We start from the raw sequence: 57671 nt of genomic DNA on the forward strand, positions 1-57671 counted from the left end.
CGTATATCGCTTGCTGCTCATAGACACCTCCGAATCGACCATTTTCCATGGCCTTGAGATGTCTAGGAAACCCTGGGCGTATCAAAAGCGTACGTCAGGCTCTGCCCATCCGGTAGCGTGATAAAGTCTAGATGCCCATATTTGTATGCAAAAGTAAGACTCCGTCCGGTCGCATCAGTCACTGCTGAGATTTTTCCTTCTGTATAGCGAAGGGTTACAAAATCGCCGTCAGGGTAGTCAATTTTCTGCAAGTTGCCAGCTGCATCAAACTCTTCAATGGTCTGATCGGGAGCGTGGACATGCCAGTTGACCAGCGCCCCGTCCTCCCTAACTTCCTCGAGTGCGTAGCGCACGTCGCTTTCTGCATGCCATTTGCCACTTCCCTCGTTCTTAAACAAGTAAGAGTTGCCACTTGGTCTTGTGAGCAGAACGGTTTTCGAGCCCGACGTTAAGTTGGCTCTGATGGACCGCATGTAAGAGTGCCGCCACTCAATGCCTAGCGGAGAGCCGGCATCAAGCCCAATATTTCCGCTGGTGTAAAAGCGAACGAATTGGAGTTTGGTTGCGGGCGCAGAGAAATCAATATCTTTTTGTAGTTTGGCGCCAGTGAAAAAATTGACCGGATTTCCCGCAGTGCAAGAGCCAGATGTTGAGGCGTCACATTCGTTATTCTTTCCCGGATCAATTGGCCGACGAATGCATGTCATGAAGTTGTTTGGATTGGGATCGAATCCGGCTGGGCATTGCCAATGTTTTGCCAGTAATGTAGGGAAATAACCGCTGCTTGAAGGTCGGCATGAGGAATTGTCTGTGGTGCAATTATTTGCTGCTAAAAAACCAGCCGCCGTGTATGGACGAAGTTCTGGTCCTTCCGGCCCCGTATAGCTGATAACTACGATTGATGCGGGCTGTCCATTCCATAGCCCGTTGCCTTGTCCTCCACATTGGAGGATTCGGCAGCCAGCTCCATAATTGTCAATCTCAGGGTTGAATTCACCGGGCAGTGGTGGGATTTTGCTAACTTCGAAGTCTTGAGCGAGTACGGCAAAGGTAGGAAAGCAAAGCGCCGTCATTAAAACAAGGCTTGATATTTGTTGTAGCGCGATTGCAGTGAATCGCCTTTGAGAAAATAACGACGACCCATTCAATGGGGTGGCGGATGAATCATTGCTTTGGGTGTGCATTGCTTTCTTCCTTGACTGCTAAATAAAGCCGGGATAAGGGGAGGAATTCACTGCGACTATGCCCGAAGTCTCACTGGGCGCATTGTTCGCATTCCTGCAGCGCGAAAAAGTAGCGTGTCTCTCCGATGCTCGTGACATGGATTTGCAACCACGGCCTCACCACCACTGTCTATGATCAAGCGCTAATGCTCTGAAGCGGCTACCCGATAGGCAACATCCAACCTGCGCGCGATCTGCTCCAATCGCTCCGGAGTCTTTTCATTGCTGACAATATCGTCGGCGATGGCTTTTCGCTGTTCGCGCGCCGCCTGCGCGGCGATCATCCGACTTGCCAATTCGGGTGTTGCGCCATCGCGGCGCATGAGGCGCGCATGCTGCAAGGCGGCCGGGACATCGACGACTAGGATGCGGTCCAGCCACGGGTAGGTGGCACGTCCTCCGGCTTCGGCAAGCAGCGGGATCGCCACGATGGTGTACGATCCCCGGGCAGCCAGTGCCGCGCGACGCAGTTCGTCGCGGATGGCGGGGTGAGTGATGGCTTCGAGCGCCTTCCGTTGAAGTGGATCGGCAAAGACAATTTGGCGCAAGGCGGAGCGATCTAGCGCGCCATCCGGCAACAAGATGGCGCGTCCGAAGCGATCGGCGATGGCATCAAGAATGGGGCCGGGTTCCACGACCTGCCGCGCAACGACATCCGCATCAATCACCGGCACGCCCAGCTTCTCGAACTCAGCGGCGAGCGCGCTCTTGCCGGAGGCGATGCCGCCGGTGAGGCCGACGATGAAGTCGCTCATCGTCGTGCCCCGGTCAACGCAGGCCTGCGAAGTGCAGGTAGCCGTCCACCAGATCGTTGCCCCAGAAGAACACCACCCAGCCGGCAATGGCCAAGTAGGGGCCGAACGGGATTGGGGTGGCGCGGTCGCGGCCTTTGGCCACCAGCCAGATCGAGCCCAGGATGGCGCCGACCAGCGAGGAGATCAGGATGATCGGCAGGATGCCTTTCAGCCCGCACCAGGCGCCCAGCGCGGCCAGCAGCTTGAAATCGCCGTGGCCCATGCCTTCCTTGCCGGTGAGCTGTTTGAATAGCCACCACACCGTCCACAGTGAGACATAGCCGACCGCCGCGCCCAGGAGGGCGGGCTTGGCTGGCATATAGAGGTTGTCCATCGAGCCGACCAGACCCAGCCACATCAGCGGCAAGGTCAGCTGGTCCGGCAGCAGCTTGTGGCGCAGGTCGATGCCCGACATCGCCACCAGAAAGCAGCTCAGCACGATCGCGCCAAAGCCCTGCCAGCCGAAGCCGAAGCGCCAAACGCTGGCCACGCACAGGATGGAAGTCAGCAACTCCACCAGCGGATACTGGAGCGAGATCGGCTTGCCGCTGTAGCGCGACTTGCCGCGCAACATCAGCCAGCTGAAGAGGGGGATGTTCTCCCACCACTTGAGCTTGTCGCCGGTGACCGGGTCATGCGAGGGCTCTACCACGATCCCGGGCGGCGGCGGCTCGTAGATGTCCGGCAGTTCCAGGATCTCGCGCGCATCGCGCCGCCACTGCCACTCCATGCGCTTGGGCAAGCGCAGGATCACCACGTTCAGGAAGCTGCCGATCAGCAGTCCCAGTCCGGCCGCGGCGGGAAAGCCGAGACCGGGATGCTGGTCGAGAAATGCCATTACGTCTTATCCAACCACCGAAGCGAGCTTGAAGATGGGCAGGTACATGCCGATGACCATGCCGCCGACGATGGTACCAATGAATACCATGATCAGGGGTTCGATCAGGCTGCTGAGCGCGTCGACAGCATTGTTGACCTCTTGCTCGAAGTACTCAGCCACTTTGAACAGCATGGCATCCAAGGCGCCGGCCTCTTCGCCGATGGCAGTCATCTGCACCACCATGTGAGGGAACAGATTGACTTGCTTCATCGCCATGTTGACGGGATAGCCCACAGATACGTCTTCGCGCATGCGAATTACCGCTTTTTCATAGACAGAGTTGCCTGTAGCACCGGCCACAATACCGAGTGCCTCGACTAGAGGTACGCCTGCTTTGAATGTGACGGCCGTTGTGCGAGCAAAACGCGCGATAGAGCTGTTGTGCATGATCTGGCCAATGATCGGCACTTTAAGGATCAAGCGATCCATGCCGTGTTGCATTGCTGGCGAGCGCTTATACGCGAAGATAAAGCCCACTATTGCGCCCACGGCTACGATCAACATCAGCCACCACCAAGACACCATAAAACGCGATAAGTTGACGATCATTTGGGTAAAAGCGGGAAGCTCTGCGCCGAAGCCCTTAAAGACGTCTTCAAATTGGGGGACGACCCAGACGAGCAAGATTGAACTCACCAGAATTGCTACTGCCATGACCATGGCTGGATAAAATAGTGCTTTTTTAATCTTGCCCTTAAGTGCTTCCAGATTCTCTTTATAAGTAGCAACAGTGTCCAGCACAGTTTCCAACACGCCTGCGCCTTCGCCTGCCTTGACCAAGTTCCGATAGAGCTCGTCAAACTGCACTGGGTGCTTGCTTACGGCCTCATGTAGCGACGATCCTCCTTCGATATCGGTACGGATCTGCCCAACCATTTTGCGCATGCGTGGATTTTTCTGTCCGCTGCCAATGATCTCCAGTGCGCCTACGATAGGTACACCTGATTTCATCATTGTGGCCATCTGTCGACTAAAGAAAGAGATATCCTTTGCGGAGACTTTCTTGCCCGCAGCACCAAATAGCGGTTTGGGCTTCACTTTGACCATCAGTGGTGTGATGCCTTGCCTCCGCAATTCTGCGCGTAGCAAATTGGCATTACGGGCGGTCTGTTCGCCCTTCATCTTGACGCCGCGCTTGTCTGTCCCCTCCCAAACAAATGGGCTCATCTGTTCAGCCTGTGAGGCAGGCTTGGCTTTGACTGCACTACGTACTGCCGACATATAGAACCTCCCATCCACCATCCCCAGGCAGATATCTCACCATGTTACTCTTTTCTTAGATAGCTAGCATCTTCCTTCTTGCTTTTCAGTCGGCCATTTATTGCTGGTGGAACGTGACGCTTTGCGTCACCTATTGACCGTTGAGGGCTTAGCTAGCAATGGGTTCCAATTTGGCGAGGTGACCCACAAGCCCAGCCCCATATGCCGCATGATCCACTCTAGGGGTATCTTGATGTGCGATGAAAAGTTGGCATGCGTCCTGCTATAGATACCCTGCACGTGGCAAGCGCTACGCGGCGCCCAAAGGGAGTGGCCCGTGGGCGGAACTTTAACAACTCTAGGGGATACCTATGAAAAAGCAGCAAGGTTTTACGTTAATTGAATTGATGATCGTGGTTGCCATCATTGCCATCTTGGCAGCGATTGCTCTGCCGGCGTATCAAAACTATGTGGCCAAATCGCAAGTTGCTGCAGCCTTGGCTGAGATCACTCCTGGCAAGACTCAGTACGAAGTGATGGTTAACGAAGGCAAGGCGGCGTCGATTACTCCGGATCTCATCGGTCTTAAGACATCCAACCGTTGCACGATCAGCACCCCGAATCCGGGTGAGACTGGCGCTATCACGTGTGCCTTGTTGAATTCCAGTCCGAAGGTTGGCGCCGCTTCTATCTCCTGGACCCGAGCTGCGGATGGTACGTGGACCTGTTCGACCACGTTGGCCACTGCTGATAAGCTTAAGTATGCTCCTTCAACCTGCCAGGGTTAATCGAGATTGCAAAAGCCCCGCATGGCGGGGCTTTTCTATTCTGTGATTTTTAGTGGAAATTGTTTGCGGGAGTGGAATGCGAGCACAAGGCTTTACATTGGTAGAGTTGATGGTCGTAGTTTTGATCATCTCTGTGATGGCGTCGATCGCAGTCCCGCAATACCAAATTTATATCGCGCGATCTCAAGTCGCTGCAGGCCTTGCGGAAATTAGCCCTGGTAAGACTCGTTATGAAATTATTCTTAACGATGGAGGCGGAAGTGCGCTAACGTCCGCAGCTGCTATAGGATTAACAGTTGCCTCGGCAAACCGCTGCAGCGCGATTAATGTTCTCACTCCAAATGCTGATGGTTCTCAGGATCATGCCATAGAGTGCACCATCCGCGGGAATCCTCGTGTAAACGGTTCTAAAGTAACCTGGGCTAGAAGCGCGGACGGAATATGGTCATGTAGTACCGATCTGACTACGGCCGACAAAGAGCGCTTCTCGCCGTCGTCTTGCCCCTGAGCTTTGGCATAGTTAGCGCCTCTGGCGTTAAAAATTGTAGTCTGAGCCATCTCGGAATTAAGTGATGAACGTGAGTGCATCTGCAAATTTAGTTGGTATTACCGGCATTGCGCGTCGTCTAGTCCAAGATGGTGCGCTTGAAGAGTCTGTTGCTCGGTCTGCGATGGATCAAGCTGCGTCGGCGAAAGTTCCATTGCCACAGTGGTTTGCTGAGAAAAAGCTAGTTTCAGCCGCTCAGCTGGCTGCAGCTAATGCAGTCGAGTTCGGCATGCCGTTGATGGATGTGTCGGTCTTCGACGCCAGCCAGAACGCCGTCAAGCTGGTCAGCGAGGAATTGCTCCAGAAGTACCAGGTGCTGCCGCTGTTCAAGCGCGGCAACCGGTTGTTCGTGGGGGTGAGCAATCCGACCCAGACCCGGGCGCTGGACGACATCAAGTTCCATACCAACTTGGTGGTGGAGCCGATTCTGGTCGATGAGGACCAGATCCGGCGCACCCTGGAGCAGTGGCAGGCCAGTAATGCCGCACTGGGCGCGTCGCTCGGCAACGACGACGACGATATGGGGGACCTGGACGTGTCGGCCGGGGACGAGGACATGGGCGCCGGCGGGGATTCCGGGGTCGATGCCAAGGGCGACGACACGCCTGTGGTGAAGTTCGTCAACAAAGTGCTGGTGGATGCGATCCGGCGGGGAGCCTCGGACATTCATTTCGAGCCGTACGAAGACGACTACCGGGTACGCTTGCGCATCGATGGCCTGCTGAAGAATGTGGCCAAGGCGCCGGTGAAGTTGAGCCAGCGCATCGCGGCGCGCCTGAAGGTGATGTCGCAGCTGGACATCGCCGAGAAGCGGGTGCCGCAGGACGGGCGTATCAAGCTCAACCTGTCCAAGACCAAGCAGATCGACTTCCGTGTCAGTACCTTGCCGACCCTGTTCGGCGAGAAGGTTGTGCTGCGTATCCTGGACGCCAGTGCGGCCAAGCTGGGGATCGAGAAGCTGGGCTACGAGGCGGATCAGCAGAAGCTGTTCCTGGATGCGATTCACAAGCCCTACGGGATGGTGCTGGTGACCGGGCCGACCGGTTCGGGCAAGACGGTGTCGTTGTATACGGCGCTGGGCATCCTCAACGATGAGACGCGCAATATCTCCACGGCCGAGGATCCGGTCGAAATCCGCTTGCCTGGCGTCAATCAGGTGCAGCAGAACGTCAAGCGCGGCATGACGTTTGCTGCGGCGTTGCGCTCGTTCCTGCGCCAGGATCCGGACATCATCATGGTCGGCGAAATCCGCGACCTGGAGACGGCCGAGATTGCAATCAAGGCGGCGCAGACCGGGCACATGGTGTTGTCGACGCTGCACACCAACGATGCGCCGCAGACCATCGCGCGTCTGATGAACATGGGCATTGCGCCGTACAACATCACCTCGTCGGTGACCTTGGTCATCGCGCAGCGTCTGGCACGGCGTTTGTGCAACAACTGCAAGCGCAAGGCGCCGCTTCCCGAGCATGCGCTGCTGGCCGAAGGATTCACCGCAGAGCAGGTCGCTTCCGGTATCGAGCTATACGAAGCGGTCGGCTGTGACGAGTGCACCGAAGGCTATAAAGGCCGTACCGGTATCTACCAGGTGATGCCGATGACCGACGAGATCGGTGCGATCGTGCTGGAAGGCGGCAACGCGATGCAGATCGCCGAGGCGGCGCAGAGGATCGGCATCCGCGATTTGCGGCAGTCGGCGCTGGTGAAGGCGGCGCATGGGGTGACGAGCCTGGCTGAGATCAATCGGGTGACCAAGGATTGAGTGGTTGCCCGGTTCTGTCGTTGACTAAGTGTTGAAAGGTTGTAGCGGCTATGCCGACGTACCCTCATCCGCCCTTCGGGCACCTTCTCCCGAGGGGAGAAGGGAGGGGCGGATCGGCCGATTGCGTTGGGGTATGCGCGGTCGGCGCCTTGTCTGTGTAGGTGTTCTTCCGGGTTGAGCTGCTGAGTGCGCTTTAGTTCGGCGTCGTCGCTATTGGCTGGCCTGCAAGTGCGAACTGCGCTGTTGCTCGCTGAGTGATGGGACTAGCGCTTCCTGCATCAAGGTAGAGCGCTCAATCAGGTAGAGCGCTCAATCAAGCGCGTTCGGCGCCCGAGCCAACCTCACTCCATCCCCAACTTCTTTAGCTTGTAGCGCAGCGCACGAAACGTGATGCCTAGCTGCGCGGCGGTTCTGGTCTTGTTCCAGCGGTTTTCTTCCAGCGCTTTCTGGATCGCGGCGCGCTCGAGTTGCTCGATGTAAGAGGGCAGGGCGGCCGAGGCGGGGTCGATGTCGACCACGGCTTCGCGCGGTTCGATGGCGGCGCTGCCGGGGCTGGCGGCGAGGCGGTGGCCGCCGTGGGCGGGTAGGCGCAGATCGCTGGCGCTGATCTGGTCGTCTTCGGCCAGGGCCAGGGCGCGTTCGAGGATGTTTTCCAGTTCGCGTACGTTGCCGGGAAAACCGTATGTGTCCAGCGCGTCGAGTGCGGATTGGGTCAGCAGCGGAATCGGGCGGCCGTGGCTGCGTGCCAGGCGCGCGATGATGGCGGCGGCCAGTTGCGGCAGGTCGCCGCTGCGTTCGCGCAGGGGCGGCACGCGCAGTTCGATCACGTTGATGCGGTAGTACAGGTCGTGACGAAAACGGCCGTCGGAGACCAGGTCGCCGAGGTCCTTGTGGGTGGCCGAGAGGATGCGCACGTCCACCAGCGATTCGGTGGAGGCGCCGACCGGGCGCACCGATTTCTCCTGGATGGCGCGCAGCAGTTTGACCTGCATCTGCAGCGGCAATTCGGCCACTTCGTCCAGAAACAGCGTACCGCCATGCGCGGCCTGGAACAGGCCAGGCTTGTCGGCATGCGCGCCGGTGAAGCTGCCTTTCTTGTGGCCGAAGAATTCGCTCTCCATCAATTCGGCGGGAATGGCGCCGCAGTTCACCGGCACGAACGGGCCGGCGGCGCGTGCGCCTTGTTCGTGGATGGTGCGTGCGACCAGCTCCTTGCCCACGCCCGATTCGCCGACGATATAGACCGGCGCCTGGCTGCGTGCGACCTTGCCGATGGTGGCGCGCAGGCTTTGCATCGCGCTGGAGTCGCCGAGCAGGCGGCTGGCCTGTTCCGGCGGTGGCGGTGGCGGGGCGGGGCGGTCGCGGTTGTTCAATTCCAGTGCGTGCTTGACCAGGCCGCGCAGCACGCTGATGTCCACCGGCTTGCTGACGAAGTCGAACGCGCCGGCCTTCAGCGCTTCCACCGCCAGGTCCATGCTGCCGAACGCGGTGATCATCGCCACCGGGGTCTGCGGATATTGCTTTGAGATTTCGGTGACCAGTTCGATGCCGTTGCCGTCTGGCAGGCGCATGTCGGTCAGGCACAGGTCGTAGGGGTTGTTGGCCAGCAACTCGCGCGCTTCGGCCAGATTGGCAGCAGTGCTGATGCGCAGGCCCATCCGGCCCAGGGTGAGAACAAGCAACTCGCGGATATCACGCTCGTCATCGACAACCAGGGCACTTTTGGGTTCGCTCATGGTGCGCACGATAGCCCAGCGCGATGACGGACGACAATTGTCGTCGGGGTTTGGGCCCACTTAGAGCCACCACACACGTCCTTCCATCAATGCGTCGCGCTGTCACCTTGGATCCGAGTTTCAGACAATGCAGGGCAGCAATCACTCACTTCCCAAGCAAGCCATTGGGCCCCTGCAACAGGATCCGGAAACACGCGCCGCCACCCGGCACAGAGACGTAATCCAGTTGCGCCTGGTTGGCGCGGCACAGTTCCTGGGCGATATACAGGCCGAGCCCGGTGCCGTGCTCGGAGGTGGTGTAGAACGGGCGGAACAGTTGTGCGGCCACCGTCTCCGGAATGCCGGGCCCGCGGTCGATGACATCGATCACCGCCATGCGCTCCAGGCGCTCCACGCGCAGCTTGACCCGCGCCGGTTCGTCCATGACCCGGCCGTACTTGAGTGCGTTGTGCACCAGGGCGGTCAGGATCTGGTGCAGATGCTTTGGGTCGACCAGCGCATGCACCGAGGCGCCCTGGATGCTGGCCTCCAGGATGTCGGTTTCCATCGACAGGGTCTGCCGGTACTCGACCACGAAGCGGCGCACGAATGCGGCCAGATCCAGATTGTCCGGGTTGGCGCGCTCGCGCCGGGCCAGTGCGAGCACGCTTTCGACGATGCCGTTGGTGCGTTGGCATTGCTGGTGGATGATCTGCAGCAGGCGGCGGTCGGCATCGCCGATGTCCGGGGATTCTTCCAGCAGTTGCGAGGCGTAGCTGATTGCGGCGAGCGGGTTGCGGATTTCGTGCGCCAGGCTGGCCGAGAAGCGCCCCATTGCCGACAAGGTGAGCGATTCGGCGCGGCGCGAGACCACCGTGGCGTCGTCCAGAAAGATCAGTACCAGGTCGCTGTCGGCGAGCAGGCGCACGAAGCGCGGCTGCACTTCCGGGCGGTCGGCGCCCAGTTGCAGTGGGGCCTCTTCCTCGCGCCAGCCGCTGCGCCAGCGTTGCAGGCGGCGCGCCAGTTCCGGGGTGAGTGCGGCCAGCGACAGGTCGGCCGGGGCGTTGCGCTGGTCGCCATCGCCCAGCAGCGCCAGTGCCGCTTCGTTGGCCAGGGTGATGTGGTTGTGCGTATCGACCACCAGCACGCCGGTGCGCATGCGGCGGATGATCAGTTCGTTGATTTCGTAGAGATTGGCCACCTGCGCGCCGCGTTCTTCCGCCAGCACCTGGTTGCGGCGCGCGCGCGAGCCGATCTGTTCGCAGATGAAGGCCACCGCGACGTAGCTGGTGGCGAACATGGCCAGTTCGGCCACCGGGCGGGCGGCGCCGCCGCCTTCGAGCAGGGTCCACAGGTATTCCAGCACGATGGCGCCGCTGGCGAGCACCGCGATGCTCATGCCGTAGCGCAGGCGCAGCAGCAGCGAGGCAGCGGCGACATTGAACAGCAACATCATCGCGATGCCGGCACTGGCGCCGGGCAGCGCGTGCGTGGCCAGGGTAGCGGCAAGGATGTCGGCTAGCACCGAGCAGAACACGGTGGTGGTCAGGCGGCGCTCGCTGCGGCCCCAGAACAGCAGCGGCACGGCCATGCAGAGATAACCGATCGCGACCCCTGCTGCCAGCCGCGGGTAGCGCGGCTCGGGGATGGCATCGGACAAGGGGCTGAACACCAGTGCGGCGATCAGGCCGGCCACCAGCACCCGGTACAGCGAAAAAAAGTACAGCTCGCGCTGCGGCGCTGACTGGAACCGGTCGATAAGCGATGCGCTGGATGGCAAACCGATTCCCCCGCTGGAACGAGCCGCGAGTATAGGCAGGTGCGCGGTTTACGTAGCACGTGTGCACACTGCGGCGCTGCGTGCAAGCGCTGCAATCGGGCCGGCAATATCGCCGAATTTTGCGCCGCACGGCGCGGTCAGCCACAATAGGCGGCCCGTTCGCGTCTCTTGACGTGCCGCCCTGGCGGTCTGCGTTGCACGCAGCGGTCGTTTCCTTTTCCCACGGTGACGCATGAATTTCCACGAATACCAGTCAAAACAGCTGCTTGCCGAGTACGGCATTCCCGTCCCGGCCGGTAAGGTCGCGGCTACTCCGGACGAAGCGGTCGAAGCCGCCAATTCCCTGGGCAAGGGCCCCTGGATGGTGAAAGCGCAGATCCACGCGGGCGGCCGCGGCAAGGCTGGCGGCGTCAAGTTCTGCAAGACCACCGACGATGTGAAGGCCGCAGCAGCCAAGATGCTCGGCACCAAGATGTCCACCTATCAGACCGCCGGCGTCGAGCTGCCGATCAACCTGGTGCTGGTGACCACCGCCGGTGAGATCGTCAAGGAGCTGTACCTGTCGGTGCTGGTCGACCGTGGCACCAAGACCATCACCTACATCGCTTCTTCGGAAGGCGGCGTGGAAATCGAGCAGGTCGCCGCCGAAACCCCGGAACTGATCCACGCGCTCAACGTCGATTTCGTCGAAGGCGTGCAGGGCTATCACGGCCGTGATTTCGGCTTCAAGCTCGGCCTGACCGCCAAGCAGGCCGGCCAGTTCGCCAGCATCATGGTGAACCTGTACAAGCTGTTCAACGAAAAGGACCTGGCGCTGGTTGAAATCAACCCGCTGGCGATCCTGGACGACGGCAACCTGTATGCGCTGGACGGCAAGTTCGACAGCGACGACAACGCCGCATTCCGTCAGAAGCAGCTGGTCGCCATGCGCGACAAGACGCAGGAAGACGAGACCGAAGTGACCGCGTCCGAGCTGGACATCAACTACGTCACCATGGACGGCAACATCGGTTGCATGGTCAACGGCGCAGGCCTGGCCATGGCCACCATGGACGTGATCAAGCTCAACGGCGGCGAGCCGGCGAACTTCCTGGACGTGGGCGGCGGTGCCAACAAGCAGCGCGTCATCGAAGCGTTCAAGCTGATCCTGTCCTCGGACAAGGTCGAAGGCATCTTCGTCAACATCTTCGGCGGCATCGTTCGCTGCGACATGATTGCCGAGGGCATCATCGCTGCGGTCAAGGAAGTGGGCGTCAAGGTTCCGGTCGTGGTGCGCCTGGAAGGCACCAACGTGGAAGAAGGCAAGCAGCTGCTGCGCGACAGCGGCATGGCCATCATCCCGGCCGACAACATCAACGACGGTGCCAAGAAAGTCGTTGAAGCTGTCAAGAACGCCGCCTGATTCACGACACCGAAGGAACTATCCATGTCCGTTTTGATTAACAAGAACACCAAGGTGATCGTGCAGGGCTTCACTGGCCAGCAGGGCACCTTCCACGCCACTCAGATGATCGAGTACGGCACCCAGGTCGTCGGCGGCGTGACCCCCGGCAAGGGCGGCACCACGCATATCGACCTGCCGGTGTTCAACACCGTGGCCGATGCTGTGTCTGCCACCGGCGCTGACGCGTCGGTGATCTACGTGCCGCCGCCGTATGCGGCTGATGCGATCCTGGAAGCGGCTGCGGCCGGCATCAAGGTCATCGTGTGCATCACCGAGGGCATCCCGGTGCTGGACATGCTGCGCGTCAAGAACGTGCTGACCCGTGCCCATCCGGACACCGTGCTGATCGGGCCGAACTGCCCCGGCGTGATCACCCCGGGCGAGTGCAAGATCGGCATCATGCCGGGCCACATCCACAAGCCGGGCAAGATCGGCATCGTGTCGCGTTCGGGCACCCTGACCTATGAAGCGGTCAAGCAGACCACCGAAGTGGGCCTGGGCCAGAGCACCTGTATCGGGATCGGTGGCGACCCGATCAACGGCCTGAACTTCGTCGACTGCCTCAAGCTGTTCAACGAAGACCCGCAGACCGAAGGCATCATCATGGTCGGCGAGATCGGCGGCGACGCCGAGGAAGCCGGTGCCGAGTACATCAAGCAGTTCGTGAAGAAGCCGGTCGTCGGCTTCATCGCCGGTGCCTCGGCTCCGGCCGGCAAGCGCATGGGCCACGCCGGTGCGATCGCATCGGGCGGCAAGGGCACGGCCGAAGGCAAGTTCGCGGCGATGGAAGCTGCCGGCGTCAAGACCGTCCGTTCGCCGGGCGATCTGGGTGCGGCGATTGCTGCGCTGGTGAAGTAAGCACGCTGCGCGCGCAAGCGTGTGAGCGTCAGAAAGGCCGCCTTCGGGCGGCCTTTTTTGTGGCTAGCTATTTATAGTCAGCCGCCTGTGGCTGGCCGTTTGTGGCAATGGCCGACGTAGCCATTTCCGCTGGCCAATGGCTGGGTTGTGCCAGCGCCTTCGCCGGCCGCCGTTGCCTGTCGCGGCTTAGCGGCGGATTCGAGCGGCTTTGCAGCGTTCAATTCAAAGCTCGTGCTGTTGCGCATTGAGCGCAAGCAACAGATCCACAAACGCACGCACTTTTGCCGGTCGAAAGCGCGTTGCCGGGAACACCGCGTGGATACCACCAGACGGCAACTGCCACTGCGGCAGCACATGCAGTAAACGACCTGCGGCCAGATCGTCGGCGACCACATAATCCGGCAGTACCGAGATTCCCGCGCCCTGGCATACCGCTTCGCGTACGGCAAGGGTGGCGTCGAGAAAGATGCCGGGCTGCACGTCCACACTCTGCGGCGCATGCGTGGCATGCGCGAAGTGCCAGCGCTGATGATCGCGCAAGGCCGTGTTGGCGACGAACGGCAGTGCGGCGATGTCCTGCGGCGCAGTGAGCCCGGCCAGTTGCGTAGTCATCGTGGAAGGCGCGACCAGCAACTGCCGGAACGCACCGATCTTGCGTGCCTGCAGGCTGCTTTCGGCCAGCCAGCCGACGCGGATCGCAAGCTCGATGTTGGCCGTCATCAGGTCCAGGGTCTGGTCGCTGAGGATCGCATCGACCTTGCAGGCCGGATAGCGCCGGGTGAAGGCCGCGATCGCCGGCACCACTACGCGTACGCCGTAGTCCAGCGGTGCGGTGAGCCTGAGCAGGCCGGACGGTTCGGCGGCGGTGTCGGTCAGTGCGTCGAAGGCGTCGTCGGTATCGCGCAGGATCGCCGCGCAGCGCTGGTAGAACGCCTGCCCGAGTTCGGTGGTGCGCACCTTGCGGGTCGTGCGCACCAACAGCGAGGTGCGGCATTCGCGTTCCAGGCGGGCGACCTGCTGGCTCACCACCGCCTTGGTGATGCCCAGGCGCTCGGCCGCTGCCGTTAAACGAGCCGGTTTCCACCACAGCGACGAAATACGCCAGCCGGCGCAGATTGCCCAGGCCACCGGGGCCGGACTCGGTTCGATTGTATGTTGTTGGCATACGGTATGTTTATTGCGGATGGATTTAAGAGTCAACGGGAGCGGCCTAGGATGCGTCCATCGCCACTGGATGCCGCCGCCATGTCCACCACTGTTCACTACCTCTATGACCCGCTGTGCGGCTGGTGCTACGGCGCGACGGCCGTGGTCTCGGCGTTGCAGGCGCGGGCCGATGTCACCCTGGAATTGCTGCCCGCCGGCCTGTTTCTGGGCGCTGGCGCCAGGGCAATGGACGACACCTTCGCCGGCTACGCCTGGTCCAACGATCAGCGCATTGCGCAGCTGACCGGCCAGGTTTTCAGCGAGCAGTATCGTCAGCGCGTGCTCGGCGATCGTCAGCAGCGCTTCGACAGCGGCCTGGCGACGCTGGCGCTGACGGCGGTGGCGCGCATCGACCCCTCGCGCGAGTTGCAGGTGCTGGGGGCGATTCAAAAAGCGCGTTATGTGGAGGGCGGTGATGTGACTGCATTGGGCACGCTGGCTGGCCTGCTGGAATCGCTTGGTTTAGTGCAGGCGGCGGAGCAGATCGCCGCGCCGGATGCGCAGCTGCTTGCGCTGACGCAGGCGCGTATCGACAAGGCGCAGTCACTGCTGCAGGAGTTCGGTGCGCGTGGCGTCCCGACCTTGGTTGCGCAGTCGTCCGGTGCACGCTGGTTGTTGGATGTTGGGGCGGGTTATGGGGACCCCGATTTAGTCTTGCGGCAGTTGGATGCTGGGTGTTCTTAAGTCGTCCTGGGCAAGTGGTTTTCTTGCCATTGGGTTGGCTGTCTTCCGCCGCACCCTCACCCCAACCCCCCGCTCCGCGCCCCGGCCCGCGCCAGTGGTGCGGGCGCACCAAGGCACACGCGTCAGTGGCACGTGTGCGGTGCCCTGGTGCCCCGGCGGGAGAGGGGCTCTGGCTCCCTTCTCCCGCCGGGAGAAGGTGGCGCGTAGCGCCGGATAAGGGTACGGGCGCACGTGCTGCGCCGGCCCAGGCGTTGCTTTGTACGCGCGCTCCCAGCCAATTCCAACTCAACTTCCAATCCATCACTTTTCAAGAGGCCCCAACCAATGCCAACCCGACGAGACGTCATCAAAACCCTGGCTGTTGCGAGTGTCGCGACGGCCGTCCTTGGAGCGAATACCGCCATGGCTGCACAGACCACACTGACCTATCACCATTTCCCCGCTGGCGAACATGGGTTCTTCCGCGCGCCGGTGCTGATTTCCGGCGCGCGCGATGCAGTGCTGATCGATGGCGGCTTTACGCTGCCCGACGGCAAGGCGCTTGCCGAGGCGATCCGTGCCAGCGGCAAGACGCTGACCACCATCTACATCAGCCAGAGCGACCCGGACTATTACTTCAGCCTGGCGCCGATCAAGGCCGCCTTCCCCAAGGCGCGCGTCATCGCCGCCCCGACCACCATCGCGGCGATCAAGGGCAATGTCGAAAAGAAGCTGGCCACCTGGGGCCCGCAGCTGAAGGAAAACGGCCCGCAGACCCTGGCCGACATCGTGATGCCGGAGGTCTTCGACGGCCCTACGCTCACCCTGGAAGATCACGCACTGGAGATCGTCGATGCCGACGGTCTGGCCAATCGGCGCTACGTATGGGTGCCGGCGCTCAAGGCGATCGTCGGTGGGGTGCTGGTGTTCTCCGGCACGCATGTGTGGACGGCCGACACGCGCGGTGCCGAAGGGCGTGCCGCCTGGCGCAAGACGCTGGACAGCATGGCGGCGCGGCAGCCATCGGTCGTCGTGCCCGGGCACATGGTGCCGGGCGCGCCAATCGATGTATCGGCCATCACCTATACGCGCGATTATCTGCTGGCCTTCGAAGAAGAGCTGGCCAGGCACAGCAACAGTGCCGACCTGATCAAGGCCATGACTGCGCGTTATCCCGATGCCGGCATGGCGGTGGCATTGCAGATCGGCGCCAAGGTCGCCACCGGCGAGATGCAGTGGGGCTGATGCCGATGACATGACGAGGTGGCTGGAGATCGTGCGCGCCACGTTCAAAAACGCAGCGGACAAGAAACGCCGGTACAGCAGCAGATCCCTGCACGCCGGCGCACATCTGGAATAATGCAGGCTTGGCGGCAACGCCGATCTGCATCCCGGTCTCTTGCGGGATGCGGCACAGCCACGCCTCTCCAGTTGCATCCGCATAGGCCTTCCCATGTCCCAGACCCTTCGCATCGCCATGGCGCAGTTCGACTTCCCGGTCGGTGCCGTGGCGCGCAATACCGATCGCATCATCGAGTTCATCGCGGCAGCGCGCGACGAGTTCGGGGCAGACATCGTGCTGTTTCCCGAGCTGGCGATCAGCGGCTACCCACCGGAAGATCTGCTGCTGCGGCCAGGGTTTCTCGCGCATTGCGAAGAAGCGCTGGCACGCATCGCTGCCAACACGCGCGGGATTGTCGCGGTGGTCGGCTGGCCGCAGAGTGCCGGCAGCGTGGTCTACAACGCAGCCAGCGTGTTGCGCGACGGGAGCATTGCGGCGACCTATCGCAAGCGCGAGTTGCCCAACTACGCGGTGTTCGACGAGCGCCGCTATTTCGACGTGGACCCGGATGGCGACAACTGCGTGGTCACGGTCAAGGGCGTGCAGGTGGGCGTGGTGATCTGCGAGGACCTGTGGTTTGCCGAGCCGCTCGCAGGGACCGTGCAGGCCGGCGCCGAGCTGGTGCTGGTGCCCAATGCCTCGCCGTACGAGCGCGGCAAGCACGCGCAGCGCGATGCCTTGTTGGCCGAGCGCACCCGCGAGAGCGGGGCGGCGATTGCCTATCTCAACGTGGTCGGCGGGCAGGATGCGCTGGTGTTCGACGGCGCATCGGTGGTTGCCGATGCCGACGGTACCGTGCATCCGGCCGCTGCTGCCTTCGTCGATCAGTGGCTGGTGGTGGACTACGCCGCCGGCGAGCGCAGCTTCACTCCGGTGGTGTGGGTGGACGATGGCGACGAGAGCATGGACGCATTGGCCTGGCGCGCGGTGGTGCGCGGGCTGCAGGACTATTGCCGCAAGAATGGCTTTACCAAGGTGTGGCTGGGCTTGTCCGGCGGCATCGATTCGGCGCTGGTGCTGGCGATGGCGGTCGATGCGCTGGGGGGCGACAACGTCACCGCGGTGCGGCTGCCGTCGCGCTACACCGCCAATCTTTCCAACGATCTGGCCGACGAGCAATGCCGCGCGCTGGGCGTCAAGCTGGAAACCATTGCGATCGAGCCGGCGTTCGAAGGCCTGCTCGCCGCACTCGGCCCACTGTTCGAGGGTACCCAGCCGGATGTCACCGAAGAAAACCTGCAGTCGCGCAGCCGCGGGGTGATCCTGATGGCGCTGTCCAACAAGTTCGGCGGGCTGTTGTTGACCACCGGCAACAAGAGCGAATACGCAGTGGGTTACGCGACCATCTACGGCGACATGTGCGGCGGCTATGCCCCGCTCAAGGACCTGTACAAGACCGAGGTGTTCGGCCTGGCCAAATGGCGCAATACCGTGGGCGGCGCGCCGGTGATTCCGCCGGCAGTGATTTCGCGCCCGCCCTCGGCCGAGTTGCGCGACAACCAGACCGACCAGGATTCGCTGCCGCCCTACGACGTGCTCGACGGCATCTTGTACCGCTACGTCGATCAGGAGCAGTCGCGCGACGACATCGTTGCGGCCGGCTATGCCGCCGATACGGTGGAACACGTGCTGCGGCTGGTGCGGCTCAACGAGTGGAAGCGCCATCAGTCCGCGCCCGGGCCGAAGGTGTCGCGGCGCGCCTTCGGTCGCGAGCGGCGTTACCCGATCACCAATGGCTACTCCGGTCAGTAGCCCGATTGGCTTATTCCGGTCAGTAGCCGGGCGCGCCGGCTGCCGCTGCGGTGGCCGGCGGTTGCGCGAAGCGGGTGAGCAGGTCCAGGGTCGGCTTGGGCCGCGCCAGGTCGTACATCAGGCCGAAGTGGCCTTCGGCGCCCTGGATCGTGGTCTGGTCCAGCAATTCGTACACGTTCACTTCGGCCACCACATCGGCATAGTTGGCGCGCACGTTGCTTAGCAACTGCGCCAGGCTGTCGTAGCAGCCGCGATCGCCTGCCGCACCGCCGGTGGTATTGCCGGTGTAGATCTCGGCACAGTTCAGCTCGTTGAAGAATATCGGCGTGTTGTAGGTCTGCGCGGCAGTGCGCAGCTGGCCCAGATACAACTCGGTCCAGTAGCCGGCGTCGTGGTGGAAGGCGTAGTAGTGGAAGCTGATGTGGTCGAAGTTGAAACCTGCCGCCTTGGCCTTGGCAAGAAACCACAGCGAGCCATTGCGATCGCCCGGGCAGCGTGCGTTGGCGCTGCGGTCGTCGCTGTTGCAGGCGGTGATGTTGATGGTGAAGCGCAGGCCCGCGCCCAGTTCGTTGGAGGCCTGGCGCATGCCCAGGTACATCGTGGTCATTGCGGCGATGCGGGCATCGGCCTCGGCGCGCACCAGATCCTGTTCGTTGCCAATCTCCCAGACCTTGATGTCGGCCGCATAGCGCCGCGCCAGCTGGTAGCCGATCTCGCGCGACATCGGGTAGACCATCGGGCGCAGCGTGATTCCGTACTGACGCGCCAGCGGGATCAGGGTATCCAGCGTTGCGTAATCGCGCGGGTCCACATCGAACCGGTAGCTGCGCAGGTTGCGCGCGGCCAGCAGCTTGAAGCGTGCCTCGGCCTGGGGGGGTAGCCGGGGCGATTGTCGTGGGCGTTGACGCCGTAGACGATGGGCGCCGCAGTAGCGGTCGCGGTCAGTGTCGCCAGCAACAGCGCGAGCATCGACAAGACGATGGAGCGAGACATGCGGCCTCCTTGGCTGGCGCCGGTGGGGAGTCGGATCTTCTTCGGGGTCGAGTATAGGCAGCCAATCGCGGCTGTTAGGTGATCTGGCGCCGGTTCCTGGATTTGCGCAGAGTCCACCGCTGTGTCGGCAGACAGGTGAATTGAGCGGGCCACTGCTCTGCGGCCTGGCTGCAGAGCCGTCGATCTGCGACATGGCTGCAGGGCCCTTGCCCGCCCACCATCGCGGGACACGCTGCAAGTACGTCCTTGTAAGCTCTTACGCGGCATCCATGCCGCGTAAGGTCCCGCGACGGTGGGCGGGCAAGGACCAGTCGAGATGGTCGGTGTGCATGTTTTCAACAAAGCACCGACTCACTCTCTGGTGAAGGCATCGCGCCCTCGATCGGCTCAGCGTTTGAGCTGAGCTTCTGACTGCATTTAGAAGCAGCTATGACGCAAACTTAGTCGCGACTCATCTGCGAGTTGCGCTCGCCGCTGGCGGCGGATTTCTCGCCAGCGAACGGGTTGAGCTTGCGGATGGCCCACGGGTACTTCGGCCAGTTGCCGGTCAGCCACGGATGCTGCGGGCTGTTGAGTTCCAGCACGCGGCGCGCGTCGGCGGCCAGGGTCTTGTTGCCCAGATGCGTATAGGCCTCGGCCAGCACCGCGACCGCATCGTACTGGTAGGCGCTCTGCGGATAGGTTTCCAGCAGGTAATTGGCACGACCGGCCGCCGAGACCCAGGCATTGCGGCGCAGGTAGTACAGCGCGTTGTCCAGCTCATGCTGGGCGAACACGTCGCGCAGTTCGATCATCCGCTTGCGCGCATCCGGCGCGTAACGGCTGTTCGGATAGCGGTCGGTGACGGTGTTGAAGTCGTTGTAGGCCTGCTGCGGCGAGGACAGATCGCGACGGCTCGGGTCCAGCGACCACACGCGGCGCAGGAACACCGTGTCGCGATTGCTGTTGGCCAGCCCGCGCAGGTAATACAGATACGAGATGTTGCGATGGGTCGGGTAGGTACGGATGAAGCGGTCGACGCTGGAGACGGTGTCGTCGTGCTTGCCGGCCTTGTACTGCGCATAGGCAGTCTCGATCATCGCCTGCTCGGTGTACGGGCCATACGGGTACTGGGCGATCAGGCGCTTGTAGCTGGCTTCAGCGCCGGCCCAGTTGCCTTTCTCCATCAGACCGTGGCTCTTGCCGTACAGCTGCTCGACCGGCATGCCCTCGTCGGGATTCTTGTTCTTGGCGCCGCGGTGGCAACCGGTGACGACGAACGCCATTACCAGCATGAGGGCAATCAGGCGCGCAGGCGCGGAAAACGTGGACCGTCGGATCATGGGTCTGGGCAGGACGCATCAGGAAAACGAGAGCGCGATGATAGCCTAGTGGCCTGTCCGGCGACTGACTCCCGCCGCCCGGACCCCAAATTCCCGCTTTTGCCTGAGTGCCTGTGTCCATGTCCGACCCATCTGCCGAACCCCTCGACCCGTCCATCCGTCAGGCCATCGTGCCCGACAACGCCGCAGGGCGCCGTTTCGACGCAGTGCTGGCCGAGCTGTTCCCCGAATTCTCGCGCTCGCGGTTGTCGGAGTGGATCAAATCCGGCGATGCGCTGCTGAACGGCGAAATGGCGCGTCCGCGCGACACCTTGCGCGGCGGCGAGAGCGTGCAGGTGCAGGTGGTGCTGGAAATCCAGACCCATTCCGAGCCGCAGGACATTCCGCTGAGCGTGTTGTACGAAGACGACCAGGTGCTGGTGATCGACAAGCCGGCCGGGCTGGTGGTCCACCCGGGCGCCGGAAACCCGGACGGCACCCTGGTCAACGCGCTGCTGTTCCGCGACCCGGCGCTTGCGGCCGTGCCGCGTGCCGGCGTGGTGCATCGTCTGGACAAGGACACCAGCGGCGTGATGGTGGTGGCGCGCACCGTGCAGGCGCAGACCGCGCTGGTGGAGCAGCTGTCCGCGCGCGATGTGCATCGCCAGTATCTGGCGGTGGTGGTGGGGGCGCTGGTCTCCGGCGGCACCGCCAATGCGCCGATCGACCGCCACCCGCGCGATCGGCTGAAGATGGCGGTGCGCGACGACGGCCGCGATGCGGTCACCCACTACCGCCTGCGCGAGCGCTTCCGTGCGCACACCGCGCTGGAATGCCGCCTGGAAACCGGGCGCACCCATCAGATTCGCGTGCATATGGCACATCTGAAATCGCCGATCGTCGGCGACCCGCTGTACGGCGGCGCGCTCAAGCTGCCCAAGGGCGCCAGCGACGAATTGGTGCATGAATTGCGCACCTTCAAGCGCCAGGCGTTGCATGCCGAAACCCTGGAATTCCTGCATCCGGTCAGCGGCGAGCCGGTGCGTGCCAGCGCGCCGGTGCCGGTGGATCTGCAGCGGCTGATGACCGCGCTGCGCGAAGACAGCGTGCGCGCCGCCGAGCAGGCACGCCGCTAAGGTGGCAGCCGTCGTGCCGTTCGTGTTGCCGGCCAACTGGCCGGCACCGCCGCGCATCCACGCACTGACTACACTGCGTTACGGCCTGGGCGAATCGCAGGCGCCGTTCGACACACTCAACCTCGGCAATCGCAACGCTGCCGACGGCGACGTGCCGGAGCGGGTGGAGCGCAACCGGGCGCTGCTGGTCGAGGCGCTGGCACTGCCCAGCACGCCGCACTGGCTGCGCCAGGTGCATGGGGTGGAGGTGGTGCGCTTCGCTGCGCCGCCGGTTGCGACCGGCGAGCCGATCAGTGCCGCGGACGATGGCGCGCCGGGTGCGCGGGAAGCGGTTGCCGATGCTTCGGTGACCGACGTGCCAGGTGTGGTGCTGGCGATCCTCACTGCCGATTGTTTGCCGGTCGTGCTGGCAGCTGGCGATGGCAGCGAAGTCGCCGCCGCACATGCAGGCTGGCGCGGGTTGGCCGACGGCATGCTGGAGCGCAGCGTGGCGGCCATGCGCACGCCGCCGCAGCACGTGATGGCATGGTTGGGGCCGGCAGCGGGACCGCAGGTGTACGAAATCGGGCAGGACGTGTTCGACGCCTTCGTCGCGCACGATGCGCAGGCGCAGAGCGCATTTGTCGCCACGCGCCCGGGGCACTGGTTGGTGGATCTGTATGCCTTGGCGCGTCAGCGCCTGCAGCAGGCCGGTGTGGCGGCTGGCGCCATCCATGGTGGCGGATTGTGCACCATTTCCGACCCGCAACGCTTCTTCTCGCATCGTCGCGACCGCCGCAGCGGGCGCATGGCCACGCTGGCCTGGATCGCGCCCTGAGCATGCCGTTGTTCGCGCAGGTGCTGGGGCAGGGCGCCTTCGCGCAGCTGCCTGCGCCGGTGCGTGCGTTGCATTCGGTGCAGCAGCGGCAGACCTTCGTCGGTCTGGCGCAGATCCAGCGCGGTCGCCATCTGTTGGTGCCAGTGCTGGCGTTGCTGAGCCGGTTGTTGCGCAGCGGCGAAGTGGAGGTCGAAGTGGAATTTCTTGCCAACGCGAATGGCGAGCGCTGGCATCGCTGTTTTGCCGGCCTGCCGATGCACTCGCGCTTGTGGCGGCACGGCAACGGCTTGCGCGAACATCTGGGCGCGGTGCGCTTCGAATTCGCGCTGCACGCCGATACGCAGTCGCTGTACTGGCAGGCCACCCGGGTGTGGGCGTTCGGCTGGATTCCGCTGCCTGCGCGCTGGTTCGAGCAGGTGCGTTGCCGCGAGCATGCCGACGCTGGCCGCTATGGATTTCTGGTCGACGTGCACCTGCCGCTGGTGGGCCCGTTCATTCGCTACGACGGTTGGCTTGAACCGCGTTGATCCGTCGCTCGTTGAGGTGCCTCACTTGGAGCTGCCTCACTCGGAGCCTTCTCACTCGGAGCCGCCTCGCGTGGAGCCGCCCTGCGGTAAGCCAGGCGAAGCGCGCGCGACCATCGTGTTCGATGGCGTGTGTCTGCTGTGCAATGGCTGGGTCAAATTTCTGCTGCGTCACGATCGGCGTGGGCGTTATCGCTTTGCCGCAATGCAGGGCCAGGCCGGACGCGCGCTGTTGTTGCAGCACGGTCTGGATCCGGACGACCCGTTGTCGTTTCTGCTGGTGGATGCCAGCGGTGCGTGGACCGACAGCGATGCGATCGTGCGGGTCCTGGCTGGGTTAGGCGGCATCTGGCGGCTGGCCACGGTGTTGCGCGTGGTGCCCAGCGGTGTGCGCGACATCGGCTATCGCCTGATCGCACGCAATCGCTACCGCTGGTTCGGTCGCACCGAGCATTGCATGTTGCCAAGCCCCGAGCAGCGTGCACGGTTTCTTGATTAGCGCTTATCTAAGCGAGCGAGCTCCGCGTAGGAGCGCACTTGTGCGCGATGGGCTTTAGCGGTAACGCCCATCGCGCGCAAGCACGCTCCTACGATAGCGCGCCGATTTTCACGATGGCTGGTTATTCGGTCGCATGTGCTGGATCTGGAACTGCGGACCGGCACATTTGCTTGTCGTAGGAGCGCACCTGGGCGCGATGGGCGTTACCGCTAAAGCCCGTCGCGCCCAGGTGCGCTCCTACGGTGATTCCGTGACGGCCGCTTACGCCGCCGCGTTTCCAAAACTTGCACGCACTACGTTTGCGTTGCCGCTGTGGGCAGGCTGCAGGCGGAAGATCGACACCGCATCGGCCAGTTCCACTGCCTGTTCTTCCAGGCTGCGTGCAGCGGCGGTGGCTTCTTCCACCAGCGCGGCGTTGCGTTGGGTGACTTCGTCCAGTTGCGCGACCGTGCGGTTGACCTGTTCGATGCCGCTGGATTGCTCGGCGCTGGCGGCGGTGATCTCGCTCATGATGTCGGTGACGTGTTTGACCGAGCCGACGATCTCGCGCATGGTCGCGCCGGCGCGGTGCACCAGGCCCGAGCCCAGTTCGACCTTGTCGGTGGAGTCGGCGATCAGCGTCTTGATCTCCTTGGCCGCATCGGCCGAGCGCCGTGCCAATGCGCGCACTTCCGAGGCGACCACGGCGAAACCACGGCCCTGTTCGCCCGCGCGTGCGGCTTCCACTGCGGCGTTGAGCGCCAGGATATTGGTCTGGAAGGCGATGCCGTCGATGACGCCGATGATCTCGCCGATCTTGCGCGAGGCGGTGCTGATCTGGCTCATCGTAGCGACCACATCGTCCATTACCTGGCCGCCGCTCTGCGCCACTTCGCCGGTGCCCACCACCAGACGATTGGCCTGCAGCGCGCTTTCCGCATTCTGCTTCACGGTGGAGGTGAGTTCTTCCATGGAGCTGGCGGTTTCTTCGAGGTTGGCGGCCTGTTGCTCGGTGCGTTCGGACAGATCGGTGTTGCCGGCAGCGATTTCCACCGCGGCCTGGCGAATGGTGTCGGAGGCAACCTGGATGCCGCCGATGATTTCGGTCAGACGGAGCACGGTCTGGTTGGTGTCGTCGCGCAGGCGCGCAAAGATGCCGTGCGCATCGCCCTCCACACGCTGGGTGAGGTCGCCTTCGGCCATGGCGCCGATCACGCGTGCCAACGCGGCCAGGTGGGTTTCCACCGAGTCGTAGATGCGGTTGATGCCCTGGGCCAGCGACAGCAGGACACCGTCCATGCCGTCCATCTGCATGCGCCGGCTGAAATCGCCGACGGCGGCTGCATCGATGATCTGGATCAGCGCCTGCTCTGCGTTGACCTGCGCGGTGACGTCCATCCACTGCGCGATGGTGCCCAGCTTGGTGCCGTCGGCGGCGATGATGGGGCTGTAGACGAAGTCGATCTGGCGGCCGAAGAACGGCGCGCGCACCGCTTTGGAAGCGGTCAATGCGCGCATGCGGTCGATCGCCGCCTGGCTGTCCGGGTAGATGTCGCCGATGCTGCCGCCGACGAAGCCTTCGGCATGGAAGCTGGGGCGGAAGCTCTGCACATCCGGCTCGATCAGCTTGAGCATCGCGAGCAATTTGCGATTGGCGAACAGCACCTGGCCGTCGTCGTCGGCGATGCGGATCATGGTGTCCAGATCGTCCAGCGCCTTGATCACGAACTGGCCATGGCGCAGGCCTTGTTCCATCACGTCGATGCGGATGGCCAGCTTGTCCTGGGTCGCCTGCAGCGCATGCAGCAACGGCGCAAGCTCGCCGGAGGCATTGCGCAGCTCCACGCGCTGGAAGCGCTCATCGCCCATCGCCGCGACCACGCCGATTGCCTGCTGCAACTGTGCGCTGGTGCGACGGCGCGACCACCACCACAGCCCTGCACTGGCGATGCCCACCACCAGCAGTGCCGGCAACATCCGTCCCAGCCCGCTCCAAAAACCACCGGGCACCAACGTGGCGGCGTAGAGCGTCAGCAGTACCAGCAGCCCGATGTGCGCGGCGGCGGGAAGCCAGGCCATTCCGGTGGCACGCGCAAGGCTCCTGCCGGCAGATGGGCGAGGGGCAGCGGTGGCATCGTGTGAAGGCAACATAGGCTGGGTCCGACTAGGTGATCTGGGATGGGTCTGCGTCCGGCAGGAAATACGCTGCAATGGGGGTATCGGCGGCTGAGCCCGAATCATGACGGCGTGAAATTGCCGTTCGTCGGAATGTGGGCGCTAAGCGGACGCAATCGCCGATGTGATTGATTTGGAAGCGGTTTCAGTGCGGTTTGGTACGTGATGGAATGGTTGTGCGGCGTCGGTATCTGAGTTTTGAAATGTAAATTTCGGGTGAAATATCACTGGCCGATTTCACGCTGGAATCGTGTCTGCGGCGGGCGTTTTTAGAAGCGCGCGCACGCCTCCCATCAGCCGCGACGCTCGAAACCGCTCTTACGATTCCCACTTCCAATCCCCACAAAAAAACCGACCGTCTCACGACGGTCGGTTCAATCTGTTGCACTCACTAACGCAGTGTCGGCCGATTACTTGGCCGGCGTGGCCTGCGCATCGTCCGGCAATGCCCAGGCGATGACGCTGTCGCCGGACTTGGTTTCCATGCGGTCGTGTCCACCCACGGCGGCCACGATGTACTGCTTGCCGTCGATGGTGTAGCTCAGCGGGGCGGCCTGCGGGCCGGCCGGCACGCGGGTCTCCCAGACCTGCTTGCCGGTGCGGGTGTCGAAGCCGCGCATGAAGTCGTCCAGGGTCGCGCCGATGAAGGTCACGCCACCGGCGGTGGCCAACGAGCCGCTGTTGTTGGGCGTGCCGATCTCGAACTTGGTCTTGGACGGGATGCCCATCGGGCCCTGGTCGTAACCGGTGCCCAGCGGACGCCGCCACAGCACCTGTTGCGTGCGCAGATCCACACCGGAGATGTAGCCCCACGGCGGGGCGACGCACGGGGTGTTGAGCGGCGACATCCACGGCTCCTTGCGGGCGCCGTAGGCCAGGCCCTTCTGCGCCATGTAGCCGGGCGTCTTGCTCTTGCCGTCGAACACCGAGACCACGCCCAGCTCGTTCATTTTCTCGCGGGTATAGACCTGCAAGGTGTACGGCAGGCGATTGCTGTTCATCACCATGATGCCGCGCTGCAGATCGACCGAGACGCCGCCCCAGTTGATGCCGCCGTGGTTGCCGGTGAACGCCAGCGAGCCTTGCAGGGTGGGCGGGGTGAACATGCCTTCGTAGCGCAGCTGCTTGAACTGGATACGGCAGGCCAGCTGGTCGAACGGAGTCATGCCCCAGGCGTCGGATTCGACGATGGTTTCGTATTCGCGGCTCGGCGCGCCCACGGTATTGGGCATGCCCGGCGAGATCGGCTGCGTGGCAGCGGTAAAATCGCCGTGATCGGTCCCTTGCGGCACGGCGATCTGCTTGACCGGCATGATCGGCTCGCCGGTGGCACGGTCCAGCACGAACACCTGGCCGGACTTGGTGGCCTGGATCACCGCAGGACGGGTACCGCCGCCAGCGACCGGCCAATCGACCAGGTTCGGTTGCGGGCCGATGTCGTAATCCCACAGGTCGTGGTTGACGGTGCGGAAGTGCCAACGCTCCTTGCCGGTGGCCGCGTCCACGGCGACCAGCGAGGCGGTGTATTCCTCATCCTGCTGCGTGCGGCCCTTGCCGAAGAAATCGCCCGAGGCATTGCCGGTGGGCAGATAGACCAGGCCCAGCTCGTCGTCGGCGGACATCAGCGACCACACGTTCGGGGTCGAGCGGGTGTAGGTCTGGCCGGCCGGCGGCTCGGCGGTGATCGCCGGGTTGCCCAGGTCCCAGGCCCAACGCAGCTGGCCGGTGAGCGCATCGAAGCCACGCACCACGCCCGAGGGCGCATCGCCTTCCTGGCCGTCGCGCACCTGGCCGGTGGGCTGGATCACCACACCGCGCATGACTACGGGCGGCGAGGTCGGGCCGACGAAGCCCGGCTTGGTGTTGCCGGTGCCGGCATTGAGATCGACAAAGCCGTTATTGCCGAAGCTGGCGCACAGCTTGCCGGTCTGCGCGTCCAGCGCGCCGAGGCGGCCATCGACCATCGGCCAGAAGATCCGGGTCGGGCACTCGGCAGTACCTTCCGGCGCCTGGTAGTACGACACGCCACGGCAGGTGGTGGCGGCAACGCCGGCCATCGCCTTCGGGTTGGTCTGCGGGTCGAAGCGCCAGCGCTCCTTGCCGTTGGCCGCTTCCACCGCAATCACTTTCTGGGTCGGGGTGCAGATGTAGAGCAGGTCGCCGACCTTGAGTGGGGTGTTCTGGAAGGCGTAGCCCAGCTTGGAGCCGGCCGGCTTCAGATCGCCGGTATGGAATTCCCAGGCCACCTTGAGCTGCTTGGCGTTTTCCGGGGTGATCTGCGCACCCGGTGTGTAGTGGTTGGACAGGTTGGAGCCGGCGTACGACGTCCAGTTGCTGGCATCGTGGTTGGCCGCGACGTTGCCGTCCGGGCTGGGCACGTTGGCGCGGCTGAACGGTGTTGCGTTTTCGGCCGGCAGCTTGGAGGCATCGGCCAGTTCGACATTGCGCGGTACCAGCAACGGCCACAGGATCAGCGCTGCGCCCAGGATCGGCAGCACGCCGGTCACCAGCACATAGCCCAGACCCGACAACGGCTGCATGCGCCGACGCGCCACGCCCCAGAACGGCAGCAGCACCAGGCCGAGCACCGACATCATGGCCAGCCGCGGGACCAGGCCCCAGCCATCCAGGCCCACTTCCCACAGCGCCCAGGCGATGGTGGCCGCCAGCGTGGCGCCAAACAGCCACAGGCCGGCACGCTTGCCCAGCGCCAGCAAGACGCCAGCCAGGAACAGGCCGATGCCTGCCAACAGGTAGTACCAGGAACCGCCAACGGCAACCAGGCGGCCGCCTTCGTAGGCAAGCACCGCACCGAGCACGGCGATCACCACCGCATAGGCGACCAGCAACCAGGTGCCTAGCCCACGTTTTGAGGATTGATCAGTCATTTTTGAGATGTCAGGAAGGACCCAGGCACCAGCAAACGGTGGCGAGTCGTGGAGGGAGAAAGATCACAGGCTGGCAAAGGGCGGCCCCGATCTAAAGAACAACGCCCTAAACAAGCACGTCAGGATATGAACGCGCAGCCCCTCCCAGGGTCCTCAGCGCCAATCATGTGAATATTTTAGACCGCAAAGACCCGCGTGTCCGTGACGGAATGAGAACCAGCGTTCCAACCTGTTTGGATGGAGTGCTGAAATTGCTCAAATCGGAAAGAATAGGGTGCTGTTGGTGCCAGATGGTCTTGGTGGCATTCGTGTGCGGCGACGAATGCATGATGCTGCCATAGCTCTATTTTGCTATTGACTCGGTCGGCTGAGCGGGGATTCGGGATTCGGGAATGGAGATTCGTGTCAGCCGGGATTTTTCACTTGGCGCATTTTCCACGTGTACGGGCAAACGTACCCTCATCCGCCCTTCGCGCACCTTCTCCCGATGGGAGAAGGGATGCGCTGCCAGTGCGCGGCGCATCTGTGTGCTGGTAGCGCGTGTGCGCTGTGAGCGTAGTGCTGCTAACGGAAACCAGATCAAATATCGGCCAGTGCCTGCAAGTACCGTTGGCGCCAGTGATTGATGTTGTTCTTGCGCAGGTGGTCCATCATCGCCCGCCAGCGCTCGATGCGCGTGGCCAACGGCATGCTCGCCGCGGTCGCAATCGCATCGGCTACGCCATCCAGATCGTGCGGATTGACCAGCAGCGCTTCTTTCATCTCGTCGGCCGCACCGGCCAACAGCGACAGCACCAGCACGCCCGGATTTTCCGGATCCTGCGCCGCCACGAATTCCTTGGCGACCAGATTCATGCCATCGCGCAACGGCGTGACCAGACCGACCGAAGCGGCGCGATAAAAGCCGGTCAACGTGGCATGGCTGAAGTTCTGATTGACGTAGCGCAGCGGCGTCCAATCCGGCTCTGCATGGCCACCGTTGATATGGCCGGCGATCTGCTCCAGCTGCCCGCGCAGCTGGCGATACTCGTTGACGTCGCCGCGCGACACCGGCGCGATCTGCAGATAGGTCAGGCTGCCGGATTGCTCCGGATAGCGCTCCAGATAGCGCTCGAATCCCTGGAAGCGTTCCGGCAGGCCTTTGGAATAATCCAGACGATCGACACCGATCGCCAGCTGACGCCCGCGCAGGCTTTCGCGCAGATCGCGCACCGCCTGCTTGCCGACCGAGGCCTTTGCCTGGTTGGCGATCAACTCGGTATCGATGCCGATCGGGAAAGAGGCGGCGCTGAAACGGCGCCCGCCAGGGCCTTCGACAATGTCGCCTTCGAGAATGCGCCCGCCGCCGAACAGACGCACGTACGCCTTGAAGCGCTCCGCATCGCGCTGGGTCTGAAAGCCGACCAGGTCGTACGCATAGAAGGTGCTGAACAGGCGTGCGTGATCGGGCATGGCCTGCATCAGGTCGGCCGAGGGCATTGGCACATGCAGGAAGAAGCCCATCTTGCAGCCCACACCCAGCTCGCGCAGCATCGCGCCCAGCGGAATCATGTGGTAGTCGTGGATCCACAGCGTGTCGCTGTCTTTCAGCAACGGCGCCAGTTTTTCCGCAAACAGCCGATTGACGCGCATATAGCCTTCGCGCGTCGCGCGGTCGTAATCGACCAGGTCCAGGCGAAAGTGCAGCAGCGGCCACAGGGTGCGATTGGCGAAGCCGTTGTAGTACGAATCGATGTCGCGTTTGTTGAGGTCCATGGTGACGAACTTGATGTCGCCATCGGTCTGCTCATGCATGCCGCCGCTGTCGCCGCGCACGGTCTTGCCGCTCCAGCCGAACCACATCCCACCACGCTCCTTGAGCGCGGCCAACAAGCCAACCGCCAGGCCGCCCGCACGGTTTTCGCCGGGCACTGCAACGCGGTTGGATACCACCACCAAACGACTCATGACGCCTCCTGCCAGCTCCGCGACAAACGCATTGCTGCAATGATCAAACCCACATGCGAATAGGTCTGGGGGAAATTCCCCCAGGCTTCGCCGTCTTCAAACGATAGATCCTCGGACAGCAAGCCGAGGTGATTGCGGCGCGAGAGAATGCGCTCGAACAGCTCGCGCGCCTCGTCCTTGCGACCGATCGCGGCCAGCGCGTCGATGTACCAGAACGTGCAGATGGTGAAGCTGGTTTCCGGCGCACCGAAGTCATCCGGTGCGATGTAGCGATACAGCGCATCGCCATGCTTGAGCACGCGACCGACGGCTTCCACGGTGCGCACGAAGCGGCTGTCGTCGTTGCCCACGATGCCGATATCGGCCAGCAACAACAGCGAGGCATCCAGGCGGTGACCACCGAGCGTGTCGGTGAAATGGCCGTGTTCGTCGCTCCAGGCTTCCGTCAGCACGCGCTCGCGAATGCTGTCGGCACGTTCGCTCCAATACACGCTGCGCTCGGGCAGCACCAGGCGGTCGGCTATCTTGGACAGGCGATCGCAGGCGGCCCAGCACATTGCAGCGGTGTAGGTATGCACTTCGGCGCGGCCGCGGAATTCCCACAGGCCGGCATCGGGGACGTTGTACAGCGCGAATGCGCGCTCGCCCAGCGGCTCCAGGCGACGGAAAGTATCCGCATCGCCCTGATCCTTCAGACGCAGATCGAAGAACAGCTGCGTCGAAGCCAGCACCACGCTGCCATATACATCGTGCTGCTTTTGAATCCAGGCCAGGTTGCCGCGTCGCACCGGGCCCATGCCGCGATAGCCGTCCATGGTGTCGACTTCGTGCTCTTCCAGCTGCCACTCGAAACCGATGCCGTACAGCGGCTGCAAGGTGCCGTCGCTGGTGGCGATGTTGAAGATATAGCCGATGAACTGCTCCATCGTGCGCGTGGCGCCCAGGCGATTGAGCGCGCGGACCACGAAGGCGGCATCGCGCAGCCAGCAATAGCGGTAGTCCCAGTTGCGTGGGGTATTGGGCGCTTCCGGAATCGAAGTGGTCATCGCCGCAATGATGGCGCCGCTGTCTTCGTACTGGCACAACTTGAGCGTGATCGCGCTGCGAATCACCGCCTCTTGCCAGTCGAGTGGAATCGACAGATAGCGCACCCATTCGCGCCAATATTCTTCGGTGCGTTCCTGCGCTTCCTGCACGTAACCGGTGAGCGAGCGGGTGAGCGATTCGTCCACGCCCAACACCAGATTGACCGGGTGGCTGAGCACGAACGGCAAGCCATCGCGCACGAAGCGCACCGGCACATCGGTGGTCAGGCGCAGGGTGAATTCCGGCAGTACCCAACGGATGTGATTGCTGCCCCAGGTGGTTTCCGGCGTGCGGCCGCCCCAGTCGGCCAACGGGCGTGCGCGCACGATGATGCGCGGGTTACCGGCCAGCGGACGGATTTGCCGAATGATGCTCACCGGCCGATAGAAACGCCCGTTATTGCGCCAGCGCGGTGCGAAGTCGATCACTTCCACTTCGCCGCCATGGCTGTCGCGCAACACGGTACGCAGTACCGCGGTGTTGGGCAGGTAGTGTTGCTCGCTGCTTTCAAAGTCCTCCAGCTCGACGGCGAAGTCGCCGCCTTCGCCCTTGGGCGAGAGCAGCGAACAGAATGCCGGGTCGCCATCGAAAGCCGGCAGGCAACTCCACACCACGCGTGCCTGCCGATCGACCAATGCGCCGAAGCTGCAATTGCCGATGACGCCCAGATCCAGGTTTGGCTCGGTCATGGAGTGCGAACGATCCTATTGAAGAGAAAGAGAAGGCGCGCTGCGCTCAGGCAGTGCGCGCGTTGCGTTGCAGCCATGCATGCACATCGGAAGTGCCATCGACGCGGAAGCGCGCGCTGGTCTGCACGCGATCGCCGACCAGTACGCTCCATCCGCCGAGGCGATTGGCTGCTTCGAAGCCGAATTCGTCAGTGAGATCGTCGCCGACGAATACCGGCGTGCGGCCGGCGAATGCGCCGTGCTGCATCAGTTGTTCGACCGCCAGGCCCTTGTTGCTGCCTTCGGGCACGAATTCGACCACGTGGTCGCCCGGTTGCAGGCGATAGCCGGACAGCTGGGCGATTTCCTGTTGCGCGAAGGCGAGCACGTCGGGGCCTGCAACTGGTTGCGCGCGCCAATGCAGCGCGACGCTGACGCCTTTGTCTTCGACCAGCACACCGGGGTGTTGATGCGTGAGCGCGGCGGCGCGCTGGTGCAAGCCGTGCAACCACTCGGAGGTGTCTTGCGGCATCGCGGCGCGTGCGGCGATGTCGCTGCGTAATTCATGTCCGTGCAGGCCGGCGGCTGGGAGCAGCAAGGGCGCGAACAAGGCGTCGAGTTGCGAGAGCGGTCGCCCGCTGACCAGTGCGACTGCACCATGCAGCCGGTCGCTTAATTGCCCGATAGCCTCGCGGACCTCGGGCAAGAGCCGCACAGCCTCGGGGCTGTCGGCAAAGTCGATGAGGGTACCGTCCACGTCCAGAAACAATGCGCAGGCATCGTCCAGCAATGGCGGCGACGGAAGGGGGGAGTGCACGTCTGCCATCGCGCTAGTGTGCGCAATCGGGCGTGAGATTCAGGTTATGCAATGCCGAGGAGTGCTGGTCAGACACGTACGACTGCCTATCCTTCTCCCCTCGGGAGAAGGTGCCCCGCAGGGGCGGATGAGTGTACGAGCGAAGCCACGTGCAGTTGGAACGGCACGAGGGCTTCGCCCGTACCCTCACCCCAACTCCTCTCCCGCAGGAGAGGGGCTAGAGCACGCTCCCGTGGAGAAAGAGGGCTTGCAGCCTGCGTTTTTGGCTTAAGTCTGTGTTGTTGCTCAGAAGCTATACCGCACCCGCCCATACCAGTACGCGCCATTGCTGCCGATCGGCGAGAGCACGTCGTAGGGCAGGTTGCCGAAGTAGGCGATATCGTCGATGGAGCGGTCCGAGTAATTGTCCAGGATGTTCTGGCCGCCGATCGCCAGCGTCCACTGCGTCCCCAGGTGGTACTCGGCCTCCAGATCCAGCTGCCACTCGGCACCGTAGGTCTGGCGTGGCACGAAGCCGCCGCCGAAATCGAACACGCGCGTTGCGCTGCCGTAGCGGTTGACGCGGGTCTGCAGGTTCCAGTGCTCGTTGTTCCAGTTGGCCGCCAGGGCCGCGCGCGTGCGTGGCGCTGCATCGGTGAGCGTGTTGCTCTCTTCGACGCCGAACAGCACGTAGTTCGGGTCCAGTGCGAGCAGCTGCGCCGGGGTGCCGATGACGTTCTTCAATTCGGTCTTGGCGTAGCTGTAAGTGCCGGTCAGCAGCAGGTCGCCGCCGAAGGCGTACTGGCGCCAGTTGCCGACCAGCTCCGCGCCGCGGGTGCGGGTGTCGGCGGCGTTGAGGAAGTAGCTGGCGCTCTGCACGCCGGTGACGCCGAAGTTCTGCTGCACAAAATCCGTTAGCGTGTCGCCGGTGATGTCTTCGGACAGCGCGATGCGGTCGTCGATGTCGATCTGGAAGAAGTCCAGCGACAGGTCGAAGTGATCGCCCAGTTTGCTGGTGAAGCCCAGGCTGTAGTTGAGCGATTTTTCCGGCTTCAGATCGGTGGCGCCGAGCGCGCGTGCGATCGGGTTGTTGACCGACAGCAGGCGGCCCTGGGTGAGGCGGCCGGCGGCGTCGTAGCCGGTGGACGTGGCCTCATAACCGATCTGGCTGAGCGAGGGCGCACGCACGTTGTTGGAGATGGCGCCACGCAGCGCGAACGCCGGGGCGAAGGCGTAGCGCGCCGCCAGCTTGCCGGTCCACTGGCTGCCGAAATCCTGGTAATGCTCGTAGCGGCCGGCCAGGTCGGTGGAGAACTTGTCGCCGAACTGGCTGGAGACGTTGGCGTAGGCGCTGGCGACATTACGCGACAGATCGGCTTCGTCCTGCGGGGTGAGCCCGCCGCCGGCCTGCGAGCCGGTGGGGCGATCGGTGAACGGGCCGGCCGCATAGCTGGCCGGGTCGCCAGCGTGGGTGCGGTACTGCTCGCGGCGGAATTCGGCACCGGTGCCGAAGGTATGGGTGGCGCCGGCGGCATCGAACACGCGGGTCAGATCCAGATTGCCCACGGTCTGCGCGAAGGCGAAATCGCCGGTCTTGAAGCGGGTGGTGCTGCCCGGGCCGAGCGAGGCGTTGAGCGAGTTGCGCAGCCGGTAGGTGAAGTCGTTGCGGCCGTAGTTGACGCTGGCGTCGTAGTCCCAGTTGCCGAGTTGCCCACGGGCGCCGGCGACGATCTGCAGGTCGCGATTCTCGCCTTCGGAAATCGGCCGATAGCCGTTGGGGTAGATCTCGCGCCAGTTGGCGCTGCCATCCGGATAACGGAAGTAGTTGGCGCCTTCGGTGTCGCGCTGGTTGTAGGTGCCGAAGGCGTAGAACTCGCCGTTGGCGCTGAAGGGAATCTTGGTGTTGAGCCAGGCGTTCAGGCCTTTGGTGGCGCCGTCGCCGAGCACGTAATTGCGCTGGCCAGCCAGCGCCAGATTGGCCGGGGTCTGTTCTTCGAACGAGGGAATTTGATCGAAGCCGGCGCGGTTGGTGCCCTCGCGATTCTTCAGCTCCAGGCCCACCTTGAAAAAGCCGCCGTCATCGCCGAGCAGGCTGCCGACCTTGGCGCTGGCGTAGCTGCTCTGGCCGTCGGTGACGCGGCGATTGATCGGCTCCACATCGGTGTTGTAGGCGCCGAAGCTGGCTTCCAGCTCGCCGCGCTCGGGGTTGTCGTCCAGGATCACGTTGATGACGCCGGCAATGGCATCGGAGCCGTACTGCGCACCGGCACCGTCGCGCAGCACTTCGATGCGCTTGATCGCGTTGATCGGGATGGAATTGAAATCCACCGGCGTGGTGCCCTTGCCGATCTTGCTGTCGGTATTGACCAGCGCCGAGGTATGCCGGCGCTTGCCGTTGACCAGCACCAGCACCTGATCAGGCGAGAGCCCGCGCAGCTGCGCAGCGCGGATGTGATCGGCGCCGCCGGAGTTGGACTGGCGCGGGAAGTTGAACGAGGGCAGCAACGCCTGCAGCGCGCTGCCGAGCTCGCCGTTGACCACGCCGGCCTTGCGGATGTCCTCGGCGGTGAGCACGTCCACCGGCACGGTCGATTCCAGCACGGTGCGGTCGCTGGCACGGGTGCCGGTGACGATCACCGTGTCCAGCGTTGGGGCGCCGGGGGCGGCCTGCTGGGCCTGTGCGTTGGCGCTCAACACGGCGGCGACGGCCAGGCCGATAGCCGAAAGGGTGGGGCTGGTCATTTCTCTCTCCTGCGACAGCAATTGCGAACGCGCCGCGCGGTCGGCATCCGGCCGGGCAGGGGCGCAAAGGGGTTCGGATCGTCCACATTCATCCGGATGGAGAGATGTTATCGCGTTGTTCAGACGCGTGCGAGATGGCACAGTGCGCGCACGCCGGCATCAGCTGATGCCCGGCCTGCATGAGCCTGCCCCGATCCGTTGTAACAAATACCCGTTGTGGAGAAGTCGATGAAGTTGCTGCCGTCCTGCCTGCTTGCTGCCATGTTGGCGTTGTCCGCCTGCGCCACCACTCCCGGCGGGGCGCCGGGCTCGACCACTGCCAGCCTGCAAGGCGATGCGGCGCGGCCCGCGACCGCCCGCGGCTGGGTGCGCAGTGAGCTGTACTTTGGCGTGGGCGAGGAAACCGGCCCGGCCGATCGCCCGCAGACCCGCACCATCGATGAGACCCAATGGCGCGCCTTCCTGGACAAGGAAGTGACGCCGCGCTTCCCGGATGGGCTGACCGTGTTCGACGCCTACGGCCAGTGGCTGTTTCGCGGCGCCAAGGAGCCGAACCGGCTGGGCACCAAGGTGCTGGTGATCCTGCACGAGGACAGCCCGCAGCGGCGCAACGATATCGAGGCGATCCGTCTGGCCTGGAAGCAGGCCACCGGTCACCAGTCGGTGCTGTGGTCGCGGCAGGCGGTTGAGGTGTCGTTCTGAGCAACGCCTGTCAGGCGTTCCATCGCAAGGCGGTCAACGGTGTTTCGTTTTCACCAGGCATAAGAGCGGCTCACAAGACGATTGCTGGGTATTGCGCAATTGCGTCGCTTTCAGTACGGGCCAGGCGCGTGCGCTAATGCTCCTGTGCCAGTGGTGTCTGCCGGACCTTAGGCGGATGACCATGTTGCAATGTTGCAATGTCATGCAGTGCCGTGCGCACGGCTGCTGCACTAGGAAGTAGTCGGTAATGAAGAATGAAATCGCGCGTACCGCCGGCTTCAATCGTGGGGACCAGGCCGAGGTCGCGTTGCAAACTGCGGTTATAGGAGAAGCTGGTGCCTGGCTCCAGACCCGCGACATAGCCGGTAGTTTGACTGTCGGTATTCTTCCATAAGGAAAATACTGGCAACTGTTTGACGTTGAAGGCCAGTGCGATGCCTCGCTGTGCGCGTTTGTCATGCAAAACTGCCAGGCTCTGCCCGGTGCCATCACCGATGGGGTAGACGTTGTACACCGTCTCGCCATATCCGGCTGCAGGGCCGCGGAATGTCTGCCAATTGGCGAGTTCCTGCTGCGCTCGCGCATTGAATGGGGAAACTTCACGCACCGGTATTGCAAAGCGGGCCCCCTCTTCAAGTAATGGTGCGCCGAAATTGCTGTGGTAAAGAACCTGGTATTCGCCAGGTTGGTCGCTTTGATTGGTAAGCCGGTCATGCAGCGTGAAAGCGGTTGCGCCAGGCTCGGTGGTCAGTTCGGTATCGATCCGGAAATCGACTTTCTTGAAAGCTTGCTCGTTCAACACGCCTTTCAGGCTGATTCGGTGCGGCGCACGCTCGTCGATACTGAGCACGACAGTGTGTGCGGGCAAATAGGATGCGCGTCCATGCAAGGTCAGGAGTTCTCCCCGATCCTCACCAGGGTGGCCGAGCCACTCGAATCCGCAACGCGCCACCAATTCGTTGAAACCCTCCAGCCAGCCCAAACCACCGCGGCTTTCCAGGTTGACGAAAGCGGGATTGACCACCTCGCTGACCGGAGAGTCCCAACCAAGGCGTAAGGCGCCGACTTGAGCGCGCAGGACGTTCATGCCGCGGGTGGGCACGACGGTTAATTGCATGGCTCCGGTATCGATCTCGATCAGCGCGCTGCCTTCCTGCCGGCCGCCGCTGAGGCGGCGCAAGCTGACTTTGAAGGGGGGACCATCGTGGATACCGAGCTGATCGTTGCTGATGCTCCATTCCTGGACCGGTTTGTCAGGTGCGATGAGTGCGTAGTCCATGGCATGGGCTGGCAGGGCGGCAGCAACGATGCAACCAGCAATGAGCGAGCGAACAGTAATCATTGGGGGGATTCTCCGTTATGAAGGGTAGCCGGGTACCTGAACGCCCTCGATGGTCAGAGTAGTCGCTGACGGCGTTCCTGTTGCACCGGTTGCGCATCGCTACGCTTGGTGATCGCTTTTTTCGTTGATGTGTAGGTGGATGGTCATTCATATCGCAGTGTTGCTGCCCGGCAGGGACCGCGCCGCTGCACCAGTACGTGCAAAAACGATCGCCTGCGTTGCGTTGCCGAGGCTGCGCTGCGCGCGCATGCTTCCGGGTACCATCACCCGACCCCCATGCAATCGCCTGCCCCATGTCTTCCGCCTCTACCGCTTCGCCCCGCTGGTTCGTCGCCGGTGACCTCAATGGCTTCTTCGGCCTGGTCGTCGACAATCTGTCCATCCTCGGCTTCATCGCGATGGCGCTCATCGGGATATTCCAGTTTCCCGCTGACGTGATATTCGAACGCATGTTTCCTGGCACTGCGTTCGGCGTGCTGGTTGGCAATTTGCTCTACACCTTGATGGCGCGGCGGCTGGCCGCACGCAGCGGGCGCGACGACGTCACCGCGATGCCGCTGGGCCTGGATGCGCCCACCAGCATCGGCATGGCATTGCTGGTGCTCGGCCCGGCGTTCGTCGCCTTCAAGGCGCAGGGGCTGGATCCGCAGGCGGCCGCCATCGCCACCTGGAAACTCGGCATGGCCTCGCTGGTGGTGATGGGCCTGCTCAAGCTGGTGCTGTCGTTTGCTGGCGAGGCGGTCACGCGCGCGCTGCCGCGTGCGGCGCTGCTCGGTTCGATCGCGGGCATTGCGTTGGTGCTGATGGGCTTGCTGCCGCTGCTGGAAACGCTGCGTTCGCCGGTGGCCGGCTTCGTCACCTTGGGTCTGCTGTTGTACGTGCTGCTGGCCAAGGGCCGGTTGCCGACCAAGTTGCCGGGTGTGCTGGTCGCCTTCGTCATCGGCACCGCGTTGTATTACGGGCTGGGACTGGCCGGACTGGGTGCGCCGGGTTTTGCAGTGCCGGACTGGGCGACGCCGAAGATCGTGTTGCCGCTGCCGAACCTGGGCTTTATCGAAGGCCTGTCGGCCACGGTGGCGTACCTGCCGTTGCTGCTGCCTTTCGGTCTGTTGATGGTGGTGGGTGGCATCAATGTCAGCGAGAGCGCACGCGCTGCGGGCGATGACTACCGCACCCGCGACATTCTGCTGGTGGAAGCCTTCGCCACACTGGTTGCAGGCGTGTGCGGCGGCGTGGCGCAGACCACGCCGTATATCGGCCAGCCGGCGTACAAGCACATGGGCGCACGTTCGGGCTATACGTTGCTGACCGGCTTGTTCGTCGGCATCGGCGGCATGCTGGGTGTGATCAGCGGGCTGGTGCAGTGGCTGCCGCTGGCGGTGCTGGCACCGATCATCGTGTACGTGTCGATCGACATCACCACGCAAGCGTTTCAGGCCACGCCCAAGCATCATGCCAGCGCGATGGTGTTGGGCTTTCTGCCTTCGGTGGCGTACCTGCTGACCATCAAGGCGCCGGGCTGGATTCCGCCGGAGCAACTGATTGCGCTGACCACCAAACTCGATGGTCACGGCCTGCCGGAGCTGGCGGTGATCTTCGCGCTGGGCAATGGTTTCATCATCACCGCGATGCTGTGGATCGCGGCGGTGGCGGCGATGATCGATGGCCGGCTGCGACGCGGTGCGGTGTTTCTGCTGGTGGCCGCTGGCCTGACGTTGTTTGGCCTGATCCATTCGGTGGACCCGCGCGGCGGCATTTATCTGCCGTGGTCGCTGCAAGGGTTGGCGCGGGTGATCAGCTGGCAGTTCGTCGGTGCCTACGTCGCGCTGGCGGTGACGTTGTTGCTGCTGTCGCTGCTGCCTGCACGCAAGGAAGCATTGCAATGAACTATCGCTCGGCCGCGGTGCGGATAGTGGTTGGTGGTGCCCTGTTGCTGGGTGCAAGCGGTGCCTGGGCGGCCTCGTTCGATTGCAAGCAGGCAAGCACTGCGGTCGAAAAACGGCTGTGTGCGGTGCCGGCGCTCGGTGATCTGGACGATCAGTTGGACGAGTCCTATCGGGCGCTGGTGGAGACCACGCCGCGCAGTTCGGTGGCGAGCGTGCGCGATCAGCAACGGGCGTGGCTGCGCCAGCGCAATGCCTGCGCGCAGGACGCCAAGCTGGACGACTGCCTGCAGCGCTCATTGAAGGCCAGAGCCGATGTGTTGGCCAAGGCGCTGACTGCACAGCAACAGGCACTGGATCGCATCATCGCCAGCATTCCCACGGCGCCTGCCGACGCGGCGCGCCAGTTGCAGGGCTACGACACGCCGCTTGCCTCGGCATGGCTGGCTTACTTGCATCAGTTCGTGCCTGCGGCGGGGGTGGATGCGGCGCTGGCCAATGCGCGGTTCGAGAGTGCGCGCAAGGCGTTGCGCAAGGTCGACACGTTTGCGGCGTCGTTGCTCGACGATGTGGATGGCATGCCGGCCATACAGGCACCAGAACGCGTCTTGACGTTGCTACGCTTGTGGATCGAGCGCGACGACAGCGATCAGCGTCCTTACGTGCATTGCTTCATCTTTGCTGCGGTGGGTGAGCCGGCATACAACGCGTTCGGCTCGCTGTATGGGTCGACACGCGACGGGTTCGCGCCGATCTGCAAGCCGCCGGGCGGTTTGTTTGCATTGGCCAGCTGGAAACAGCTGGATGCGGGCTTCGCGGGGTTGATCGAGGCATTGAGCAAGGATGCCGGCACCATTCGCTACGCCAGTTACGCGGAGTGGAAAATCATCGCGCTACGCGCGTCGGTGTCGCCGTTGTTGTATCTGACGCCTGCACTGCGCAAGAGCTACGGCGACGATCCGGACAAGGCGATTGCGGCCTGGAACGGGGAAGACAGCGATTGGCCGGCGGCGCAACGCAAGGCCGTGCGCGCGTTGCTGCCGAAGGTGCGTGCCGACACGGCGGCGTGGCTGGTGCGCGAGAAGCGCCTGCCTGCGAAACAGGCCGATCAGGTGGCTGCCGCGATCGTGGCGGCTTGGGTGAATGCGCGGTTGGATTTCGCAAGCTGAGCGCGGCGGGCACACCTAACTTCGCGGATATGAGACGGCTGGCGTTGTTGCTTGATGCGGCAACGCCGGGCGTCCTGGTCCGAGACTAGGTAATGTGGATAAGCCGAAGCCGAAGCCTGCGATCTGCGGTTTGGCTGCAGGGTCCTTGCCCGCCCACCCTCGCGGGACACGCCGCAAGTACGTCCGTGTAGGCTCTTACGCGGCGTCCATGCCGCGTAAGGTCCCGCGACGGTGGGCGGGCAAGGACCAGTCGGGATGGTCGCTGCGCATGGTGCAAGCCATGCATGACGTGCGTCGTTTGGGTAACAGCGCGTCCGATCAGCTTCCCAAGGCAAGCCGAGTGACAGAAAGGCTTTCAGCAAAGCAGCCAGCAAACTGTCTGGTGCGGTGTCCTCGCCGATTGCGGGACCGTGTGGCGGCATGGATGCCGCCACCGAGCCTACATGGAGGTACTTGCGGCGTGTCCCGCGAGCGGTGAGGGCATCGCGCCCTCGACCCACTAAATCGATGGAACCACCGCGCCATCTCATGGTCACACCATGGATGTTGTCGATGTAAGGAGTTTCACGATGCAATCGAAGTCTTCGCGTTGGCCGTGGCTGCTGGCGGTGCCAATCGTGGCCGGTGCCGCCTGGTGGCTATTCAGCGGTTCATCCAATCCGTCGGGCGCGTTGCCTGCGCCGATCAGCCAGACCGCAAGCGCTGTGGCAGCCGCTGTGACTCCAGCGCCGCCCGTGCCGGCCGGGCCACGGCATCAGGTGCAGGCGCCCTCGGTCGATGCCGCTGACGCTGCGATTCCTGCGCTGGCACAGAGCGATGCGGCTGCCTGGCAGGCATTGCTGGACCTGGTGCAGGACGATGGCGCGTTGTCGATCGTGGTGCGCAAGCATCTGATCGAGCGCGTTGTGGTGATGATCGACAATCTGACCCAGCCCAGCATCAGCCGCCGTGTCTCGGTGCTGCAGCCGGTGACGGGTGAGTTGCAGGTCTCCGATGCCGCTGGCGCTGTTGTGATCGATCAGGCCAATGCGGCGCGTTATGCGCCTTACGTGGCGGCATTCACCCGGGTGGATGCGCAGGCGTTGGTGCGCAGTTACGTGCGTTTCTACCCGCTGTTTCAGCAGGCATATGCCGATCTCGGCGCGCCGGATCGTTACTTCAACGACCGCGTGATCGATGTGATCGATCATCTGTTACGTACGCCGGATCCGGCGCAACCGATGAAGGTGGTGCGCGACGAACGCGGTCGCTATCGCTTTGTCGATCCTGCGCTGGAAGCGCTGTCGGTTGGGCAAAAAGCCGTGTTGCGGCTGGGGCCGACGCAGGCCGCTGCGGTGAAGGTGCAGTTGCAGCGAATTCGGACGGCATTGCTGCAGGGACGTTGAGGCGGCTTGCGATCGATGCAAGGATAAGGCCGCACTGAGTGCGGCCTTGCATGCTGCAGTGGCATGCATCCGGTGTCGGCATCGGAGCAGGTAATTTCGGTGCTACTTGCGTTGCAATGCGTTGCGTTGCGTTGCGATGCAGGAGACGCCGCCGTATCGATTACGCCGCATCCAGCTCCGGATAGTGGCGAAAAATGCCATTGGTGTTGAACGCCACGCGTCGCTCGGATGCGAGATAGGCGGCAATGCGCGGACGCTCGGCCACGCGCTGCTGCAAGGCCTTGAGGCCGGGCAGATCGGTCGACAGCGTTGCCATGCGCTTGGGAAACATGTATTCCAGCCCGCTGATCAGCTGGAACAGCGATAGATCCACATACGAGTGCGCGCCCAGTACATGGATGCCGCCGGCCTGCTGCAGCACCTGTTCGAAGTAGCCCAGGAATTTGGGCAGGCGGTTCTCGCGCAGGTCCTTGGCACGCTTGGCCGCTTCGGCTTTCTGGTCTTCGTAATACAGGCCGGTGGCGATCGGATGATGGGTATCGTGCACTTCGGCCACCAGGTCGGTGATGGTCAGCTGCAATTGCAATGCCTGGATGCGTAGTGCATCCGATTCCGGTACCAGCTTCAGCTGCTGCCCAATGAAATGCAGGATCGCTGCGACTTGCGCAACCATCGTTTTGCCGGCCTTGAGGAAGGGCGGTGCGAACGGCTGGGCGCCGGCTTGGTGACCTTCCAGAAAGGCATTCATCACGTCATCGCCTTCCACGCGCGTCACGTCGGTGTAGTCGGCGCCGGCATCTTCCAGTGCGAGGCGGACGAATTCGCCGCGGCCTTGCAGGCCGGTCCAGTAGTAGAGCTGATAGTGCATGCGCTGCTCCGCGATTGATGGCGGTGCAGCGTAGAAAACACACGGCTAGGCGGGTGTGATCGATGCGTCAGTGAGCTGTGACTCGGCGCCGTCGTGCGCTTGCGCCAGCAACCAGGCCAGCTTGCGCGTGCGCGGTTGCTGCTTGAGCTGCCACTCTGCGCGCGAGGCGGCGGCGCGGTTCGCGTACGGGTGGCTGGCAAGCACTTCCAGTGGTGGATGTGCGCGTGTGTAGCGCGCGCCGGTGCCACGCAGATGTGCCTGGAAGCGGCGCTCCAGATCGTTGGTGATGCCGGCGTAATAGCTGCCGTTGCGACACAGCAGCAGGTAGAGGTGCCAGGGCTTGGGTGCATCCATGAACCCATTATCGCCACTTGACTCGATGTTGTGCATCGGTGGTCTTCGAGCGCGCTTGGCGCTGGCTATCCGCACGCACTGCGGTGCGTGAGTGAATAACCACCTAAACATTGGTTATTTGACGCTCGCGGCAGCTGCAAACAGCATGCGCTATTGCATTGAACCGCCTGCCGGGTCTGCGCTGCACCTTGTTCGCCGCGCACGCACGGCGCTCTCGAATAACCGAAGTCACTAACGCTGCCACAAGACAGCTGACGCCACGAAAGGACATACATGCCCGCGCGACACCGGACCCCTGCAAGGATCTTTGCTGCTTCGAAATGGTTGGCTAAGCCGCAGGTGTTGGCATGGAGTCTGGCGTGGGCATGTACGCCGGTGCTGGCCGATGAGGTGGGCGAGGCTGCGGCCACACCGGATCGCGCCGCGCAGACTCTGGGCGCGGTGACGGTGACCGCCACACGTCGCGAGACCACCTTGCAGCAAGTGCCGGTGGCCGTGTCGGTGGTGCAGGGCGAAACGTTGGAGCGCGAAAACCGCAACAGCGTGGCCGACCTGCCGGCGCTGGTGCCCAGCCTGACCTTTCGCACCGGCGCCTCCAACAAGGACACCTCGTTGTTCCTGCGTGGGGTGGGCACCATTTCCACCTCGCCGGGCGTCGAGCCCAGCGTGGCCACGGTCATCGACGGCGTAGTGCTGGGGCGGCCGGGCCAGGCCACGCTGGATCTGCTCGATATCGAACGCATCGAAGTCCTGCGCGGGCCGCAGGGCACCTTGTTCGGCAAGAACGCTTCGGCCGGCGTGCTCAATATCGTCAGCAAGCCGGCGCCAGATGTGTTCGGTGGCTATGTGGATTACGCGCACTTCGGTGGCGGCGACGAAGACCGTGTGCGCGCCAGTGTGGGCGGCACGCTGGTGCCGGAGGTGCTCAAGGCCAGCGTGTCGGCGTTGTGGGCCGAGTACGGCGGCAATGTGCGCAATGTGGCCGACGGCCAGACCGTCAATGGTTACCAACGCTCCGGTGCGCGGCTGCGGCTGGATCTGACCCCGAACCCGAGCTTGAACGCGACGCTGCTCGCCGACTACCTGCAATCGCGTAGCGACGCGCCCAGCGGTGTGGTGGTGACCAGCACGCGTGCGGACTTCGCCGCAGCCCTTGCGCCAGTGATCGCCAGCGCCGACAACCGGCAGATCAACAGCGATTACCGCACGCACCTGGAAGACATCAACAAAGGCGCCTCGCTGCAGCTGGATCAGCATCTTGGCGAGGCGTTGCTCACCTCGATCAGCGCGTGGCGGCAGTGGGATAACACCCAGTTCCAGGATGGCGATCGAACTGCGCAACGCAGCGCGGCGTTTCCGTCCTCGCACGATCGTGGCGATCTGGGGTACACACAGTATTCGCAGGAATTGCGCATCCAGACCCCGCGCGACCGCGCAGTGGAAGCGGTGGCCGGGCTGTATTACCTGCACGCGCGCAACGACGAAACCTATCGCCGCACGGTGACCTCGCCGACCGCCAGCAACGTGGGTGTGGCCGATTACGGCACGCGTGCAGAAACGTATGCGGCGTTCGGCGAGGCCACCTGGCATTGGCGCCCGGATCTGCGTGCGTTGCTGGGCGCGCGCTTCACCCGCGACACGCTCGACTATCAACATCGGCGCGTCTCCAGCTCCGCAGCCGCAGTCACCGGCATCCAGCCCTCCACGGCAAGCAGTGGCAGCACTGCAGAAAACGGCGTGTCGGGTCGCGCCGGCCTGCAATACGATTTCGATGCGCAGACCACCGGCTACCTCACTTATTCGCGCGGCTACAAGGGCCCGGCCTACAACGTGTTCTTCAACATGCAGCCGCGCGACACGCCGGCGCTGAAGCCGGAAACCTCCAATGCCTGGGAACTCGGCTTGAAGGCGCGTGCGTTGGATGATCGCCTCAGTGCCAACGTCGCGTTGTTCCATACCGAATACGCCAACTATCAGGCCAACTTTTTCGACACCGTGGCCGGGCAGGTGGTGACACGCTTGATCAACGCCGGGCAGGTGCGCACGCAAGGCCTTGAGCTGGATCTGGAGTATCGACCCACCGAGCGGCTCAGCCTGGCCGCATCGCTTGCCTATACACAGGCGCGCATCCTGCGGTTTGCCTGCCCCGCCGCCGCAGCGGCCAACTGCAATGTCGATGGCAGGCCACTGCCGTTTTCGCCTGACTGGAAAGGCAATCTGCGCGCCGGTTATCGGGTGCCGTTACGCGGCAGTCTGGCGCTGGAATTCAATGGCGATGTGAGTTGGCAGGATAGCGTGCAGTACGACCTCAGCCAGACTCCGCAGACCATCCAGGGCCCGTATGCGATCTGGAATGCCAGCATCGCGCTGGCCGACGATGTGCATGGCTGGCGGGTGGCAGTGCTTGGCCGCAACCTGGGCGATCGTTCGTATGCACCGCTGCTGGCCAATGCCACCGGCAATGTGTTCCGGCTGGTGCCGCGCGACGATCAGCGCTATGTCGGGCTGCAGTTGCATAAGGATTTTTGACGATGCCGGTGATGTGTTTCGACAGTGATTTGAGCAATGCAGGCGCGACGCAGGGTGGGCTGCAATGAGCGCCGCACGTCAGCTTTCGCTCGGCGCATTTTTGATGGCCACTGGCCATCACGTGGCCGCATGGCGGCATCCGCACGCCAGTGCCGATCCGCTGGTGTTCGATCATTACCGGCAGATGGTGCGCATTGCCGAGGCCGCCAAGTTCGATGCGGTGTTCGTCGCCGACAGCCTGGCTGCGGCCGGCGGGCCGGTGGCGTCGCGGATGGCGCGCTCCAGCCTGTTCGAGCCGCTCACGTTGCTCAGCGCGTTGGCGGTGGTGAGCGAGCGCATCGGGTTGATCGCCACCATGACCACCAGCTACAACGAGCCGTATCACGTCGCGCGCAAGTTCGCCTCGCTGGATCATCTGTCCGCTGGGCGTGCCGGCTGGAATCTGGTCACCTCCGATGCCGCCGACGAGGCGCTGAATTTCAACCGCGATGCGCATTACGTGCATGCCGAGCGCTATGCGCGGGCGCGCGAATTTCAGCAAGTGGTCGCAGGGCTATGGGACAGCTGGGACGACGATGCCTTTATCGCCGACACTGCCTCTGGCGTGCACTACGATCCCGCACGGCTGCACGTGCTGGACCATCGCGGCCCGCACTTTCAGGTACGCGGCCCGCTCAATATCGCGCGGGCGCCGCAGGGGCATCCGGTGCTGGTGCAGGCCGGCTCGTCCGAGCCAGGGCGTGCGCTCGCGGCCGAGACTGCCGAAGTGGTGTTCACCGCGCAGTCGTCGCTGGCCAAGGCGCAGGCGTTTTATGCAGACATCAAGGACCGACTGGAACAGTTCGGGCGCGCGCGCGATGCATTGAAGGTGATGCCGGGTGTGTTCGTCGTGGTGGGGCAAAGCCAGGCCGAGGCGCAGGAAAAATTCGAGCAGTTTCAGGAGTTGGTGGAGCCGGAAGTCGGCATCGCGCTGCTGTCGCGCATGTTGGGCAACTTCGACCTGTCCGGCTATCCGCCGGATGGCCCGTTGCCGGAGCTGCCGCTCACCGAAACCGGCCAGCGCAGTCGCCAGCAGTTGTTCACCGAGTTGGCCGGGCAGGAGCAGTTGAGCATTGCCCAGCTCGGTCGGCGCATCGCGGGCGGGCGCGGGCACTACAGCCTGATCGGCACACCGATGCAGATTGCCGATGAGTTGCAGGCCTGGTTCGAGCAAGACGCAGCCGATGGTTTCAACGTGCTGGTGCCGCATCTGCCCGGCGGCCTGGCCGATGTCGCCAATCACGTGGTGCCGGAGCTGCAGCGACGCGGGCTGTTCCGGCGTGACTATGCAGGGCGCACGTTGCGCGATCATCTGGGGCTGGCACGCCCCGCCAATCGCTTCAGCGCACGCTGATCTACCGGACATTCTGATGACCTATCTCGCACACCCCGATCGTTACGACCGTATCGCCTACCGCCGTGTCGGCCGCAGCGGCCTGGTGTTGCCGGCACTGTCGCTGGGCCTGTGGCACAACTTCGGCGACAGCACGCCGATCGACACGCAGCGCGCCTTGCTGCGTACCGCCTTCGATCTGGGCATCACCCATTTCGATCTGGCCAACAACTACGGCCCGCCGTATGGCAGCGCGGAAATCAACTTCGGCCGCCTGCTGCGCGAGGATTTCAAGCCGTATCGCGACGAATTGATCATTTCCACCAAGGCGGGTTGGGACATGTGGCCGGGCCCGTACGGGCAGGGCGGCAGTTCGCGCAAGTACCTGCTGTCCAGCCTGGATCAGAGCCTGCAGCGGCTGGGCGTGGACTATGTGGATATCTTCTACTCGCACCGCTTCGATGCGGACACGCCATTGGAAGAGACTGCCGGCGCATTGGCCAGCGCGGTCCAGCAGGGCAAGGCCTTGTACGTGGGCGTGTCGTCGTACTCGGCGGCGCGCACGCGCGAGATCGCCGCGCTGCTGCGCGACTGGAAGGTGCCGCTGCTGATCCATCAGCCGGCCTACAACCTGTTCAATCGCTGGGCCGAGCAGGAGTTGTTCGATGCCACGGACGAGGTGGGTGCCGGCGTGATCGCGTTCACCCCGCTGGCGCAGGGCTTGTTGACCGGCAAATACCTCAATGGCGTGCCCAGCGATGCGCGGGTGAATCGTCCGGGTGGGCAGTCGCTGCGCCCGGAACATCTGTCCGAGGACAACCTGCAGCGCGCACGCGGGCTGGATGCGATCGCACAGCGGCGCGGGCAGAGTCTTGCGCAGTTGGCGTTGGCCTGGGTACTGCGCGATCCACGCGTGAGCTCGGCCTTGCTGGGTGCCAGCCGCCCGGAGCAGTTGATCGAAAACGTCGCGGCCTTGCAGTCGCCTGCCTTCAGTGCCGAAGAGTTGGCCGAGATCGATCGCTTTGCGGTCGAGGGTGGCGTCAACCTCTGGGAAAAACCGTCCACCGATTGGCAATGAGGAGGATTCCGATGCGCTACCGCTTTGTGTTTGTTGCGTTGCTGTTGTCGAGCATCGCGTGGCTGCAACCGGCGTGGGCAGCCGAGCCGGCGCAGTTGCGTATCGGCTATCAAAAAGCGGTGTCGAGCCTGGTGCTGGCCAAGCAGCATCGTTTGCTGGAACAACGCTTCCCGCGCACCAAAATTACCTGGATCGAGTTTCCGGCCGGGCCGCAATTGCTGGAAGCCTTGAATGTGGGCAGCATCGATCTGGGCGGTGCCGGCGATATTCCGCCATTGTTTGCGCAGGCCGCCGGTGCCGATCTGGTGTATGTGGGCTGGGTGCCGCCCACGCCTAAGGCCGAGACCATTCTGGTGCCGGCCAAGAGCACGCTGCGGCGCGTGGCCGATCTCAAAGGCAAGCGGGTTGCGTTTCAGAAAGGGTCGAGTGCGCACAACCTGTTGCTGCGGCTGTTGGCCAAGTCGGGCCTGAGCATGCGCGACATCACGCCGTTGTATCTGTCTCCGGCCAATGCACGCGCAGCCTTCGCTGCAGGGCAGGTGGATGCCTGGGCGATCTGGGACCCGTGGTATTCGGCATTGACGCTGGATGGCAGTGCGCGCCTGCTCGCCAACGGCGAAGGGCTGGGATTGACCGGCGGCTTCTTTCTGTCTTCGCGGCGCTATGCCACCGCGTGGGGCCCGTTCGTGCAGCAGGTGATAGGGCAGCTCAATCAGGCCGACGGACTATTGGAACGCGATCGCGCCGGCAGCATTCGCGTGCTGGCGCAGGTGAGCGGGCTGCCGCCTGCAGTGGTCGAGCGCACGCTGGCCCATCGCCCGCCGGCCAGCGTGCAGCCGCTCAGCGGCGAGGTCATCAAGGCGCAGCAGGCGACTGCCGATCTGTTCTACGCGCAGCGCCTGTTGCCCAAGCGGGTGTTGGTGGCACCGGCGGTGTGGCGCGCGCCAGCGGTTGCCGTTGCATCGCCGGCGGGCAAACAGGCGGCGGGCAAGTGATGCGCGGGACCAGAGATGCAAACGCAAACGCAAGCGGGATCGGGAACGGGTGCCGGGCCTCCGGAAACGTGCACATACGCGCTGTTGTTGCGATGCGTCGCCACATCATCAAGGTTCCGCAATGAGTACCCGCTCGCGTCGTTTTGGCAATCTACTAGTGCCTTGGCTATTGCCATTGGCCCTGTTGGTGGCCTGGCAGATCGCCGCCTCCGGTGGCTGGTTGCCGCAGCGCATTCTGCCTGCGCCGGACGCGGTGCTGCGTGCGGCTGTCACGCTGGTACAAAGCGGCGAGTTGTGGCAACACCTGGCGATCAGCAGCTGGCGCGCGGCAGTGGGCCTGGCGATCGGCGGCAGCATTGGGTTTGCGCTGGGCCTGCTCACCGGCGTGTCGCGCGTGGCCGAGCGTCTGCTCGACAGCGCCTTGCAGATGCTGCGCAACGTGCCGCATCTGGCGCTGATTCCGCTGGTGATCCTGTGGTTCGGCATCGATGAGGGCGCCAAGTTGTTTCTGGTGGCGCTGGGCACCTTCTTCCCGATCTATCTCAATACCTACCACGGCATCCGCAGCGTGGACCCGGCACTGATCGAGATGGCGCGCAATTACGGTTTGCGCGGCCCGCAGCTGTTTGTCGATGTGTTGTTGCCGGGTGCGTTGCCGTCGATTCTGGTCGGGTTGCGCTTTGCACTGGGTTTGATGTGGCTGACCCTGATCGTGGCCGAGACGATTTCCGCAAGTTCCGGCATCGGCTATCTGGCGACGAACGCGCGCGAATTTCTGCAGACCGACATCGTGGTGGTGGCCATCTTGCTGTACGCATTGCTCGGCAAGCTGGCCGATCTGGCTGCACGCGGATTGGAAGCCTGGTGGTTGGGCTGGCACCCGGCGCAGCAACAGCGTGCGGAGCTGCGCAGATGAGCGCGGTCGAGACCGGCCTGCCGCTGACCTTGCGCGGGATTGGCAAGCGTTATGGCGATGCCGAGGTGTTGCGCGGCATCGATCTGGACATCGCGCCCGGTGCCAGCGTGGCGATTGTGGGGCGCAGCGGTTGCGGCAAGAGCACCTTGTTGCGCGTGATCGCCGGGCTGGAAGCGGCCGATACCGGCACGGTCGCCAGCGGGCAGGCGCCGTTGGCTGCGCAGCGTGATGCAGTGCGGCTGATGTTTCAGGACGCGCGGCTGCTGCCGTGGAAGCGGGTGATCGACAACGTGGCGCTCGGCCTGGGGCGTGCCGGGCGTGCCAAGGCGCAGGCGGCATTGGACGCGGTGGGGCTGGGCACGCGCGGCGGCGACTGGCCGGCCACGCTCTCCGGTGGTCAACGCCAGCGCGTGGCCCTGGCGCGCGCCTTGGTACATCGGCCGCGGCTGTTGCTGCTGGACGAACCGCTGGGCGCACTGGATGCGTTGACGCGTATCGAGATGCAGCAGCTGATCGTGCAGCTGTGGCGGCAGCATGGTTTCACCCTGGTGCTGGTCACGCATGACGTGGCCGAGGCGAGTGCGCTGGCCGACCGCATCGTGCTGATCGAGCACGGCCATGTCGGCCTGGATGTGCCAGTGCCGGTGCCGCATCCGCGTGCACCAGGTGCACCGGCCTTGGCGGCGATCCAGGCGCAGGTGTTGTCGCGTTTGCTGGGGACGGCGCAGCTGCCGGTGCCAGCGGCCACGGAGAACGCCGAGGACGCCAAAGATGTCGATGCGCGGCAGGGCGCTGCGACGCACGCCACTGTGCCGTTGCGGCGGATCGTCTAGCGGGCTGGTCGTCGGCCCGAGACTGTCTAAGCCAACGCCAATGCCAATGCCAATGCGCAAGGCAAACCCGTTTCTCAAGCATCGCGTAGCCCCATACCAAGCAGCGTGAGCCGGGCTTGATGCCTCTCATCTGCACTTGCCGCACCAGCCAAACCTTGAAACCCCGCCCAGCAGCCGCATCTGCACGGTATCGCCGGAGACACCGGCCACCAGTTCAGAGGATTCTCCCATGCGGATGGACAAGCTCACCTCGCGGTTCCAGCAGGCGCTGGCCGACGCGCAGTCGCTGGCCGTGGGCCGCGACCACAACATCATCGAACCGGTGCACGTGCTCGCCGCCTTGCTCGACCAGAGTGGCGGCAGCACGCGCCCGCTGCTGTCGCAGGCCGGCGTCAACGTGCCGCTGCTGCGCGAGCGGCTGGGCGAGGCGCTGGATACGCTACCCAAGGTGTCCGGTCAGGAAGGCAACCTGTCGATCGGCAACGATCTCAACCGCCTGCTCAACCAGACCGACAAACTGGCCCAGCAACATGGCGATGCCTTTATCGCCAGCGAGTGGTTTGTGCTGGCCGCGGCCGACGATGCCAGCCCGCTGGGCGTGGCCTTGCGTGCTGCTGGCGGTGACAAGAAAAAGATCGAGGTCGCCATCGACAAGCTGCGCGGCGGCGAAACCGTGCAATCGGAAAATGCCGAAGAGCAGCGCCAGGCGCTGGAAAAATACACCATCGACCTGAGCGCGCGTGCGGAGAGCGGCAAGCTCGATCCGGTGATCGGCCGCGACGAAGAAATCCGCCGCACCATTCAAGTCTTGCAGCGGCGCACCAAGAACAACCCGGTGCTGATCGGCGAACCCGGCGTGGGCAAGACCGCGATTGTCGAGGGCCTGGCGCAACGCATCATCAACGGCGAAGTGCCCGAAGGCCTGCGCGGCAAGCGCGTGCTGTCGCTGGATATGGGCGCGCTGATCGCCGGCGCCAAATTCCGCGGCGAGTTCGAAGAACGGCTGAAGGCGGTGCTCAGCGATCTGTCCAAGAACGAAGGCCAGATCATCCTGTTCATCGATGAGCTGCACACCATGGTCGGTGCGGGCAAGGCCGATGGCGCGATGGACGCCGGCAACATGCTCAAGCCTGCGCTGGCACGCGGCGAACTGCATTGCATCGGCGCCACCACGCTGGACGAATACCGCAAGTACATCGAGAAAGATGCGGCGCTGGAGCGGCGTTTCCAGAAGGTGTTCGTGGGCGAACCGACGGTGGAAGACACCATCGCGATCCTGCGCGGCCTGAAGGAACGCTATGCCGTGCATCACGGCGTGGAGATCACCGACCCGGCGATCGTGGCCGCCGCCACCTTGTCCAACCGTTACATCACCGACCGCCAGCTGCCGGACAAGGCGATCGACCTGATGGACGAGGCGGCATCGCGCATCCGCATGGAGATCGACTCCAAGCCGGAAGAGCTCGATCGCCTGGAGCGCCGCCTGATCCAGCTCAAGATCCAGCGCGAGATGTTGAAAAAGGAAAAGGACGACGCCTCGCGTCAGCGCCTGGCCGATCTGGAAACCGATATCGACAAGCTCGAGCGCGAGTTCTACGACCTCAACGAGTTGTGGAAATCCGAGAAGGCCGCGCTGCAGGGCACCACCAAGGTCAAGGAGCAGATCGAGCACGCCAAGCTGGAGCTGGAAGCCGCACAACGGCGCCAGGACTACGCAAAAATGAGCGAGATCCAGTACGGCGTGCTGCCGCAACTGGAAAAGCAGATGGCGCTGGCCAACGAGGTCGAACATCACGACTTCAAACTGGTGCAGGATCGCGTGACCGCCGAGGAAATCGCTGAAGTGGTGTCGCGCTGGACCGGTATTCCGGTCAACAAGATGCTTGAAGGCGAGCGCGACAAATTGTTGCGTATGGAAGACGAACTGCATCACCGCGTGGTCGGCCAGAACGAGGCGATCAAGGTGGTCTCCGATGCGGTGCGGCGTTCACGCGCGGGCCTGTCCGACCCCAATCGCCCGAGCGGTTCGTTCCTGTTCCTGGGACCGACCGGCGTGGGCAAGACCGAGTTGTGCAAGGCGCTGGCGGACTTCCTGTTCGACAGCACCGAAGCGATGATCCGCATCGACATGAGCGAGTTCATGGAGAAGCACTCGGTCTCGCGGCTGATCGGTGCGCCTCCGGGTTATGTGGGCTACGAAGAAGGCGGCTATCTCACCGAGGCGGTGCGTCGGCGTCCGTATTCGCTGATCCTGCTGGACGAAGTGGAGAAGGCGCATGCCGATGTCTTCAACATCCTGCTGCAGGTGCTCGACGATGGCCGTCTCACCGATGGACAGGGCCGCACGGTGGACTTCCGCAACACCGTGATCGTGATGACCTCCAACCTGGGCTCGCACCAGATCCAGGAGCTGTCCGGCGACGGCAGCGCCGAGGCCTATACGCAGATGAAGGCCGCAGTGATGGGCGTGGTGCAGGCGCATTTCCGCCCGGAGTTCATTAACCGGCTGGACGATATCGTGGTGTTCCATCCGCTGGATAAGGCGCAGATCAAGTCGATCGCGCGCATCCAGTTGCATGGGCTGGAAAAGCGTTTGTCCGAACGCGGCCTCAAGCTGGATCTGGACGATGCCGCACTGGAATTGCTCGGCAATGTCGGCTTCGACCCGGTGTATGGCGCGCGACCGCTCAAGCGCGCGATCCAGTCGCAGGTGGAAAATCCGCTGGCGCAGCAGATTCTCTCCGGGCATTACCTCAGCGGCGACACCGTGCGCGTGCGTGTCGAGGGTGGGCGTCTGGCATTTACTAAGGGCTGATCCTTGGCGATAGTGATGCGCCGCATCGGCGGCGAGCGTTGAAGTAAGCAACGGGCACTGCGCAGGCAGTGCCCGTTTGCGTGAGGGGGATGGCGCATGCGGGGCATCGTTGGCGCTCACAACGCGGCGGTATAAGCTCATTACCGCTCGTCTGCAATCGCGCGCGCCGGCCCGGCTATGGTCGGCACTCTGTCCGAGAGCGAGCCGCGCCATGACCGATCCGCAGTGGAAGCCTGAAACCATCGCCGTGCACGGCGGCTACACGCCCGACCCGACCACGCGTGCGGTGGCGGTGCCGATCTACCAGACCGTGGCCTTCGCGTTCGACGATACCCAGCACGGCGCGGACCTGTTCGACCTCAAGGTGCAGGGCAATATCTATAGCCGCATCATGAACCCGACCAACGCTGTGCTGGAGCAACGCGTGGCTGCGCTGGAAGGCGGCATCGGCGCGTTGGCGCTGGCGTCGGGGCAGGCAGCGGTGACGTATGCGATCCAGACCATTGCCGAGGCCGGCGACAACATCGTCTCCTCCAGTGCGTTGTATGGCGGCACCTATAATCTGTTCGCGCATACGTTTCCGCAGTTCGGCATCAGCACGCGCTTTGCCGATTATCGCGATCCGCAAGCCTTTGCCGGCTTGATCGACGAGCGCACCAAAGCCGTGTTCGTCGAGTCGATCGGCAATCCGCGCGGCAATATCACCGATATCGAGGCCGTGGCCGCGGTGGCGCATGCGCACGGCGTGCCGTTGATCGTGGACAACACGGTGGCCACGCCGTCGTTGTTGCGGCCGATCGACTTTGGCGCGGACATCGTGGTGCATTCGCTGACCAAGTATCTGGGTGGCCATGGCAACAGCATCGGTGGGGCGATCGTGGATAGCGGGCGCTTCCCCTGGGCGGCGCACAAACAGCGGTTTCCTCGTCTCAACGAGCCGGATGTGAGCTATCACGGCGTGGTCTATACCGAAGCGTTGGGTGATGCGGCGTATATCGGTCGTGCGCGCGTGGTACCGCTGCGCAACACCGGTGCGGCGTTGTCGCCATTCAATGCGTTTTTGATCCTGCAAGGCGTCGAAACGCTGCCGCTGCGGATGGAGCGCATCAACGCGAATACGCTGGCGATTGCGACGTATCTGCAGGGGCACGCGCGGGTTGCGTGGGTCAACTATGCCGCGCTGCCGGATCATCCCGAGCATGCGTTGGCGCAGAAGTATCTGGGCGGTCATGGCTCGGGTGTGTTGACGTTCGGCCTGCCCGGCGGGCGTACGGCCGGTGCGCGGTTTCTGGATGCGCTGCAGTTGTTCACGCGGCTGGTGAATATCGGCGATGCGAAGTCGCTGGCGACGCATCCGGCATCCACCACGCATCGGCAGTTGGGCCCGGCCGAGTTGGAGCATGCAGGAGTCAGCGAAGACACCGTGCGGTTGTCGATCGGGATCGAACACATCGACGATCTGCTGGCGGATCTGGAGCAGGCGCTGCAGGGGGCATGAGGTGTCGATAGCCGTTACCTGAGCAGGAGTGCGCGAAAAGACGAGCTAGGCCCTCTCCTGCGGAGGACGGCTAGCCCCTCTCCCGCCGGGGCGAGGAGGCACAGCTGGCGCGCCATGGGCGCGCGTGCCTTGGAGCGCCCGCGCCGCAAGCGCGGGCCGCGCGTTGAGCTGGGGTTGGGGTGAGGGTACGGGTTCTCCGGGCACCGCCAAGCACGCTGTCTGTTTCTGCCTCTGACTCTGTGTCCCTGTCTCTGGCTTCGGTCAGGGCGTCAGCGCGGCCGGGGATTGGCTCTTCGGCTCGGTCAGACATCCTGTCTGACTCGCCGCCGCGGCACATCCCTGTGCCGCTCTCGCCAATCCCCGACCACGCTGCCGCCTCGGCACGTCGCTTCCATGACCCAGGAATCTTGAACAAGCCAGTGAAGGGTGGCTTGAAGCCCCCTCCCGCCGGGGACAGCTAGCCCCTCTCCCGTCGGGAGAGGGGTTGGGGTGAGGGTACGGGGGCGAAGCCCACTCGTACGTGCGAGATGAAGCTCGGTGGCGGACATGCAGGCAACCCCAGCATGCTGCTTCCATCCATGGCATGAGGCTTCGCTCCGCACCCTCATCCGGCGCTGCGCGCCACCTTCTCCCGATGGGAGAAGGAATCAGCAATCACCATCCCGGCGCGTGGCGACGCGCTGCTCTCGGCGGGCGGTTAGAGACCGCTGAGGCGCCAGCCAATCCTGCTACCATGCGCGCCCCTGAGGTGACCGCCGGAGTTCCGGTGGTTTAAACGGGAATCCGGTGCGCGCATCGCCTTGGCGAGCTGCAATTCCGGAGCTGCCCCCGCAACGGTGGGCGAGGTCAGATGCCGCATTACGCCACTGTGCTTTCGCATGGGAAGGCGCGGCATCGGAGGCGCAGGCCTCCACTCGCGAGCCCGTAGACCGGCCTTGAGGAATTGACCCGGCACGCGGTGGGCGTGGCCTTGCTCGTCTGGCGCTACGGCGTCGGGCGCCTGGCCCGTTGCTGTTTGCCGCCCCATTGCCCCCGCGCGGGTAGGCGCGGTTCCAGGAGCAGCAGTCGATGTCCCTTTCTTCCGTTTCGCCGCGCCGCGCGGTGTTGGCCGTGTGCCTGTCGTTGTGTGTGGCCAATGTGGCCCGCGCCGAGGCGGCCATCGATCTCGACCAGGTGGTGGTCACCGCCTCGCGCACCGCGCAGACCCAGGACCAGACGCTGGCGCCGGTCACCGTGATCGACCGTGCGCAGATCGAGCGTCGCCAGGTGAACTCGCTGCAGGATCTGCTGCGTGGCGAAGCCGGGGTGTCGCTGGCCAACAATGGCGGACCCGGCAAGCCGACCTCGCTGTTCCTGCGCGGCACCGAGTCCGACCAGGTGGTGGTGCTGATCGACGGCGTGCGCATCGGTTCGGCCACCTCGGGCGGCGCGGCGCTGCAGGACTTGCCGATCGAGCAGATCGAACGCATCGAAATCGTGCGTGGCCCGTTCTCCAGTTTGTATGGTTCCGAAGCGCTGGGCGGTGTAGTCCAGATCTTTACCCGCCGCCCGCAGGGCAGCTTCGTGCCCACCTTCAGTGCAGCGGTGGGCAGCGACAACGCGCGTCGTTACAGCGCGGGCGTGGCCGGGCGCAGCGAAGGCGATCTGAGCGAGCGCGGTGGCTGGTACTCGGCCAACGCGGTGCATGACCAAACCGATGGCATCAACGCCTATCTGGACACCAGCTCCAGCGACTACGATCCGGATCGAGATGGCTATCGCAACGATTCGCTGAGCATGCAGGGCGGCTGGCGCTTCAATCGCCAGTGGGATGCGGACGTGCATGCCTTGCGTGCGCAGAGCCGTAACGAATACGACGGCTCGGCCTTCGGCGGTAACTTGTCCAAGGGCGTGCAGCAGGCGGTCGGCGGCCGCGTGCGTTACGCACCCACCGATGCGCTCAAGTTCACTGCCAGCGTCGGCAGCAGTTCCGATTTGAGCGATGCGTATTACGAAGGCGCGTATCTGTCCACCTACGACACCCGCCGCAAGCAAGGTTCGTTGCAGGCCGATATCGATGCCGGCGCTGGCCTGCTGACGGTCGGCTTCGACTGGCAGCGCGACGCCATCGCCAGCAGCGACAATTACAATTCCGATAGCCGCATCGACCGCGCCGCATTCGCGCAGTGGCAGCAGAGCTTCGGCACGCAATCGTTGCAGGCCAGCCTGCGTCGCAACGACAACAGCCAGTTCGGCGGCAAGACCACCGGCAGCCTGCTGTGGGGCTGGGATTTCGCCGAGCATCTGCGCCTGACCGCCAGCTACGGCACCGCGTTCAAGGCACCGACCTTCAACGAGTTGTATTACCCCGATTTCGGCAATCCGTTACTGGGGCCAGAGACCTCCAGGAGCGCCGAGTTCGGTCTGCGCGGCAGCTACGACTGGGGT

Annotated in this window: 42 protein-coding genes, 1 pseudogene and 1 riboswitch (1 of these 44 running past the window's edge); of the genes and pseudogenes, 25 read left to right on the top strand and 18 right to left on the bottom strand. The window is 63.7% G+C overall.

Annotated features, from left to right (window positions below; genetic code table 11):
• Positions 1–62: 62 nt before the first annotated feature.
• The 4 genes from XcyCFBP4188_RS22865 to XcyCFBP4188_RS12890 all read right to left on the bottom strand — a co-directional run bounded on the left by XcyCFBP4188_RS22865 (position 63) and on the right by XcyCFBP4188_RS12890 (position 4118).
• Positions 63–1184: an RHS repeat domain-containing protein gene (locus XcyCFBP4188_RS22865; protein ID WP_160113178.1), complete on the bottom strand. Its 1122-nt coding sequence runs from the start codon at positions 1182–1184 to the stop codon at positions 63–65.
• A 182-nt stretch (positions 1185–1366) separates the two neighbouring features.
• On the bottom strand, positions 1367–1978 hold the full coding sequence (gene coaE, locus XcyCFBP4188_RS12880) for a dephospho-CoA kinase (RefSeq protein ID WP_104592263.1): 612 nt from the start codon (positions 1976–1978) through the stop codon (positions 1367–1369).
• Positions 1979–1991: 13 nt separating this feature from the next.
• Complete coding sequence (locus XcyCFBP4188_RS12885) at positions 1992–2855, bottom strand: prepilin peptidase (protein ID WP_002812278.1); 864 nt, start codon at positions 2853–2855, stop codon at positions 1992–1994.
• A gap of 6 nt (positions 2856–2861) precedes the next feature.
• On the bottom strand, positions 2862–4118 hold the full coding sequence (locus XcyCFBP4188_RS12890) for a type II secretion system F family protein (protein WP_043907071.1): 1257 nt from the start codon (positions 4116–4118) through the stop codon (positions 2862–2864).
• A gap of 350 nt (positions 4119–4468) precedes the next feature.
• On the opposite strand from XcyCFBP4188_RS12890, the gene XcyCFBP4188_RS12895 reads away from it, so the two are divergent.
• The 3 genes from XcyCFBP4188_RS12895 to pilB all read left to right on the top strand — a co-directional run bounded on the left by XcyCFBP4188_RS12895 (position 4469) and on the right by pilB (position 7194).
• Entirely contained in the window at positions 4469–4885 is a 417-nt protein-coding gene (locus tag XcyCFBP4188_RS12895) for a pilin (RefSeq protein WP_006448362.1), read from the top strand.
• A 76-nt stretch (positions 4886–4961) separates the two neighbouring features.
• Complete coding sequence (locus tag XcyCFBP4188_RS12900; protein WP_043907066.1) at positions 4962–5393, top strand: pilin; 432 nt, start codon at positions 4962–4964, stop codon at positions 5391–5393.
• 64 nt (positions 5394–5457) lie between these two features.
• Positions 5458–7194: a type IV-A pilus assembly ATPase PilB gene (pilB, locus tag XcyCFBP4188_RS12905; RefSeq protein ID WP_104592264.1), complete on the top strand. Its 1737-nt coding sequence runs from the start codon at positions 5458–5460 to the stop codon at positions 7192–7194.
• A gap of 341 nt (positions 7195–7535) precedes the next feature.
• Here the strand turns inward: pilB and XcyCFBP4188_RS12910 are convergent, their stop codons facing one another.
• Both XcyCFBP4188_RS12910 and XcyCFBP4188_RS12915 read right to left on the bottom strand, forming a co-directional pair.
• A complete protein-coding gene (locus tag XcyCFBP4188_RS12910) occupies positions 7536–8930 on the bottom strand; it encodes a sigma-54-dependent transcriptional regulator (RefSeq protein ID WP_006448366.1) in 1395 nt (464 codons plus the stop codon).
• A gap of 145 nt (positions 8931–9075) precedes the next feature.
• Entirely contained in the window at positions 9076–10689 is a 1614-nt protein-coding gene (locus tag XcyCFBP4188_RS12915) for a sensor histidine kinase (protein WP_006448368.1), read from the bottom strand.
• 232 nt (positions 10690–10921) lie between these two features.
• Between XcyCFBP4188_RS12915 and sucC the strand changes: the two genes are divergently transcribed.
• Both sucC and sucD read left to right on the top strand, forming a co-directional pair.
• Complete coding sequence (gene sucC / locus XcyCFBP4188_RS12920; RefSeq protein ID WP_006450728.1) at positions 10922–12091, top strand: ADP-forming succinate--CoA ligase subunit beta; 1170 nt, start codon at positions 10922–10924, stop codon at positions 12089–12091.
• 24 nt (positions 12092–12115) lie between these two features.
• Complete coding sequence (gene sucD, locus XcyCFBP4188_RS12925; RefSeq protein WP_006450729.1) at positions 12116–12991, top strand: succinate--CoA ligase subunit alpha; 876 nt, start codon at positions 12116–12118, stop codon at positions 12989–12991.
• Positions 12992–13213: 222 nt separating this feature from the next.
• Here the strand turns inward: sucD and XcyCFBP4188_RS12930 are convergent, their stop codons facing one another.
• Complete coding sequence (locus XcyCFBP4188_RS12930; protein WP_006450730.1) at positions 13214–14119, bottom strand: LysR family transcriptional regulator; 906 nt, start codon at positions 14117–14119, stop codon at positions 13214–13216.
• 117 nt (positions 14120–14236) lie between these two features.
• Between XcyCFBP4188_RS12930 and XcyCFBP4188_RS12935 the strand changes: the two genes are divergently transcribed.
• The 3 genes from XcyCFBP4188_RS12935 to XcyCFBP4188_RS12945 all read left to right on the top strand — a co-directional run bounded on the left by XcyCFBP4188_RS12935 (position 14237) and on the right by XcyCFBP4188_RS12945 (position 17954).
• The gene (locus XcyCFBP4188_RS12935; RefSeq protein ID WP_104592266.1) at positions 14237–14881 is read left to right on the top strand and encodes a DsbA family protein; all 645 of its coding nucleotides are present in this window, start codon (positions 14237–14239) and stop codon (positions 14879–14881) included.
• Positions 14882–15283: 402 nt separating this feature from the next.
• A complete protein-coding gene (locus XcyCFBP4188_RS12940; protein ID WP_201765981.1) occupies positions 15284–16105 on the top strand; it encodes an MBL fold metallo-hydrolase in 822 nt (273 codons plus the stop codon).
• A gap of 208 nt (positions 16106–16313) precedes the next feature.
• The gene (locus XcyCFBP4188_RS12945; RefSeq protein ID WP_006451882.1) at positions 16314–17954 is read left to right on the top strand and encodes an NAD+ synthase; all 1641 of its coding nucleotides are present in this window, start codon (positions 16314–16316) and stop codon (positions 17952–17954) included.
• Positions 17955–17973: 19 nt separating this feature from the next.
• Here XcyCFBP4188_RS12945 and XcyCFBP4188_RS12950 read toward each other — a convergent pair.
• Together XcyCFBP4188_RS12950 and XcyCFBP4188_RS12955 are read right to left on the bottom strand one after the other, a co-directional pair.
• Positions 17974–18947: pseudogene (locus XcyCFBP4188_RS12950) on the bottom strand (hypothetical protein).
• A gap of 440 nt (positions 18948–19387) precedes the next feature.
• Positions 19388–20269 carry an outer membrane protein assembly factor BamD gene (locus XcyCFBP4188_RS12955; RefSeq protein WP_006450711.1) on the bottom strand — a complete coding sequence of 294 codons (882 nt, stop codon included), beginning with the start codon at positions 20267–20269 and terminating at the stop codon, positions 19388–19390.
• Between the two features lie 119 nt (positions 20270–20388).
• On the opposite strand from XcyCFBP4188_RS12955, the gene rluD reads away from it, so the two are divergent.
• From rluD to XcyCFBP4188_RS12975, 4 genes are all read left to right on the top strand, one after another.
• On the top strand, positions 20389–21384 hold the full coding sequence (rluD, locus tag XcyCFBP4188_RS12960; protein WP_006450712.1) for a 23S rRNA pseudouridine(1911/1915/1917) synthase RluD: 996 nt from the start codon (positions 20389–20391) through the stop codon (positions 21382–21384).
• A gap of 1 nt (position 21385) precedes the next feature.
• Positions 21386–22201 (top strand): peptidoglycan editing factor PgeF, encoded by an 816-nt coding sequence (gene pgeF, locus XcyCFBP4188_RS12965; protein ID WP_006450713.1) that lies wholly within the window; start codon positions 21386–21388, stop codon positions 22199–22201.
• Positions 22202–22203: 2 nt separating this feature from the next.
• Positions 22204–22728, top strand: a complete 525-nt coding sequence (locus XcyCFBP4188_RS12970) for a DUF4166 domain-containing protein (protein WP_006450714.1) — start codon at positions 22204–22206, stop codon at positions 22726–22728.
• A gap of 70 nt (positions 22729–22798) precedes the next feature.
• Positions 22799–23224, top strand: a complete 426-nt coding sequence (locus tag XcyCFBP4188_RS12975; protein WP_074058069.1) for a thiol-disulfide oxidoreductase DCC family protein — start codon at positions 22799–22801, stop codon at positions 23222–23224.
• Between the two features lie 261 nt (positions 23225–23485).
• Here the strand turns inward: XcyCFBP4188_RS12975 and XcyCFBP4188_RS12980 are convergent, their stop codons facing one another.
• The 6 genes from XcyCFBP4188_RS12980 to XcyCFBP4188_RS13005 form a co-directional block, all read right to left on the bottom strand.
• Positions 23486–25354, bottom strand: a complete 1869-nt coding sequence (locus tag XcyCFBP4188_RS12980) for a methyl-accepting chemotaxis protein (protein WP_104592267.1) — start codon at positions 25352–25354, stop codon at positions 23486–23488.
• A gap of 434 nt (positions 25355–25788) precedes the next feature.
• Positions 25789–28227, bottom strand: coding sequence for a glucose/quinate/shikimate family membrane-bound PQQ-dependent dehydrogenase (locus XcyCFBP4188_RS12985; protein WP_172839320.1), 2439 nt, complete (start codon positions 28225–28227; stop codon positions 25789–25791).
• Positions 28228–28845: 618 nt separating this feature from the next.
• Positions 28846–30213 carry an alpha,alpha-trehalose-phosphate synthase (UDP-forming) gene (gene otsA, locus XcyCFBP4188_RS12990; RefSeq protein ID WP_104592268.1) on the bottom strand — a complete coding sequence of 456 codons (1368 nt, stop codon included), beginning with the start codon at positions 30211–30213 and terminating at the stop codon, positions 28846–28848.
• On the bottom strand, positions 30210–31988 hold the full coding sequence (locus XcyCFBP4188_RS12995) for a glycoside hydrolase family 15 protein (RefSeq protein ID WP_104592269.1): 1779 nt from the start codon (positions 31986–31988) through the stop codon (positions 30210–30212). The genes otsA and XcyCFBP4188_RS12995 overlap by 4 nt, the downstream gene beginning before the upstream one ends.
• Before the next feature lie 46 nt (positions 31989–32034).
• Positions 32035–32793, bottom strand: a complete 759-nt coding sequence (gene otsB / locus XcyCFBP4188_RS13000; RefSeq protein ID WP_006453085.1) for a trehalose-phosphatase — start codon at positions 32791–32793, stop codon at positions 32035–32037.
• Between the two features lie 276 nt (positions 32794–33069).
• Positions 33070–35505 carry a TonB-dependent receptor plug domain-containing protein gene (locus XcyCFBP4188_RS13005; RefSeq protein ID WP_104592270.1) on the bottom strand — a complete coding sequence of 812 codons (2436 nt, stop codon included), beginning with the start codon at positions 35503–35505 and terminating at the stop codon, positions 33070–33072.
• 228 nt (positions 35506–35733) lie between these two features.
• Here XcyCFBP4188_RS13005 and XcyCFBP4188_RS13010 point away from each other — a divergent pair, with 228 nt between their 5' ends.
• Complete coding sequence (locus tag XcyCFBP4188_RS13010) at positions 35734–36207, top strand: DUF3574 domain-containing protein (protein WP_006448806.1); 474 nt, start codon at positions 35734–35736, stop codon at positions 36205–36207.
• Between the two features lie 133 nt (positions 36208–36340).
• Here XcyCFBP4188_RS13010 and XcyCFBP4188_RS13015 read toward each other — a convergent pair whose 3' ends face one another.
• The gene (locus XcyCFBP4188_RS13015; protein WP_080949606.1) at positions 36341–37417 is read right to left on the bottom strand and encodes an aldose 1-epimerase family protein; all 1077 of its coding nucleotides are present in this window, start codon (positions 37415–37417) and stop codon (positions 36341–36343) included.
• A gap of 413 nt (positions 37418–37830) precedes the next feature.
• Here XcyCFBP4188_RS13015 and XcyCFBP4188_RS13020 point away from each other — a divergent pair, with 413 nt between their 5' ends.
• The 3 genes from XcyCFBP4188_RS13020 (at position 37831) to XcyCFBP4188_RS13035 (ending at position 41986) form a co-directional block, all read left to right on the top strand.
• The gene (locus XcyCFBP4188_RS13020; protein WP_104592285.1) at positions 37831–39435 is read left to right on the top strand and encodes a SulP family inorganic anion transporter; all 1605 of its coding nucleotides are present in this window, start codon (positions 37831–37833) and stop codon (positions 39433–39435) included.
• Positions 39432–40601 (top strand): lysozyme inhibitor LprI family protein, encoded by a 1170-nt coding sequence (locus tag XcyCFBP4188_RS13025; RefSeq protein ID WP_006448803.1) that lies wholly within the window; start codon positions 39432–39434, stop codon positions 40599–40601. Before XcyCFBP4188_RS13020 ends, XcyCFBP4188_RS13025 begins: the two co-directional genes overlap by 4 nt.
• A 569-nt stretch (positions 40602–41170) precedes the next feature.
• Entirely contained in the window at positions 41171–41986 is an 816-nt protein-coding gene (locus XcyCFBP4188_RS13035) for a DUF3014 domain-containing protein (RefSeq protein ID WP_043909693.1), read from the top strand.
• Between the two features lie 160 nt (positions 41987–42146).
• Here the strand turns inward: XcyCFBP4188_RS13035 and XcyCFBP4188_RS13040 are convergent, their stop codons facing one another.
• Both XcyCFBP4188_RS13040 and XcyCFBP4188_RS13045 read right to left on the bottom strand, forming a co-directional pair.
• Entirely contained in the window at positions 42147–42854 is a 708-nt protein-coding gene (locus XcyCFBP4188_RS13040) for a glutathione S-transferase (RefSeq protein WP_006451614.1), read from the bottom strand.
• Positions 42855–42899: 45 nt separating this feature from the next.
• The gene (locus XcyCFBP4188_RS13045; protein ID WP_043909698.1) at positions 42900–43208 is read right to left on the bottom strand and encodes a GIY-YIG nuclease family protein; all 309 of its coding nucleotides are present in this window, start codon (positions 43206–43208) and stop codon (positions 42900–42902) included.
• 273 nt (positions 43209–43481) lie between these two features.
• Here XcyCFBP4188_RS13045 and XcyCFBP4188_RS13050 point away from each other — a divergent pair, with 273 nt between their 5' ends.
• The 9 genes from XcyCFBP4188_RS13050 to btuB form a co-directional block, all read left to right on the top strand.
• Entirely contained in the window at positions 43482–45737 is a 2256-nt protein-coding gene (locus XcyCFBP4188_RS13050) for a TonB-dependent receptor (RefSeq protein ID WP_233397308.1), read from the top strand.
• A gap of 64 nt (positions 45738–45801) precedes the next feature.
• A complete protein-coding gene (locus XcyCFBP4188_RS13055) occupies positions 45802–47130 on the top strand; it encodes an LLM class flavin-dependent oxidoreductase (protein WP_104592272.1) in 1329 nt (442 codons plus the stop codon).
• 16 nt (positions 47131–47146) lie between these two features.
• Positions 47147–48187, top strand: a complete 1041-nt coding sequence (gene mgrA, locus XcyCFBP4188_RS13060; protein ID WP_046932809.1) for an L-glyceraldehyde 3-phosphate reductase — start codon at positions 47147–47149, stop codon at positions 48185–48187.
• Positions 48188–48198: 11 nt separating this feature from the next.
• Positions 48199–49182: an aliphatic sulfonate ABC transporter substrate-binding protein gene (locus XcyCFBP4188_RS13065; protein ID WP_104592273.1), complete on the top strand. Its 984-nt coding sequence runs from the start codon at positions 48199–48201 to the stop codon at positions 49180–49182.
• A 121-nt stretch (positions 49183–49303) separates the two neighbouring features.
• Positions 49304–50098 (top strand): aliphatic sulfonate ABC transporter permease SsuC, encoded by a 795-nt coding sequence (ssuC, locus tag XcyCFBP4188_RS13070; RefSeq protein ID WP_046932807.1) that lies wholly within the window; start codon positions 49304–49306, stop codon positions 50096–50098.
• Complete coding sequence (locus XcyCFBP4188_RS13075; protein ID WP_046932804.1) at positions 50095–50931, top strand: ATP-binding cassette domain-containing protein; 837 nt, start codon at positions 50095–50097, stop codon at positions 50929–50931. Before ssuC ends, XcyCFBP4188_RS13075 begins: the two co-directional genes overlap by 4 nt.
• 229 nt (positions 50932–51160) lie before the next feature.
• A complete protein-coding gene (gene clpB / locus XcyCFBP4188_RS13080) occupies positions 51161–53746 on the top strand; it encodes an ATP-dependent chaperone ClpB (RefSeq protein ID WP_104592274.1) in 2586 nt (861 codons plus the stop codon).
• 211 nt (positions 53747–53957) lie between these two features.
• Positions 53958–55244, top strand: coding sequence for an O-acetylhomoserine aminocarboxypropyltransferase/cysteine synthase family protein (locus XcyCFBP4188_RS13085; RefSeq protein WP_104592275.1), 1287 nt, complete (start codon positions 53958–53960; stop codon positions 55242–55244).
• 729 nt (positions 55245–55973) lie between these two features.
• Positions 55974–56196: riboswitch (cobalamin riboswitch) on the top strand.
• A gap of 116 nt (positions 56197–56312) precedes the next feature.
• On the top strand, positions 56313–57671 hold the 5' portion of the coding sequence (gene btuB, locus XcyCFBP4188_RS13100) for a TonB-dependent vitamin B12 receptor (RefSeq protein ID WP_104592276.1). It continues 519 nt past the right edge of the window; only the first 1359 of its 1878 coding nucleotides appear in the window; its start codon is at positions 56313–56315; the stop codon falls past the right edge of the window.

Source organism: Xanthomonas hortorum pv. cynarae, from assembly GCF_002939985.1.
Taxonomy (GTDB): Bacteria; Pseudomonadota; Gammaproteobacteria; order Xanthomonadales; family Xanthomonadaceae; genus Xanthomonas; species Xanthomonas hortorum_D.

Excerpts from the sequence above, each read along its gene's own strand:
- XcyCFBP4188_RS22865 (WP_160113178.1), bottom strand. The coding sequence starts at position 1,184 with ATGCACACCCAAAGCAATGATTCATCCGCCACCCCATTGAATGGGTCG.
- coaE (WP_104592263.1), bottom strand. The coding sequence starts at position 1,978 with ATGAGCGACTTCATCGTCGGCCTCACCGGCGGCATCGCCTCCGGCAAG.
- XcyCFBP4188_RS12885 (WP_002812278.1), bottom strand. The coding sequence starts at position 2,855 with ATGGCATTTCTCGACCAGCATCCCGGTCTCGGCTTTCCCGCCGCGGCC.
- XcyCFBP4188_RS12890 (WP_043907071.1), bottom strand. The coding sequence starts at position 4,118 with ATGTCGGCAGTACGTAGTGCAGTCAAAGCCAAGCCTGCCTCACAGGCT.
- XcyCFBP4188_RS12895 (WP_006448362.1), top strand. The coding sequence starts at position 4,469 with ATGAAAAAGCAGCAAGGTTTTACGTTAATTGAATTGATGATCGTGGTT.
- XcyCFBP4188_RS12900 (WP_043907066.1), top strand. The coding sequence starts at position 4,962 with ATGCGAGCACAAGGCTTTACATTGGTAGAGTTGATGGTCGTAGTTTTG.
- pilB (WP_104592264.1), top strand. The coding sequence starts at position 5,458 with ATGAACGTGAGTGCATCTGCAAATTTAGTTGGTATTACCGGCATTGCG.
- XcyCFBP4188_RS12910 (WP_006448366.1), bottom strand. The coding sequence starts at position 8,930 with ATGAGCGAACCCAAAAGTGCCCTGGTTGTCGATGACGAGCGTGATATC.
- sucC (WP_006450728.1), top strand. The coding sequence starts at position 10,922 with ATGAATTTCCACGAATACCAGTCAAAACAGCTGCTTGCCGAGTACGGC.
- sucD (WP_006450729.1), top strand. The coding sequence starts at position 12,116 with ATGTCCGTTTTGATTAACAAGAACACCAAGGTGATCGTGCAGGGCTTC.
- XcyCFBP4188_RS12935 (WP_104592266.1), top strand. The coding sequence starts at position 14,237 with ATGTCCACCACTGTTCACTACCTCTATGACCCGCTGTGCGGCTGGTGC.
- XcyCFBP4188_RS12940 (WP_201765981.1), top strand. The coding sequence starts at position 15,284 with ATGGCTGCACAGACCACACTGACCTATCACCATTTCCCCGCTGGCGAA.
- XcyCFBP4188_RS12945 (WP_006451882.1), top strand. The coding sequence starts at position 16,314 with ATGTCCCAGACCCTTCGCATCGCCATGGCGCAGTTCGACTTCCCGGTC.
- XcyCFBP4188_RS12955 (WP_006450711.1), bottom strand. The coding sequence starts at position 20,269 with ATGATCCGACGGTCCACGTTTTCCGCGCCTGCGCGCCTGATTGCCCTC.
- rluD (WP_006450712.1), top strand. The coding sequence starts at position 20,389 with ATGTCCGACCCATCTGCCGAACCCCTCGACCCGTCCATCCGTCAGGCC.
- XcyCFBP4188_RS12970 (WP_006450714.1), top strand. The coding sequence starts at position 22,204 with ATGCCGTTGTTCGCGCAGGTGCTGGGGCAGGGCGCCTTCGCGCAGCTG.
- XcyCFBP4188_RS12980 (WP_104592267.1), bottom strand. The coding sequence starts at position 25,354 with ATGTTGCCTTCACACGATGCCACCGCTGCCCCTCGCCCATCTGCCGGC.
- otsA (WP_104592268.1), bottom strand. The coding sequence starts at position 30,213 with ATGAGTCGTTTGGTGGTGGTATCCAACCGCGTTGCAGTGCCCGGCGAA.
- XcyCFBP4188_RS12995 (WP_104592269.1), bottom strand. The coding sequence starts at position 31,988 with ATGACCGAGCCAAACCTGGATCTGGGCGTCATCGGCAATTGCAGCTTC.
- otsB (WP_006453085.1), bottom strand. The coding sequence starts at position 32,793 with ATGGCAGACGTGCACTCCCCCCTTCCGTCGCCGCCATTGCTGGACGAT.
- XcyCFBP4188_RS13005 (WP_104592270.1), bottom strand. The coding sequence starts at position 35,505 with ATGACCAGCCCCACCCTTTCGGCTATCGGCCTGGCCGTCGCCGCCGTG.
- XcyCFBP4188_RS13010 (WP_006448806.1), top strand. The coding sequence starts at position 35,734 with ATGAAGTTGCTGCCGTCCTGCCTGCTTGCTGCCATGTTGGCGTTGTCC.
- XcyCFBP4188_RS13025 (WP_006448803.1), top strand. The coding sequence starts at position 39,432 with ATGAACTATCGCTCGGCCGCGGTGCGGATAGTGGTTGGTGGTGCCCTG.
- XcyCFBP4188_RS13035 (WP_043909693.1), top strand. The coding sequence starts at position 41,171 with ATGCAATCGAAGTCTTCGCGTTGGCCGTGGCTGCTGGCGGTGCCAATC.
- XcyCFBP4188_RS13040 (WP_006451614.1), bottom strand. The coding sequence starts at position 42,854 with ATGCACTATCAGCTCTACTACTGGACCGGCCTGCAAGGCCGCGGCGAA.
- XcyCFBP4188_RS13045 (WP_043909698.1), bottom strand. The coding sequence starts at position 43,208 with ATGGATGCACCCAAGCCCTGGCACCTCTACCTGCTGCTGTGTCGCAAC.
- XcyCFBP4188_RS13050 (WP_233397308.1), top strand. The coding sequence starts at position 43,482 with ATGCCCGCGCGACACCGGACCCCTGCAAGGATCTTTGCTGCTTCGAAA.
- XcyCFBP4188_RS13055 (WP_104592272.1), top strand. The coding sequence starts at position 45,802 with ATGAGCGCCGCACGTCAGCTTTCGCTCGGCGCATTTTTGATGGCCACT.
- mgrA (WP_046932809.1), top strand. The coding sequence starts at position 47,147 with ATGACCTATCTCGCACACCCCGATCGTTACGACCGTATCGCCTACCGC.
- XcyCFBP4188_RS13065 (WP_104592273.1), top strand. The coding sequence starts at position 48,199 with ATGCGCTACCGCTTTGTGTTTGTTGCGTTGCTGTTGTCGAGCATCGCG.
- ssuC (WP_046932807.1), top strand. The coding sequence starts at position 49,304 with ATGAGTACCCGCTCGCGTCGTTTTGGCAATCTACTAGTGCCTTGGCTA.
- XcyCFBP4188_RS13075 (WP_046932804.1), top strand. The coding sequence starts at position 50,095 with ATGAGCGCGGTCGAGACCGGCCTGCCGCTGACCTTGCGCGGGATTGGC.
- clpB (WP_104592274.1), top strand. The coding sequence starts at position 51,161 with ATGCGGATGGACAAGCTCACCTCGCGGTTCCAGCAGGCGCTGGCCGAC.
- XcyCFBP4188_RS13085 (WP_104592275.1), top strand. The coding sequence starts at position 53,958 with ATGACCGATCCGCAGTGGAAGCCTGAAACCATCGCCGTGCACGGCGGC.